Here is a 56733-nt window from a genome sequence, read left to right as displayed (position 1 = left end):
GCCCGGCAGCTCGGGCACTGCGGGTAGCGGCCGGCGGCGCGGTCGCCCCGGGCACCGCCGCGGTCGGCCACGCCGAGCGGGTCCGAGTCGTAGCCCTGGGCACCGCGGCCGCCGTCGGCCGCGGCGGCGTCCCGGCCGCCGCGGCCGCCGTAGCCGTCACGGTCGTCGCGGCCACCACGCGCGTAGGCGGTCTCGCCGCCATCCCGGCCGTACTGGTCACCGCCGCGGCCGCCGAAGTCGTCCCGGCCACCGCGCGCCGACTGGTAGCCATCGTCGTCGGGCGTACCGCGGCCAACGCCGTCCCGACCGCCGCGGCCGTAGCCGCCGTCCGGGTCGTCTCGGCCGCCGCGGAAGCCGCCGGCGTCCCGGCCCTCGCCGGCGCGGTCGCCTCGGCCACCGCCCCGGGACGACCCATAGCCGCCCTGGTCGTAGGACTCGGCGCCGTAGGACGACCGCGCCGGGCGGTCGTCGTAGCCGGAGCCGAAACCGTTGTCGTACTGCTCCCCGCCGTACGGGTCGCCGCCGCGCGAGGATCCTCGACCGGCCGGCTCACCCCCGCGACGGATGCCTAGGGGGTCGTACCCGGCACCAGTGCCACCGGTGCCACCGCGGCCCGAGCCGCCCCCGTAGGAGCCGACTGGCGTGCCACGGTCGTCCGACCGGTAGCCGTAACTGTCCTGACCACTCGTGATGCGGAGGCCGCACTGATCGCAGTAGTCGGGATCCTGGGACAGGTGCCCCTCCGGGCAGCGTGCGCTCACCTGATCACCTTCACCCGGACGGTCCTGGTCTGCCTGGCGACGAGAGGCTCGTCACTTCGGCCGACCTCGATTCCTCTTACGAACCGTACCCGTTGTTGGATTGTCGATCTGCACCGGCATCTGTAGTAGCCGACGGGTTGCCTCGTTGCCCGCTGAGATGTCATTGCCCCTGCCGGCCTCGTGGCGGACGCCGCCAGGTCATCCGCGGGAACGGCCTCCAGTGTCCCAGTGGCCTTCCGGCGACCAACACTGGCCCACCCGTGCTCACGCGCACAGCCGGGCCGGTGACCGCCGAGTGACTGGCCTCTCAACGGTCCACGCGTGCCGCGATGACAGTGATGTTGTCGTGCCCACCCTGGTCGATCGCGAACTCGATGAGATGGCGCGCGACCTCGACCGCCTCGGCGTCCGGTGGCAGCTGGTTGACGATGGCGGCCATGACATCGGGCCGGGACGCGTAGTTCCACAGTCCGTCGCTGCAGACCAGTACCGTCGCGGGGGCCTCGATCGGGAACACCGCCGTGTGTGGGGCCACGTCCTCGGCGTCGCCGCCGAGCCAGCGGGTCAGCGTGTGCGCCCTGCGGTGGGTCTCCGCCTCGGACGCCGGGATGAGGCCGGCGCGGGCCGCCTCCGCCGCCCAGGTGTCGTCCGCAGACAGCCGCTCCGACCAGCGCGGGCCCAGCAGGTAGACCCGGCTGTCGCCGACCCAGCCGATGGTCACGGTCCTGGGGCCGCCCGCGACCGGCGGCGAGATGATGGCCGCGGCGATCGTGCAGGACGGCGCCATCCGGCCCTCCGCCGCACTGAGCTGGGCGATCATGTCCTGGGCCGCGTGCACCGCGCGGTGGAGGGCCAGCTCGGCCTCTTCGGGCCCGAAGCCGCCGACCACGGTCGCTGGCAGCGTCACCGGATCGTGGTAGTCGTCCTCGTCTCCTGGCTCCAGGACGTCGAGCACGTCACCCGGCCGGCTGACCGGGACGGCTCGGCCGGGGCCGTGCGCGCGAACGGCGTCGGCGAGGATCGTGGTCGCCGTCGCGGCCGCGGCCGCGGACGCCTCACCGGAGCCCGGCGTCGTCGAGACGCCGTCGCACACGACGGCGATCATCGTCCCGAACACCTCGGCGACGCCCATGGCGTCCTCGTTGGTGGCATGCCGGACGCCGCGGTCGCAGACGCCGGCGATCTGGCCGAGGTCCTTCTCCCGGTGGTCCGAGTCGCCGCTGACCACCGGTGGGCCCTGCAGCGCGAAACCGCAGGAGTCGCAGTACCGGGCGTCGCCGTAGAGGACGACGGCGCAGCGCGGGCAGCGGTTGGTGCGCTCGTCGATCAGGGACCGTCCTCTCTCCGGCATGCCGCGTTCAGGCAGGTCGTAGCCGGACCCGCCGTCGTAACCGGACCCGCCGTGATAGCCGGATCCGCCGACGTCGTAGCTTCCAGCGGCGTCGTGCTCCACGGTCATCCCGTTCTCAATCGGCGGGCCAGGCGCCGCTTCCGGGCCGACCGCCACTCGCGGCGAGGCTGCCCGGGGCGCGGCGAGCAGGCGTTCCTGGCCCGGCGTCCCATACGTCGACTCTCTTGGCCTCCCACGGTCGGGAGTTCCAGCGCGCAGGTACCTCGCGGCCGGGCGGGGGATGGCAAAGCCGTCGGCGGCCGGCCCCCGCCGCGGCCAGACGGCGTGCGCGCCACCATTGTCGTGCCTCCCGACCGTCGCGGTTGATCCGGTGTCTCCCCGACCAGCCCGGGTAGCCGGGGCAGTCAGGGGAGAATCTTCGCAGCATAGGCCCAGGTCCGTCGATGGCCGCGATCAACCGGCGGGAATCCGTTGATGCAAGTGCGGTCTCGCTCCGGTTCCCGGTGCAGTCAAGCCCGCCGATGCGGCCACGGACGCGTGCGCTGTGGACGGACGGTGGGCCCGAGGGCCGCGCTGGCATGTCGCCAATGATTACTGATCGTGGCGGAGATAGGCAATTTCTCCGGTATGTGCCCGGCCACCTCCGGTGGCCTGGCGGCGGCCTGCTAGGCGCTTGCGGGCCGCCGGAGAGGCAGCGGGCCCGGCCGGAGCGTCCCGAGTGCGCGGCCAGGTACCGTTGTGAGTTCTAGGAGTTGGGATGCGCGGCCGACCGGCCGCCACCCGGGCGGCGGCGTGGCCGTGGCCGCATGGCCCCAGGCCGGCAGGGCGGATGCCGCCGGCAGGGCGGCGACGCACTCGTGGACCCAGACCGGACGACCAGGAACCGGCCGGCCAGGTGGCCGGCCCGGGCCTGACGACACCGAGATTTGACGACACCGAAATCGAAGACACCGAAATCGAAGACACCGAAATTGAAGACGGAGGGTAACCCGACGATGGCGACGGGACGGCGGGGCGGGGGAGGCGTGGCGCGCGGCGGCCAGGGTGGCCGGGCGGCGAAGGCCGGCTCGCACCGCAAGGGCGCGTCGGCGGGCAGCGGTGGCCAGCGGCGCCGGGCCCTTGAGGGAAAGGGCGCGACGCCGCCGGCCGAGATGCGCAAGGGGCACCCGGCACAGCGTCGCGCGGCGGCGGTGGCGCGGTCCGACGCGGCGAGCACCCGAACCGGCGCGGCGGCGCGGCCCGCCGCCGGCCGTGACGGCGGCCCGACACGGGCGGGCCATACCGGTCAGCGTGACGCCGCCGCCGCTGGGCGTGGCGGCCCGGCCGGCCGGCGGCCCGGCGAGACCGATGAGCTCGTCGTCGGGCGAAACTCGGTCGTCGAGGCGCTACGGGCCGGTATCCCGGCCGCGACGCTGTACATCGCCGGAGGGCTTGAATACGACGAGCGGCTGACCGAGGCGCGCAAGCTCGCCGGCCGGGCCGGCATGGCGGTCGTGGACATCGGCCGCTTCGAGCTGGACCGCCTGTGCGGGGTCGCGCCGCACCAGGGGCTCGCGCTGGTCGTCCCGCCGTTCCGGTACGCGCACCCCGACGACCTGCTGGAGCGGGCGCGGGTGGCCGGCCCGGGCCTGCTGGTCGCACTCGACGGGGTGACCGACCCGCGCAACCTCGGCGCCGTCGTCCGCTCGGCTGCCGCGTTCGGGGCGCAGGGCGTCGTCGTGCCCGAGCGGCGCGCCGCCGGGATGACCGCGGCCGCCTGGAAGACCTCGGCCGGCGCCGCGGCGCGGCTACCGGTCGCCCGGGCCACCAACCTGAACCGGACGTTGCGGTCGTATGCAGACAGCGGGCTTGTCGTCGTCGGGCTCGCCGCGAACGCGGACATCAGCCTCGACGAGCTGGAGGCCGCGACGGACCCGATCGTGCTGGTGGTCGGCTCGGAGGGGCGTGGCCTGTCCAGGCTGGTCGGGGAGAACTGTGACCTGCTGGTGCGGATCCCGATGGCCGGTGAGGTCGAGTCGCTCAACGCGGGCGTCGCGGCCGGCGTCGCCCTCGCCGAGATCGCTCGCCGCCGCCGCCTGACGTCCTGACGCCGGCTGCGGTGGCGCGACGGGCGCCCGGCCTCAGGACCCGTTGTTCCAGCACGGTTGGTGCGCGGCGCCGGAGGGGGCGTTGGCGTTCTGCTGAGCCGAGCTGAGGGTCATCACACCCGGGTTGGCGCCGGACTGGCAGGCGACGAGGGCCGAGAGCATGCGCGGCGCCGACACGGCGGCACCGGCCGGCGCCGCCGCGGCCACGCCGGCGCTCACGCTGGCTACGACCGCCGAGGCGAGCACGGCCACGCGGGCCCGTCGACAGATGCAGTTCATCGCAGTGGACACGAAGATTCCTTCCCACGGCTACAAGGAATGCGCCGGCGAATTCCGGCCCGCTGACCGTTCGTGGCCGGCGCGCCTCGCGTCTGCCACGGCCATGGCCGGCCTGGTCCGTGCGCGCTCGGGCCTTTGGGGAAGCCGAGCGAGCCGCCCGGTCTCGGTCCCCCGTGCCGGCGCGCTGGGGCGTCGGCTACCCGGGGCGGCGGCGATTCCTCGTGCCTGCCGCGTGGTTCGTTCGCCCGGGTGGCGGCAGGCGCTGGGACCTGCCGTCCGGAGCGGGTTCGGCGGTCTGCCGGAGCACGTGTCTCACGATGCCGCACGAATTCCCCGGAGCAAAACCAGAAATCCGTGGTGACCCACATCACGTCATCGTAGAGCCGGCGAATCGCTGACTCGGCGCGGGGCGATGACGGAAATCCTGCGCGGACCGTGGCCGGGCGCATTGTCTGCGCATTCCCAGCCACTGCCGGTGGTCATCCCGATACGCCGTTCGCCGCGCCGCATCCGCCCGGCCGCGTATTGTCGAAGAACGTGACGACCGTCATAGGTCAATCGTCATTTCCGGCCTAATGCATTCGGGCCGCGCAAATCACCCGCTCGTTTCGGTCGGTCTGGCGAGCCGTCAGACGGCGGCTGCGGCCGTCTACGGCTCGGCCACCCGGACACGGACGCAGCGGAACTGGGCCGGTGCGTCCTCCAGCACGCGGCGACGCGGGTCGGGAACCGTGAGGAACGGGTCGGCGACCAGCGAACGCAGCGGCGCGAGCCGCGCGTCCTGGAGCACCTGCCCGACGGCTCGCCGCTCGCCGCCCACCATCACCGCGGCGAGCCCTGGAGCAGCGGGCACCAGCAGGCCGGCAGCCGTGTCGGCGGCCGCGCCCAGCGCCACCCGGACCTGCCCCTCGCGTCGGCGGGCGAACCGCTGCTGCGACCAGCCGCCCGCGGCGCTGCGCCCGTGCACCTGCCGGGAGCCGACCTTCGAGGCCACCAGCCGCTCGCCCTCGAACACCCCGGCCGCGTACCCGCCCAGCCGGACCAGCAGCACGCCGACCCGCCGCTCGACGCCGGCATGCGCGGCGAGCGCCGCCGTGGGAGGCACGCCTGGTTCGACCGCCAGGGGCGGGAAGGGGACCTTGCAGTCGGCGACGGCGCCGTCCGCGGCGGTTGCGATGATCGTCGCCGGCGAGATCGCCCAGGTCAGCGAGCCGTGTCGCTCGGCGAACCGGTCCAGCCAGCCGGCCACCCGCTCGGGCGCGACGTTCACCCAGCGCCCGCCGCCCGCGGCGGGAAGTCCAGGGCTCACCGCCACATCTTGACCGACCGGCGCCGTCGCTCCACCAGCCGCCTACCGGGGAATGGGTCTGTCAAGGTGCCGAATTGTCCTATTTTTGTGATGGACGGGACTTTCGGCTCATAGTCTTCGACCTGCAATCGCCACCGGATCACAGGGCGTCGGGCGTCGCGGGAACCGCCCATCTGGTCGCGCACCGGCCGGACGCCGAGGCGTGCCACCCGTTCCACCGCGACGCCGGGGCGGGGATGTATGGGTGACGGAAACGGCCGTGGTGACACCGACCGGCCGGAGAGCTGGTCCTGGTCGCGGGACGGCGGGCGCGAAGGCGCCACCGCCCGCCCGCTGGGCGCGCCCTCCGCCAGCCGGGCCCGGGCCTACCGAGCGAGCCCCGAGCTGGACGTCGAGGTCTGGGACGCCGAGCTCGTCGACGAGCCATGGGACCCCGCGGTCGCCCGATCCGCCGAGGACGTTGAGATCATCGACGCCGCCGCGCTGGACGCGATCGCCCAGCGGCTCAGTGCCGCCGCGGGGGTCGCCACGGACGAGCCTGTCGCAGGCGGCCCGCCCCGGCCAGGCTCGCCCGTCGGCCCGCTGCGGCCAGGGCCGGCCGATGGGCTGCCCGGCCCAGGCCGGCCGGGTCCCGAGTACGGTGCGTCACCCGCCGGGGCGGCGGGACCAGTCCCGCGTCCGGCTGCGTCAGCGGTCCGGCGGCGGCACCGGCCGCAACCAGCGTGGCGGACCGGGCTGGAGCGGCTGTCCGCCCAGGTAGCCGCCGTTGCGGGCCCGAGCCGACTGGCACGCGTCCGTCCGGCTGGCTGGGCGCCCGGGCGCCGTGTCGGGCGGGTCCCGCTCGGCGCGATGGCCGGCGCCGTGGTCCTGCTGCTGCTGATCGCTGGACTGGTGATCGTCCTCTTCGGCCAGCATTCCGGCTTCCGAACCGGCGCGGCCAGGCCCGGCGGCGCCAGCCAGGGAGCCGAGGTCAGCCTGGCCCCGGGCGGCCTCGGGCTGACCGACGGCTCGGCTGGACTGGGCGGCGCCGGGGGCAGCGACCCGGCTGGCGGGCAAGGCGCCGAACCGGTGTCCGGCGTCCAGGCCGAACCCGTACAGGGCCTCGGCATGAGCGTGACCACCGGCCCGACGCGCGACAACGCCGCTGTGGGCATACCCGACACCGCCGGGTCGACCCCTCGACCGGCCGCGGGTGCCTCCGCCCATCCATCCGGGGCCGACGCCGGGCTCTCCTCCCCGCCGGCGGCCACGCCGACCGGCCCGCGTTGCTACCGGGCCGACCCCCTCACGGCGATCCTGCTCGGCGTCGTCGGCATGCCTACCTGCTGACCCGGCCGCGGGTCGGGGTCAGCTGGGGCCAGCCGGGCGGGATGCGCGCGGAGAGTTCGCGCAGATGGCGATGCATCCCGTCGTAGGCCGCGACTGGCGGCAGATAGGCCTTGGCGATCTTGGCCAGTGCGCTGTAGTTGACGTCGACCACGTTGGCCAGGGGGGCCTCGCTGATCTGGCTCAGCAGCTGGTAGCTGTCGAGTGTCTCCAGCCCGTACAGCTCCGACAGCCAGCTGACCATCTCCACCTGGCCGATCCGCCAGGCGTCCTCCAACGGTCGGCTCGAGCCGACGGTGATGAAGTGTGTGTCGCTCTCCAACCGCGGCCACAGCGGCGCCCGGCCTTTGACGAGCTCGACGATCAGGGTCACGTCCATCGCGCCTTCGACGGCTGTGCCGCAGGCCTCGCCCTCGCCTTGCCGGTAGTGCCCGTCTCCGATCGAGAACAGGGCGCCCTCGACGTTGACCCCGAGATAGCAGGTCGCACCGGCCCGCATCTCGGGGGTGTCCATGTTCCCGCCGAACCGGTCCGGGACCAGCGCCGATCGGGCTTCCATCGCGGCTGGTGCGACGCCGACCGTGCCCAGCATGGGCGACATCGGCAGATCAACCTGGAAGTCGCTGGACAGGGCGGAGAACGTGACCATGTTCTTCGCCCGGTCAACCTCGTAGATCCACGTTCGCTCCGGCAGCGGCGGCGCGAGCGTCGCGGTCCGGTCCGTGCCGGTCAGGCCGCCGAAGAAGGGGATCGTCGTCGACGCGCCCCAGCCGCGGGACGGGGTGAGCTCGACGAGGTGCAGCACGAGCGTGTCACCGGGTTCGGCGCCCTCGACGTAGAACGGACCCGTCTGTGGGTTGACGAACGGCATCATCAGCGAGCTGCTCGGCAGGTCGGAGGTCGTCCGCAGCCGCCCGCCGAACGCGTCCTCGGTCCACAGCCGCAGCACGGTGCCCGGCTTCACCGTCCGGATCGGTGCCACGCCGCCGAACGTCCACGCGAACTGCGCGGGCTCCGGCCGGAACTCGACTACCTCCAACGTCCGCCTCCGTGCGTCCAGGCGACCCGCCTCCGGTGGCAACCGGCCAGCTCAGCCGCGTCCGCCCGAATCTAGGACCCCGCCGTTACGGTCCCGCTACGTGCGTCCAGGGCTCCGGAGTGGCGAGGCCTCCGTCGGGCTGGTCAGGCGGCCCGCGGTGCCGCGGCTTTTGTCGGTGGCGCGCGGGATGCTGGCGAGGTGAGTCCCACCCCGCGTACAGCAGGTCGCTCGGACCCGGATGCGCCGGACGGGACGGAGTTCTTGCCGGCCGTCGCGGTGCGGCGCCTGGCCGCACAGCTGTTGGCCAGCCCGCTGCCGGCTCGGCCCACCGCCGAGGAACGGGTCCAGACCGTCGTCCAGGTCCTGGGCGGCACGCCCTGGGACGAGACAAGCCCGGATTCCCTGCCACCGCGCCTGCTCGGCCCGTTCGACCCAGTCCTGCCCGGCTGGGCGGCCCGCGAGTGGGTGACCGGCCCGCACCGCTCGGTCGTGACCATCAACGGCGTCTTCCGCGCCATCGCCCTGGTCGCGGGCCAGGCCGCCGGTACCTGGACGATGCCGGCGGGCCAGGTGAGCCTCGCCCCGTTCGAGCCGCTGCCCGCGGCTGTCGAGGCAGCCCTGCGGGCGGAAATGGCCGACGTCCAACGGTTCTTCGGCACAGGCCTGACCGACGGCGGTGCGTCCGAGGTCGAGTGGCCGGGCGCCCGAACGTAGGGCCCGGCCCCGGTACCAGCTGTCCTTCACCCGACAGAGCCCGGCCATTGGCCTCCCCATCGCGGCCCGGCCGACGGCTCGCCGGTAGTGTGCGGCGAGACGTTACCGCCCATACAGGGCGTTACCGGCCGAGCGCGGCGTCCTACCCGAAACCGTGGTTGATCCTCCCGTCCGTGACAGGGGACCGGTGCGCGGCCGGCGCCGGCGTCTGTGAACCGGGAGGCCGGCGTGCGCTCTGAGCCGATGGTCGACATGCATGCCGGGGGCCGGCCACTGAGCCGGATGGACCGCTACATGCTCGATTTCCAGCGGGCCAATCCGACCAGGCCGGTCAGCGTCACCTGCTACCTGCTGCGGGTCTCCGGCGCGCCGGATCTCGACGCGGTGCGGTCGGCGGTGGCCGAGCGCGTCGAGGCGTTTCCCCCGCTCACCGAGCGCCTGGTGGAACGACGCGGCCGCGCGCCGCGCTGGGAGCCCGGCGGCGGGTTCGACGTCGCGAACCATGTGCGGGAGTACCGGCTGCCGGCGGACGCGGCCGAGGACGACCTGCGGGCGATGGCCGCGCGGCTGTCCGCGGTCGTGACGCCGCTGGACCGGCCGGCCTGGGAGGTCGGCCTGGTCACCAGCCCCGGCGCCGACGACGTCCATGTCTTCTTCCGCTCCAGCCACGTCTGGGTGGACGGCCTGTCCCAGACCCGGGTGCTGACGTGCCTGTTCGGCGGCCAGACCGCGGCCGCGCCCTGGGTCCGGACCGGGCGCCTGACGGCCCGTACCCTGGCGTCGGCCGCGGTACGCCAGGCCACCGCCTGGTCTGGGCCGTCCGGCGCGCCCGCGGCCCTCACCGAGCCGAGCGACGGGACCTGCACCGTGCACTGGGCACATGCCGACGTCGCGCGGCTGCGCGCGATCGGCCAGGCCTACGGTGGCTCCGTCAACGACGTCTACCTGGTCACCGTGGGCGGCGCGATCGGCGCCTGGTCGGCTCCAGTGGACCGGCGGCCGGTGCAGGCGGTGCTCTCGGTCAGCACCCGCCGCCCCGCGGAGCGTTCCGTGCTGGGCAACGCCTTCGTGGCCACTCGGGTGGCATTGCCGACGGAGCCCGCCGCCGCGTCCGAGCGGTTCGAGATGGTGCGCCGTCAGACCGCCTTCTACAAGGGGGACTCGGATGCGGCCCTCGGCGAGCGGTTCTGGTCGGACCGGGTGCCCAGCCGGTTCGGGCGCGCGACCATCGGAGGCGGCCAGGACCTGCGCCGTGCCGCGGTGAACACGACGAACCTGGGCCTGATTCCCGGGCCGCTGACGGTCGCCGGAGCGCCGGTCATCGCTGCGATGCCGGTGCCGGCTGTGCGGGAGGGCCGCCGGCAGGTGCTCGTGACGCTTGGCGGCCTCGGGCGGACGGCTACGGTCGGCTTCACCGTGCCCGCGCCGCGTGGCGCTGAGCTGGCCGGCCTGTGGCTGGCCGAGATCGAGGACCTGGAGCGTGCCGCCGGCATCGTCGCGGTGCCGGACCAGCACGTGCTCACGCTGGCTGGCGGTCTGGAAACCCGCTGACCCGGGACGCAGGCGGCGGTCCGGCCGGTTCTGTCCGGGTCTGGCCATCTGCGAGTATTCGCCCTGGCGGGGGTCGACCGTTCTACGCCGCTTGTCGAGGAGGGGACAGGACGTGGCCGCGGAGCCGAGAACAGCGGAGTTCAGAGCGGTGAAGGCCGCACCCGTGGAGGCCACGTCGATGGAGGCTGTGCCGAAGGCGGCCGGTGCCCCCGGCGCGGCCGCGCGGTTCGGCGCGAGCGCGCAGTACGCGCTGCTGGCGGGGCCGCTGTTGACGATGCTCGACTCGTCGATCGTCAACGTCGCCGTCGAGCCGATCGCCCGCCAGACCCACACGTCGCTGCCGACGGTCCAGTGGATCATCAGCGGCTACCTGCTCTCCCTCGGTGCCGGGCTCGCGCTCACCTCCTACCTGGCCCGGCGCTTCGGCACCATTCCCGCCTACACCGGGTTCCTCGCCGCCTTCACCGTCGCGTCGGCGCTCTGCGCGGCCGCGCCCGGCGCTGGTGTCCTCATCGCCGCCCGGGTGCTACAGGGCCTGGCCGGCGCGCCGCTCGTCCCGCTCGCGATGTCGATGCTGCTCGGCGGATCCGGCGGGGCGAAGAGCCGGATGTCCCCGGCCGCCGGCATCCTGCTCTTCCTCGGCCCGGCGCTGGGCCCGAGCCTGGGCGGCCTGCTGCTGGGCGCGGTCAGCGGCGGCGACGGCTGGCGGGTCCTGTTCCTGATCAACGTGCCGATCGGCGCGCTCGCCATCGCCGCGGCCCGCCGGCTGCCGACCGGGATCACCCCTCCGCCGCAGCCCGCCGCGCGGCCCGACCCGGTCGGGCTGCTGCTGCTCGTCGCCGGGCTGGTCGGCGTGCTCTACGGCGTCGACCGCATCACCCGCGGCTCCTGGACACCGCCCCTGACGTGGGGGCCGTTGCTCGCCGGGGTGGCCGTCCTCGCGCTCTACGCGCTCCGGTCGCGCAGCGTGGAAAATCCCGCACTCGACCTCTCGATCCTGCGTGACCGCAGCGTGGCACTGGCGTTCACGCTCTGTGGGACGGCCTCGGTCGCGGCGTGGTCGATCGTGTTCGTCGTCCCGGTCTTCCTCGAGTCGGCGCAGGGCCATTCCGCGCTGATGACCGGCGTCGCGCTGCTGCCGCAGGGGATCGTGACCGGGCTGAGCACGCTGGCCGGCGCGGGAGCCGGCGAGAAGATCGGCGTCCGGCCGACGGTCCTCGGCGGCTTCGCGCTGCTGGTGGCGGCCAGCGCCGGGCTGTTCGTCCTCGGCGCGGCGACCCCGCTGTGGCTGACCGCCCTGATCCTCGCCGCCCGCGCGGGAGCGGTCGGCCTGACCATCACCCCGCTGGTGCTGGTGGCGACCGAGCCGCTGCGGCCCGAGCAGCAGGCGGACGCGAACACCGCGTTCAACGTCGTGCAGCGCATCCTCGGGTCGTTCGGGATCGGTCTCGTCGCGACCCTGTTCACCCGGCAGTCCGCGCACGCCGGCGCGGTCCCGGCGCTGCACACGGTCGCCCTGGTCATCACGGTGCTGGCGGGCCTCTCCACCCTCGCCGCCATCTACCTTCCGGCGCCGCACCGCTCCGGTGATGTCGCGGGCACCGCGATCCCCCAGGACGCCTGAGCCCAGTCAGGATGCGCAACGGCGATTGTTGACACCCGTGCCTCATCGAGCCCCCGGACTCGCCGTCCCAACGGGAACGGGAGCTGGGGTGGCAGCGGGTGATGTGGAACCCCGCCCTCGAACGGCTGGAGCCGAGGACGCCCGTCACGCTTTCCGGGGCCATGGCCTTTGCGAGAGAAATCGCACCTTGCGGAAGAACGGCATCACGAAACCGCCGTGTCCGGTGACGACCCGGAACGGAGCCTCGCCGCGGTGCTTGCCACCGGAGATCAGCATCGCCTCGTCGGGCGCCGGGACTCGATAGCGGAACATGAGGTGCTCCCTTTGTCAGCGATCCGCGTTGAGTGCCGGGGTGTCCGTCCAGGGCACCACGTCGACGGTTCTGGGCCCTCGGGTACCGATGACGAGGACAGGCGCGCCCTTGGGTAGTGGATCGTCGGACCAGGCGAGGTAGGTCTCGACGCCCCCGCGGACGCTCACCTGCACCTCGCCGGCGCCGTCGAGGCCACGAGTGGCGACGGTGACATGCCCTGCGCGACCGATCACTGCCGGGTCGCCCACCGCGCCCACCTCCTGCCGGCGCCGAGGCGCATGGCCCATCTCGACCAGCTATACACCCATTCGGATCGGAGGTGCCATGCGGACCGGCGCTCTCGTTCCACTGGCCCGGCCCGGCTGGATCGATGGCTACCACCCTGCTCGAAAGTACTAGTCACTTGTCTTGACATGTGTCATTGTCGAGGGCGTGGAGGTTGGCCGGCTGGTGCCTGCCCGGATCGGGAACCGTCGCGTTTCCGGGTCGCGGGCCGCTCTGATGGGGGCGGTGGTGGCCCTGGTGGGGGCGCGGGGGACGACGGCGGTCACGGTGTCCGACATCGCTGAAGCGGCGGATGTGAGCCGACAGCTTGTGTACCAGCAGTTCGGCGACCGTGACACGTTGTTGCTGGAAGCCGCGCTTGACCTGGCGGAGCGAGAGCTGATGCCTCGCATCACGGAGGGTCGCCTGAGTGGGCGGGAGCGGGTGGTGGCGGCGGCGCGGCACTTCGCGGAGTACCGGTCGTACTACCGGGCGATGTTGACCGGGCCGGTCGCCTACGCGCTGGCCAAGGCGCTCAACGACCTGCTCAGCCCGTTGAACCAGCGGCTGGTGCACCGGATGTCCGACCAGCGGCTGTCCCCGGAGCTCGTCGAGGACCTCACTGGGTTTCTCGTCGGTGGGTCGGCCGCCGTCTTCAACAGGTGGGTGGTCGAAGGCCCGGACCTTCTCGACCCGGAGCCGTTCGCCGACCGGCTCCTGCAGGTGCTGTCTGTCATCGCCGACCGTCGCCAGCCCACCAGCACCGACCTGGACAAGGAGCAGTCCGGATGAACCGAGTCAGGCACCCCCTGCCCCGCCACACTGGCGGCTGCCTGCCGCCACGGATGGCGTGCGGGCCCAGGCGGAACCAGGAGTTGAAATGATGAAGGGATCACACCTGCCCGGTGAGGGTGCTGCCGGCGAGCGATGGGTGCCGCCGCGTGTCGGGCGGGCGGGGCGACCGAGGAGCTCCCGGGGGATGCTGGCGGTGGGCGTTACCGCGGTGGCGTTGGTGGTGACCGCGTGTGGGTCATCCTCCGTCGGCAGCCCTCCAGCGGCGTCGCCTGCCAGCCCGCTGGTCGCCCGGGCCCAGCCGCTGTCCGCGACCACGACGGCGTGGTGGTCGTACACGCGGCCGCCCACCTTCGGTTCGACGACGACCGCGGTGACGGTGGCGATGCGGGACGGCACACCGCTTGACTGCTCGCTGGTGCGACCCGCGACCGGCGGCGCCGCGGCGGGCGGCCGGTTCCCCGGGCTGGTGGTCGAGTTCACGCCCTACGACGGCTTGCGCACCACCTACATCCAGGAGGCCGCCTACTTCGCTGCCCGGGGTTACGACGGATTGGTCTGCAACCTACGGGGCACCGGGAAATCAGGCGGCACTTGGGAGCACGCGATGTCGCCCCAGGATGGCCTGGACGCCAGCGACCTGGTTGAATGGCTGGCGGCCCAGCCGTTCTCCGACGGTCGCATCGGCATGTACGGCGAAAGCTACGGCGGATTTACCACCTATCGCGCCGCCATTGACCAAGCGCCGCACCTGCTGGCTGTCGCCCCGCTGCAGTCCACGGCCAGCTTGTACGACGACGTCATCTACCCCGGCGGTATCAAGACCACCGAGGGCGGCAGCGTCGACAACTGGCCCGGCCTGGTCCAGCCGCTCAGCGGCGGCCGTGTCGACGCCGCCGCCGAGTACGCCGCGAACCGCGCCCACCCGACCTTCGACAGCTACTGGCAGGAGCGATCCTTCGCCGGCCAGTATGGCTCGATCAAGGTTCCGGTACTCGCCATGGGCGGGTGGGTCGACCAGTACTTCCGGTCCGGCGCCCTGGCCAATATCGAAGGCGCCCGCAGCCGAACCTGGGCGATCTACGGCCAATGGCCGCACCAGTCCCCGATCGCATTCCCGAACTGCCCGGGCCTGTGCAACCCCCAGGGACTCGCACCGGGCGTCCTGCTGGCCTGGTTCGACCACTGGGTCAAGCAGCTGCCGGGCACCCCTATCCCGGCCAAGCCCACCTTCGTCAGCTACGAGGGCCCGAACAGCGGCGCGGCCGGCTGGCGTGAGATCACGACCGTCGACCCGGCCCATGCGGCGAAGAGCGCACTGACACTGAACGCCGATGGCAGCCTGGGCGCCACCGCCGGAACCAGTACCGCCGGAAACGTCGTGTTCCATCAGCCGGCTGACCCCACCAAGCCCGGCGGGTCGGTGACGTTCCAGACCGCCCCACTGGCCAAGGCCATGTCCATGTTCGGGCATCCGACACTCACCCTGCGGGCCTCCCTGTCCGGCCCGGACGCCAACCTTTACGCCGAGCTGCTCGACGTCGCTCCCGACGGCACGTCGACACTGGTCAACGACGGCTTTCTACGAGCCAGCCACCGGACGTCCAACGTCACCCCGACCCCGGTGCCGGTCGGCAAGCTCACCACGTTCACCATCGCCATCCGCGCGGACGACTGGCGGTTCGCCGCCGGCCACCGCATCGCGGTCCGGCTCTCCGGCGGCGCCGCCTCGATGCTGACTTCCAACACCACCCCGGTCGACGTGACCGTCGCAACCGGTGCCGGCGGCTCCATACTCGACCTCCCGGACCTCACCGGTCCCTGACCCGACAGCGGGACCGCTCCCCGGCGACCGGCGACACCAGTGACCGGGGAGCGCCCCGACGCGAACAGTGCAATCGGTGACATCAGCCCTTTGACGGCGGCGCGCATCGTCAGGGCGGCGGGGGCCGCAGAACGTACCCGACGCTCCGCAGCGTGTGCAGCAGCCGGGGCTCCGTTGTGTCGATCTTTCGGCGGCGAGAGCGCTACCAGGGCGCCAGTCTTCCACACTTCATGGGTCTCTTCGTCCATCTCGATGTCGGCGAACGACAACCTCGGTGTCCGTGCCGAGCGCGCCACTGATCGACTGCGTTGAGGACCGCCCGGATGCGGGCGATCACCTCCTCCAGGCTGAACGGCTTGGTCACGTAGTCGTCGCCGCCGATGGTCAGACCGGTGACCTTGCCGGCGGTCGCGTCACGGGCGGTCAAGAACAGCAGCGGGCAGCGGGTGTGCCCAAGTTCCAGTCAGCGGGCGACCTCGAAGCCGTCGATGCCGGGCAGCATGACGTCGAGGACGATCAAGTCTGGGCGGCGGGTGTGGAGCACCCGTGGAGGTGCGTGACGACGACATCGCCCACGTGGGGCCGTGTCTCACGGCTGTCGTCGATCGAGACGCAGACGTAGCGCGTGCGGTCTGGAGTGCCGACGCCGCGGAAGTGGTCCTTGCTCGTGTCTTCGATTACCGTGATGGCGCCGCTTGGGTCGCTGCTGAGGGTGTAGACGATCGGGTCGCCCTCGGTCGTCGTCGCGGTGCTCGTCAGCGTCGCGGCCTGACGAGCCGCGACCGCCTCGACGAAACACCGGCGCGCGTCTCCGGCTACCAGGTGGTCGAGATCGATCCGCTCGCTGCCACAGTCCAGCACGTCTATCGCGGTGAACGGCTGTTCGCCAGCGGTCGGCGATCGCGGCGGTGGGTTGCGACCACAGGCGGCCAACGTCAGCCAGCCGGTCAGAGCGGCGGCAAGCAGGATGAGCCGGGCGAGACGTGGGGCTGCCATGACGAGTTGGATGCGCGGTCTCCCGATCTGGTTCCCGTCACCGCACCTGAGCCCCGGTACGGCCGGTCGACAGTTCCGCTGGTGGAAGCTTGCCTGCTCCGGAGGTGGCCCTGCGTAGACCCGCACGAGATCCGCGCGCTGCTGAGGATCATCGCGCCCGCGCTTCGGCCGCCACCGCCAGCCGCCGCCGCTCGCCCAGATAGGGAAGGACCGCCGCCAGCGCAGAGCCGCGGGTCAGTGCGTCGGCCGTGGTGTGGCGCCCGCGGTAACGGCTGGGGGGCAGTGGGCGGCGTCGTCGACGAGGGCGGGCACTGTCGGAACGGCGATGGGCATGACCAGCAGCGCGGTGGCGCTGGCGGCGGCGAGGTAGCGCGCGGCCGGGCTGATCGGACGGCTGGGGGCGAGTAGCCGGCGCACTCTTTCAGCGGTGCCAACGCCGGCCATCCCGAGCACGGGTGCGGGTACCTGGCCGGCGACCAGGTCGAGCAGTGCGCGGGCGACGGTGTGCGGGGTGCAGCGGCGGGCTGCACTGTCGTCGGCGGCCATCTCGGCCAGGCGGCGTACCTCGTCGTTGGCGACGGTGAACAGAGGCAGCCTGGGGAAGGCGCGGGCGAGTACCGCGGTGACGGTGGTGATCAGGTAGTGGTGGCCGCGCAGGTGGGCGTGCTCGTGGGCGATCACGGCGTCGAGCAGCGGCGGGTCGAGCAGCGCGAGGGCGCCCTCGGTGACGACGATGAGCCGGTGGTGGGTGGGCAGGCAGTAGACGGCCGGGACGGGGTGCTCGAGGACGAGGATGTCGCCGCGGGTGGGGTGACGATGACCGAGTACCCGTACCGCGTCGGCGTGCCTGCGTCGCAGCCGTCGCTGGGGTAGCGCGACGGTCGTTGTCGCGTACAGGATGCGCGCCGCGATGACCGCTATGACGCCGGCCCCGGTGACGTCCATGGCGAGCGAGGCCGTGGTGCGGGACACGTGGTGCAACGAGATGTCACACACGAGGACCAGCGAGATGATCGCGTGGCCGACGGTCAGCAGCGGCACGATCAGCAGGGCGCCGGCGAGGCAGACCGCGGCGAGGGTGGACAGGCACGCGGCGGTCCAGACGCCGATACCGAGCCTCGGCGCCCTGCGGGTCCACGAGGAACCGCGAAGCAGCCGTGGCGTGAGGAACAGCATCGCCAGGATATGGCTGGCTAGCAGGGGGGCCGTCATGTCAGTCGGCGCCCTTGTCCTGGGCCCGCCAGCGCAGCGCGTCGTTGAGCGCCTCGACCTCGGCGGCCTGCATCGACCGGACGAAGTGCAGCAGCGCCATGCCTCGGTTGTCGGTGCCGGACAGCACCTCGTTCAGCTGCCGGGCGGTGTACTCGCTGCGGGTCAGCGTCGTGGCATAGGTGTACGAGCGGCCGACGCGTTCCCTGGACAGCCAGCCCTTCTGGAAGAGCCGGTCCATGACCGTCATGACCGTGGTGTAGGCGATGGCGCGCTCCTGCTTCAGCCCCTCGAGGATGTCACGTACGGTCGCCGGTTCCACGCGCGCCCACATCCGGTCCATCACCTCGGCCTCGAGGTCGCCGAACAGCTCCATCCCGCCTCCATCACCCGCCCGCGCGCGCCGGAGGTGCCGCCGCGCGTCTCCGGACGTTGCGATGGTGCCACGCCACGGCGGACATCGATCGGGCGGACAGGCGGCCATCGGGCCGCCGCACCGCGGCGCGGCGGTCTCGCCGTCACCACGTGACCTCTTGGGCATCCCCTGAACCGTCCAGAAGTGAGGCGGGTATCGGCGGCGATCAACTATGACGAATAGTAATCTTCTTCGGAAACCGGTGGCGATGGGAATCCCCGGTTGCGCCTGGGTGGTGGGGTCCGGCCGCGGGAGCCCACCACCCAGGCCTGGTTGTCAGATCCGCTGGAGGAGCGCCTGCATGGTGGTGATCTCGGCGGTCTGGCTGGTGATGATCGAGCTGGCCAGTTGCTTGGCCGGGCCGTAGCGGCCGTCGCGCTGTTCGGTGGTCGCCATGTCGATCGCGCCCCGGTGGTGCTGGATCATCATGGTGAGGAACATCCGGTCGAAGCCGCGGCCCGAGGCGTTGTGCAGCGTGGCCATGTCCGCGTCGCTCATCATCCCGCCCATCGACCCGCCCATCGACCCGCCCATCGACCCGCCCATCGACCCGCCCATCGACCCGGCCCATCGACCCGCCCATCGACCCGCCCATCGACGCGGTCGGGGTGGCCATGGGCATCGAGGTCATCGGCATCGATGTCCTGGTCGTCATGGGCATGGTCGTCATCGGCATGGACGTCATCGGCATGGTCGTCAGTCCGCCGCTGGCCATGTCCATCCCATGACTGGGGCTAGGCGCGGTTGGCTCGCCCCAGCTGGTCAGCCAGCCGGTCATCGTGGTGATCTCTGGCGTCTGGGCGTCGCTGGTCTTCTTCGCCAGCGTTTTCACGTCCGGTGAGGAGGCCTGGGCCAGTGCCAGGTTGGCCATCGTGATGGCGCCTGCTGGTGGTGCGGGATCGCGCCCTGCGCGAAGGTCACGTCCGCGGCGTTGTGGTCCGCGCCGGCGCTGCGGGTGGTGGGCCGTCCCGGTTCGGGATGAGCCTCGGTTTCCAGCAAACCTTCAGGTCCACGGCAGCTGCCGCATAGGTGCGAGGGCGATAAAGGACTTGGCCAGGCAGCGCGCGGGCCGTCCCGAGTCATTCCCCAGTCGTAAGGAAGAGCATGCACGCATCCAGGCACTCGGCGGCCGTGGGTCAGCGCGGCTCCGCGTACAGCAGGGCGATCCTTCCGGGGCTGGCCACGTTGCTGGCCGTGTGGTTGGGACTGACGGCACCGGCCGTGTCTCCGGTGGCGCCGGTACCGACGTTGTCCCAGCTGGCCGCCGGTAGCACCGCCGCTCAGGGCATGATGCAGCCGGCGCAGCCCTTGGACAAGCAGCCGGGCCCAGGGGGCCTGTGATGCCGGCGACCGCGCCGACCGCCGGCCTCCGCCCGCCGCCGCGATCCGAGATACCGCGCCGGCCGGCCGGGCCCCGGCCAAGCTTCCAGCCCGACGAGGTTCTGGCCGCCATCCTGGTCGGCGCGCTCGCGGTCGCCGTCTGGCCGATCATCCTCGCGTTCCGGGGCCCGCAACCCGTGCAGCTTCCAGTTGTGGTGGCCCATGCCAGCGGCATGCTGGCCGGCTACGGGGTGGCGGTGTTGGTGGGGCTCATGTCCCGGGCCCCGGCCTTCGAACGCGGGGTGGGGGCTGACCGGCTGTCGGCCTGGCACAGCCGCGGCGGCCGCATCGTCGTCCTCCTCGTGCTCGCGCACGCCTGGGCCGCGGTGGTGTCCTGGGCCAACAGCCGAGGGGAAAGCTTGTGGCTCGCGGCCTGGCACGTGTTGCGCCTGCCGTGGCTGGTCGCGACCACGGTCGGGACGCTGCTGCTACTGGCGGTGGCGGGTCTGTCGATCCGACATGTCCGCCGGCGGGTGTCATACGAGCGGTGGCACACGTTCCACCTGCTGGTCTACATAGGTGTCGCACTGAGCTTCGTGCACCAGCTCGCCGGGCCCGACCTCGCGGGACATCGTCTCCTGCAAGTGCTGTGGGCGCTGCTGTACACACACGTGTTCGCTCTCGTCCTGCGGCACCGCGTCCTCACACCGCTGCGCAACGCCACCCGGCACCGCATGCGGGTAAGCGCGGTGCTGCCCGAGACGCCTGGGGTGGTGTCCGTGATCGTGGAAGGGCGGGACCTGGAGGAGCTGCGAGCCGAATCGGGACAGTTCTTTCGCTGGCGGTTCCTGACGCCCGACCTCTGGACAACCGCCCACCCCTTCTCGTTGTCCGCGCCGCCGACCAGCACTCATCTCCGGCTGACTGTGAAGGCGCTCGGCGACGGCAGCACCCGGCTACAGGACCTGGAACCCGGCACGTGGGTGGTCGCCGAAGGCCCCTACGGGGCAATGACCGCCGATCGCCGCACCCGGCGCGATGTGCTGCTCGTCGCCGGCGGCGTCGGCATCACCCCCCTGCGAGCGTTGTTCGAGACCATCCCGCTGGGCTCTGGCCAGGACCTCCTCCTGCTGTATCGAGCTCGGGCGCACGCGGACGCCATCTTCAGGGACGAGCTCGACCAGATCGCCCGACGCCCCGGTGCCCGGGTGCAGTACCTGATCGGCGACCAGGTCGGGCCGATGTCAACCGAACTTTTCCAGCACCTTGTCCCCAACCTGCTCGACCGCGACGTCTACCTCTGCGGCCCGCCAGGCATGGCCACCGCCGTGCGGCGCTCGTTGAAGGACGCCGGCCTGCCCGAGATGCAGCTTCACGAAGAGCGGTTCGACTTCTGACCGGCGCCACGGAAGGTGGCGCCCGCGGGTCCTCCGGCTGCGCGGGTTCGTCAGCGCGGCCCGCGCCAGGCGGAGATATGAAGCGAGCTGGTTGAGGTGAACGTTCGCCGGCCCGCTCTGCCCAGTGTTCCGCCAGTTCGAGGACGGCGACGAGCCCGTCGACCAGATACGTGCGCGGCCCGTTCCCGTCCGACGGCGAGGTGGCGGCTGCGGACGCTCTGGGATCGTGGGACGAGGCGCTGAGTCGGACCGCCCAGCGGGCCAAACCGGCCGCCCCCGGCTGCGGGCGGCCGCCGAACCGCTCGAAGGTCGGGAACGAACGCGCTCACAAAAATGGCCGCCCGGTCGCGGTGCGCCCGCCCGTTTGCTAAGCGGTGCATCCGCGCATTCTGGTCGGCCAGCGTGAAAAAAGTTGGTTAACACGACGTACACCCGGCGGAAGGCGCCGGCCGGGCGTCGACGTGGGCGAAGTCGCCGAGCGCGGCAGGAACGTCCGGCCCGCCCGGCTTGTCGGGCAGCCGCGACCTGAAGGTCGTTCGAGCCGGCTGGGTAGCTCGTGCGCGAGTCAGCCCAGCCGGCCCGCGAGGACGGCTGCTGCGGAAGCAACCCCTAGGCCTTACTCCCCGGTCGTGGCACCACTGCCGCTCGAGTCAGCGCGACCGGGCGGCCTGTTGAGCGCTTCGTTTCCGGAGTGCAGTTTGTCATGCCGGAAGCCAGGGAGCCGGGCGAGGATCGGAGCGAACTGGGTGTGGTCGACGGCGAGGGCTGTCCGGAACAGCGGAACGTGGACGTGGCGGATGGTTGTCAGCGAGGGCGAGTGCCGGGTGCGGGGCACCAGAGCCGCGGTGGTGGCGACGTCGACGAGCGCAGCCCAGCTGCTGGTTGCGGCAGCCTGGCCCTCGTAGCGCACAGGCGCGGGACGGCGGACCGACCCACCGGCGGCCGGGCTCGCCGAGGCGGGCCCTGGCCGGCGATCAGGCAGTCACACTCACCGACTCCCTTTGTCGTCCCAGCCCCAGGGACACTCACACCCCGTAACCGTCGGCGAACGTCACGAGTCGTTGCCAGGAATGGCTCAGTAGAACTGGATCTGGCGTACATCTGCCTTTTGATCATCTTGATGCGGTTGGCGCCTCGACGACTCCGGAACTGTGCGGCAGGGTCAGTCCGGCGAGGACGGCGACGTGGTCACGGCGGAGGCCGTTGGCGAAGCGGTGCAGGCCGGGCAGGTCGTCGGTCTCGACCCCGGCGAGCCGGGCGTCGAGGCGCTCGCCGTGGCGGCCTGTGAGCATTTCGGCGAACCCCGTGACGTGGCCGCGCAGCGCGGTGAGCGCTGGGCTGCGGGTGCAGATCGCGTCGAGCGCGGCGGCCGGCGCTGTCGAGCCGGTCGGGGTGCGTGAGGCTCCAGCGGGCGACGTCGCGGGCCTTCGGGGGCGGTGGCGGCGGTGCCTGCGACGCGGGGCTGCGGGCGCGCAGGGTGGCGACATGTCGGCGGACCGTGCGTTCGTTGCCCGGGTAGCCGCGTCCGCGGATCTCCTCGAAGAGCAGGTCGGCGCGGGTGACCCGGCGGCGAACCGTTCGGGAACCGTTCGGCCAGGTAGGGCTTGGCGGTCGAGGACGCTGGGGGCGCCCTCGAGACCCCGGACCACGACGTCCTCGAGGGCGTCGGCGCGGTAGTACTTGCGCACCGTATGCCGGGCCTGAGCGAGGCGTCGGCGAGCCGGGTGTTGCGGGCGTAGCGGGTCATCACCACGGTCTTCTTGCCCGAGGCGCGGGTGATGGGCTGGCATAGTTCCTGCGGGCCTTGACGTCGGTGTAGCGGCGTGGGTCGTCCCCGAACTCGGCGAGCTCCAGGGCGGCGAGGACTGGGCCCAATCCTGGCCGGGAGAGAACGATCTCAGCGTCCGGGTGCTGGCCAAAATGGGCACCAGTGTCTGGTGCGCCCGCGCGGTCACCTTCAGACCCTCGGCCAGGTCACTGTCCCCGGCGGCCGGGCACAGTTGATGCCGCTCGGTGCGGACCATGTCCGCCGAACGGAGGCAACATCACGAGCCAGCCAACGGTGACGACGGGCAGCATCGCGGCCCCAGCCGATGTGTGCTCATTGTGTGCTCATACAGCGCGGCCGTGTCGACAGACCCGACACCGCCCGGCCGGGCCCAGAGCCCGCCACCTGGGCAGACACGCAGCCTGCACACGATCCGGTACCCTCAAAGGGTTGCCGGTGTGGCGCAATTGGTAGCGCACTCGACTTGTAATCGGGCGGCTAGGGGTTCGAGTCCCCTCACCGGCTCCGTGTGATGCCAAATGGCATCGGTATAAGGATGAAATCCCTGTCTCCACCTGCCGGGGCGGCCCGCAGGCACGCCAGATCACCGGGAAATGTGAGTTCGGGCACGAGGTCATCGCGGAAGTCGCCGCGAAGGGCGCCGCCGTCTTGGACCTCGAGGCGCGATCGAGACAGCCAACCACGCAGACTCCGCCCTCCAGGTCTCGATCATGCGCTGATGGTCACATCGAGCGCTCAGACACGATGAGCGCCCTGATACGGCGACCACTTGACCGCTTCCCGCCGTCGGCGTCGCGAACCAGGACTCACGTGTGCCGTGCCAGAACCCGGTTTCGGGGCGTTGATGTGGTCGATGCCTGCCGTCCGGCAGAGCCCTTGGGAGCGCTGACCGCGATGAGGCCCAGCGCGCAGTGGGGGACAAGACTGGCACGCTCAACCGAAACAGCGAGGCTCGACTGCCTTGCCGGTCACCGCCCGCCGGTCATCGAGTCGGTCAGCCTCGGGCCAGGCGCCGCCGCCGGCGCCTCGGGGCTCGCGTGCTCCGCCGGGGCCGGGGGTGGCACGTCGCGCAGGACGGCGAGGGCGATCAGGGCCGCGGACGCTAGGACGAGCGCTCCGGACAAGCCCGGCAGGTTCAGGCCTTGGGTGAATGCCGCGCGGGCGGCCTCCAGCAGGACTCGCCCGGCCGGGCCGTGGACATCGGCGGCGCTGCCCGGCCATCCGATGGTGGTAAACGGCGGTGCCGATCGGGCCGAGGATGGCAAAGCCCAGTGCTCCGCCGAGTTCGCTGCCGGTTTCCGAGACGGCCGACGCGGCGCCGGCCTGCTCGGTGGGGGCGGCGGTCAGGATCAGGTCGGCGGTGAGCGTGGTGGCGACCAGCATTCCGGCGGCGAGCAGTCCGGCCCCGGTCAGGATGACGGCCAGGGACTGGTGCGCGTGGACCCGGGTGGTCACGGCGAGCCCGCAGGCCGACAGCAGCAGACCGGCGGCGATGACGTAAGCGGGCCGGACCTTCTTGCCCGCGGTTGCGGCGACCGTCATCGCGGCGACGATGAACGGTGTCACTGACAGCGACCACAGCGCGGCCTTCAAGGGGCTCATGGCGTGGACGACCTGCAGGCACTGCATCGTGTAGAGGCTGAAGCCCAGGGTCGCAAAATTGGTCACCATGTTGACACCCACCGACGCGCTGTAGGTCCGGTTCCGGAACAGGCGTAGATCGATCAGCGGGTACGCGATCGTTCGCAGCCGGTGCACGAAGACGGCGCCGACGCCGGCGCCAGCCACGGTGGCCGCGACCGGCAGCGGTGCGTAGCCGTACACCGCGAGTTCCTTGATGCCGTAGATGACCGGCAGCACGGCGGCCAGCGACAGCAGCGAGCCGAGCGTGTCGAACCGGCCGGCGGCCGGGTTGCGGTACTCCGGCAGCAGGAACGGGCCGAGCAGGAGCAGCAGTGCCATCGCGGGCAGGTTGAGCAGGAACGCCGAGCCCCACCAGAAGTGGTCCAGCAGCAGGCCACCGACGATCGGGCCTACCGTGACGCCGCCGGTCATCGCGCCGGTCCACACCGTGATGGCGGTCTTGCGCTGACCCGCGTCCGGGAACATGTTCCGGATCAGCGCCAGCGTCGAGGGCATCAACGTCGCGCCCGCGAGACCCAGCACCGCCCGCGCGCCGATCAGCATGCCGGCGCTGCCGGCGTAGGCCGCGGCAACCGACGCGGCGCCGAAGGCCACCGCGCCGATCAGCAACAGCCTGCGCCGGCCGATCCGGTCACCCAGCGCGCCCATCGTGATCAGCAGGCCGGCCAACACGAAGCCGTAGATGTCCATGATCCATAGCAGCTGGGTGCCTGACGGCCGCAGATCGCCGCTGACAAACGGCATCGCGAACAGCAGCACGCTCACGTCCATCGACACGATTAGACACGGCAGCACCAGTACCGCCAACCCAATCCACTCTTTCGTACCCGCCCTGGTTCGCATGTCCTCGTCCTCCGCTTCTCCGGCCGTCGGCACTGGTGGCCACAGCACTGGCACTCAGCTTCGGGCAGCATCCGGAGGCGAAAAATGACGATCTCGGCAACGTGCTGTTCAGCCGCACGACCGCAATCCCGAGAAACCGCGGAGTAGGTGCATGGTCATGGGGGCCAGTCAGGAAGATCGACACGACGAGCCGTCGCGTCCGGACTTCTTCATCTCGTACTGCGGTGCTGACGAGGCGTGGGGGCGTGGGCGACCTGGGTCGCAGCCGCGCTAGAAGCTGAGCGCCAGGCGGTCCGCGTGCAGGCGTGGGACTCCCCGGCCGGCGACGATTTTGTGCCCTGGACCAGCCGGCAGATGCAGGCCGCCCATCGAACGATCGCTCTGTGTTCCCCGGCCTACTTCGAGTCCCATTGGCGTGCTGATCCTGTTCGGCGTCATGGCCAACGTGATCGACGACGACGAGGCGTACGCGATCGTCCGCAAGCTCGTTGGCGCGGCGCCGAGCGGGAGCTACCTGGCCCTCAACGACGGCACCGCGAGCCCTGCTCGGGACGAGGCGATCCGGCGCAACCCCGGAACGCCCCTTACCGGTCCAGGACTTCGGAGGAACTGGTCTGGTTCTTCGACGGCCTAGAGCTGCTGAAGCCCGGCGTCGTCTCGACCCCGCTGTGGCGCCCGGGCCGCCGGGCCTGCAGCAAGGTGCTCGACTCGTACACCGGGTTCGCCCGCATCCCGCCGACCCCCGAGCCAGCCACCGCTCCGCTGGCTCGGCGCGGCCGGAGCGCGCTTAGGAGATCGTCACCTCCGTCGAGCCGGAGGACGGGATGAAGACCCCCTCGCAGATCAGGTTGTCGTTCGTCACCTCGTAGACCTTGGTGGTCGTCGCGTCGGTGATGGTCGTGGACTTGCCCGGTTCGAGGACCGGGTATTGCAGCGCCCGCCGGGTGCCGAAGCCGTCGTGGACATAGATCCGGACCGGTTCTGAACGGTTGTTCTGGAACGTCAGATCGACCGGTTGTGTGTTGCCGTTCGTCACCGAGTCGACGGTTTGCGCGCAGCTGTACTGCGCGGCGGATCGCGGGTCGAAGCTGAACGGGGCCGCGGTCGGCGGCGTGCTCGGTGGCCTGCCCGATGGCGAGTCGGGAATCGTCACGGGCGATGTGCTGGGAGCGGGCGGAGGCAGAATCGGGGTGTTGCCGCAGCGGCTCAGGAACACGGCGCTCGCCACGACGGCCACGGCGAGCGACCCGCCCGCGAGGATGGCCGGCCGCCGTGGCGTGGGCCGGGCTGGCGGCGGGGTAACCGCCGGTGTGCCGCCACCCGCCGGCGGGGGCGGCGTGACCGTGGAGACTTCGGGCCATCCCTGGTAGGGCGGCCGCGTCGACGGCGGAGTCAGGGCTCGGTGGTGCGCATCCGTGCCGCCGGGAAACGACGGGGCCGACTGGATCGCCTGCGTCAGCCGCGGTGGCAGCCAGCCGGGCTGGCTCAGGTCGGGCATCGTGATGCCGCCGTTGGTCAGGGTTCCGAGTACCTCGTCCACCGACGGCCGGTGGCGTGGGTCCTTGGCCAGGCACCGGCTCACCAGGTCGCGCAGCGTCGGCGGCACACCGCCGATCGCTGGAGGGTTGTGGAGCACCCGGGCGTGGATCTCCACCGTGCTGCCGCGACCGAACGGGCCCTGGCCGGTGGTGACGACGGCGAGTACGGCTCCCAGCGCGAAGACGTCGGCCGCCGTGCCGACCGGGGCGACGCCGCCCCGGGCATGGGTGAGCTGCTCGGGCGCGGTGAACCCGGCCGTGCCGATCAGCTCGCCCGTCGTGGTCATGGCGACGTTCTCGACCGAACGCGCGATGCCGAAGTCGATGACCCGCGGTCCGTCGGCGGCGAGCAGGATGTTCGACGGCTTCAGATCGCGGTGGACCACCCCGGCGGCGTGCACCGCGGCCAGCGCCTCGGCGATGCCGGCGCCCAGGGCTGCGGCCGACGCGGTCGGCAGAGGCCCGAATTCCTTGATCGCCTCGTCTAGTGACGGGCCCGGCACGTAGGCGGTAGCCAGCCATGGCCGCTCGGCCCGCGGATCGGCATCGATCACGGGCGCGGTGAAGGCCCCGCTGACCATGCGCGCTGCCGCCACCTCCCGGGCGAACCGCTCCCGGAACTCGGGATCGTCGGCAAGATCGGGCCGGATGACCTTGATAGCCACCGGTCGGCCGGCGCGGGACCGGCCAAGATAGACGCGGCCCATACCGCCGGCTCCGAGGCTGCCCACGATCGCGTAGGAGCCGAGCTGTCCGGGGTCGCCGGGGCGCAGTTCGTCCACCTGATGTCGTCTCCCTGTGTGTCGGCGACGAATGGTCGCCGAGGCCGCCGTTCCGAACGACCAGGCGGGAGATTTCCTGAAGGCCATTGCGGCCCGGCTCGGCGCCCAAATCGTTTCCAGGTCGACAATGCGCCCTGGCGGGGGCCATTTCAGCGGGCAGCGTTGCGCGTTCCGACGCGTCAGTTCGCCCTGGTGGCGCGTTGTCCCGTGGCGTCGCTCTCGTTTGTGCGCCACGCCGGCTGCGTAACTTCGCACGCGGGCCAAGCACCGGCTCGGGCGGCGCTGCGCAGCGATTCCGACGCCGGCGGCCACGGCTGCGGGACCGGGCGCAGACGCCTCCAGTCATAGGGTGGGTGCCCGAGCTTGCGGTGACCGCGGTCGTAGACGTTGAAGGCGACCCAGGCCGCCGCGCAAGCGAGGATCGCGGCCGTGGCGGGTATCCGCCACGCACCTGGAGTGAGTACTCCCGCCACCACGGCGGCGGTGACGGGATATCCCAGCAGTGGATACACGACGACCTGGTGCCAGATCTTGGTCGGCGCGACAGCCTGGGCGGGCAGATAGAGCCCGGCGCGCAGCTCCGCCCTCCACTGCCAGAGGCCGAAGCCAAGCCAGCCCGCGGCTATGGCGATTCCCCCGACGCCCGAGACCAGCCAGCGCGCCGGCTCCGGGGGTGTGCCGCCGCAGCGCCACACGCCGAGCGCGGCGCCCAGCGCGAGCAGCGGGTCACCGAACAGGAAGGCGAGATATTCCCGGCTGGGCCGGGGCCAGCGGCCTTCGAGCCAGCGCCCGAGAAGTATCGGGACACCCGGGCTGACCGCGAGACAGACGACGAAGGTGACCAGCGGGCCGTGGGAGTTCGCGCTGCCGAGCGCGGGCAGCCAGCCGGCGCTCACCAGACGGCCCGCGGCTGACTGAACAGGCGCTCCACATCCGGGTCGTTGAAGAAGTCGGCGTTGAGCCGGGCGAAGCGGGACACCTCCAGCAGGTTGGCGCCGCGCCGGTCGATGTCGTCGTCGGCCGGCGGGCGACGGCCCAGCAGATCGGACTCGATCCGCTCCACCACCGGCCTGCGGTCGGCGGTGAACTGGGAGACCACCCGTTTGGAGACGTGCGCGGCCTGGGCGACCTGGGGCTCCCGGAAGTTGTTCAGCAGCGCGCGCCAGATCAGCAGGTCACTCGGCCGGCAGACCAGCGCGTCGAGCATGGGAATGGCCTTCTTGTACCGGCGTGCCGCGGTGTCGTCCGGGCGGTAACCGGCGCGCAGAGCCGCCACCGCGCTGCGGATCGGGTCGTGCCCGGCGCTCTTCGACACCAACGTCCAGGTCTCGGGGAAGAACTTGAAGACCGCCAGCAGGAACAGCACCCTGTTCTCCTCGGCGTCTGCGGTCTGCACGATGCAGGGAATGCTGTAGGCACTGAGCTGGTCGACCGCGGCGATGCCGCTCGCCGGGGCGCCGCGGCCATAGTGCAGGTCCACCAGCGCGAGCTGGAAGTCGTTGTCGGCCGCGAGCAGGGCGGCGAGTTCGCGGGGGTTGCGCACCCCGGTCACCTCGACGTCCGACTCGTCCTCGAGTGCGCGCGCGACCGCCACCTCGACGCCGAGCAGGTCGTCGACTACCAGCACCCGAATTGTCATCGCGTCTCCAGAGTTCTGCCGGGCGGCGTTTCGGTCCGGACTCGCCGGGGAGACGACCACCGGGCCCGGACCACCGTCCCCGTCTTACGCTCGGTGGTGAAGGTGATCCCGCCGCCGTAGCGGCGAAGCTCCCAGTCGAGCAGCCGCAGGCTGCCACGCGGGTCGTCGAGAGCGTCCGGCGGCATGCCCGGACCGTCGTCGGCGACGTCCAGCTCGACATCGGATGACGGTCCCTCGCCGACGACGGCAAGGGTGACCTCGACGCGTCCGGCGCCCGCCTTCAGCGCGTTGACGACGAGGTCGGCCAGCACCCGCCGGGCCAGCTGATAGTCGGTCCCGCCGAGCACGAGGTCCGCGCCGGCGGCGAGGACACAGCGCGAGCGGGCCCCGTCCGCGAGGATGCGGGTGACGGCGTGCCAGAGGTCGGCCACGTCGGCGGCGCGGGAGGCCGCACCCTCGGCGAGCATGGCCAGCCGGGTCTCCTCGACCACCACCAGCAGGTCGCGGACGAGCGCGCGCACCTCGCTCGGGTTCGGCGCCTCCGCCTCGACGGCCGTCGCCACCAGCCGGACCGCGTTCTTGGTGAGGCTGTGCAGATCCTGGGCGGCGCCCTTGCGCACCACGTCCTCGGCGTCGCGCACGGTCTCCACGGCGGCCGTCAGGATCTGCTCGAAGCAGGTCCAGACGACCTGAAGCAGCAGCATCACGCAGATGGCCGACACCCGCAGCACCCACGGGATCGCCGCGACCGCGGGCGTCCAGGGAATGCCGACGATGAGGGCCACCAGGATCGACAGGAGGAGCGCCTGGAGGTGGCGAAAGACGACCAGCACCTTCGGCGGCGGTCCGACGCTGCGTTCCGTGCCCATCACGACCGGCATCGTGGGTGCGTACCAGCCGGCGTCGATCGTGGTGTTCAGCCCGACGAGCCACGCGAAGCCGACCGAGGCGATGACGGCGACCGATCGGATCGGAGTGGAAAGCCCAGCCACCGGCCACGGCCCGGCGAACAGGAGACCGGCGCTGACCGAGCCGAACGCCTCGAGCAGGCCCGGTACGTCAAAGGTCGCGCGCCCCCGGGTCGCCGCCAGGTGGCCGGCGACCGACGCCAGCCCCGGCAGCCGCTCGAACGCCTCGACCAGCGCCGGGCGGGCGTGCGCGTAAGACAGCAGGCAGCCAGCCGTCGCAAGGCTGAGCTGCGGCCCGGCGCGAGCGATCCCGCCGGCGGGCAGACTCGCGGCGACGCCCCACATCACCGCGACGAAGCCAAGGCGGATCAGCGACGTCGTCCGATGCTGCGCGTCGAGGGCCCGTACGGCGGTGGTCCACACGACATCGGGCCGCGACCGGTCCTCCCGGTCCCGGCCGGCGCCGAACTGGCCCCCCGCGATCAATCGCACGCTGCTCCCTCCCACCTCTGCCAGGAACGACGATGGCGTTCCACACGGCCGGAGGACAGCAAAACTTCGCGTCATGCTGAACCGGCCCGCCACTGCAGGCCAGCCAGCCGTTGTCCTCGACTCTTTTCGGGCCGCCCGCCTCGGCGGTCTCCCTGTTCGCCGGCAGGCGCTGGTCGGTGGGTCCCACCGGCCTCCGGCACTGTCTCCCGGCGAGGAGATCGCGGCCTTTCTGGCGACGCGGCGCACGGCGACGCTGGTGACGCTCGGGCCGTGCCAGTCGCTCATCGGGCCTCGAGAAGTCGGTCCAGCAGGTGCGCGGCGGTGATCACACCGAGGGTGCGGGAGCCGCTCTCGGCTCGCTCCACGACCGCGACGAGAGGCCTTCGTTCTCGGGCCATCAACGCGGCGACCTCAAGCGCGGTGTCGTCCCGGGTGGGGTGGTCGGCCGGTCCGGCTGGCCGGCGCGGCGCCGGCAGGCGGTGATAGTGCCGCGCTGGCCGGAACCCATTGAGCGGCAGCGGTGATCGCGCCGCCAATGATGCAGGCTACTACAGTTGTAGTCCTGAAGATTATAGATGTAGTGTTCTTTCGTGGCCGGCCGACGGGATGACCTTCTCGACGCGGCGATCGAACTGCTCGGGGAGCAGGGAGTTCGCGCGTTGACGCACCGGGCTGTGGACGCTGCGGCGGGGCTTGCCGCGGGGTCGACGTCCAACTACTTCCGGACCAGGGAGGCGCTGTTCGACGCGATCGTGGAGCGGTTCGCGGCGCGCGAGCGGGCGAACTGGGAGGAGCTGGCCACGCACCTGGAACCTCGAACGACTACAGACCTGGCCAGGGCCCTGACCGTCTTTGCCCGCGACAGCGCGGGCCGCAACCGGGCACTGACCTTGTCCCGGTACGCGATCCTCGTCGAGGCCTCCCGCCGCCCCGAGCTACGGGCGCAGCTCGGGGCCACCGGCTCCCGGGTAAACACCTGGTTCGCTACCTGGCTGCGCCTGGTGGGCTCGACGGACCCCGACCATCATGTCCACATCATCGGCAACTACCTGACCGGACTCGTCCTGCACCAGTTGGCGATCCCCGATCCGGACTTCGACCCGACGGCGCATCTCGACGCCCTGCTGGCGTCGCTGATCCAGAGCCAACGCGAGCGGGGTTCGCGGGACAGCGGCTCCTGAGGCGGTTGGGCACCAGGCGCCCCGACGCGTTGGACCGATCACGGCGGCGAGCATGAGCTGCGCGCCTTGTCTCGCCGTGCCGCCCGGACGGCCGCGGCACGGACACTCCGCAGGGCCACCGTCGGCACCACCGTCGAACGCACCGGTCCCAGCCGCTTCGACGCGGTCGACGCCCTGCGTGACATCGCCGACCGAGTTCGGACCGCGTCAGCACGTCGTGAATCCGGGCGACGAAGTTCTCCCCGGCCATGAAGTCCCACGCCCGCAACACCGTCGACCAGCCGGCATCTTCGAGCTGCCAGGCGATTCACTCCGCCCAGCCCCGGTCCGCCCCCGCATAGGAGACGAAGAACCGGATCCGGCCCGTGCCGCCGACCCGGCTCCGCTCGTGGATCCACCGTGATCCCCCATCCACGAGCGGGCGGTCCTGTTGGACTTTGGCGAACGGGGCCTGGCAGATCTACGTCGGGTCGTTCTTGGTGCTCGGCGGCGCGATCGGCGTGGCGGAGAACCTGCCCGGAGTGTCCGCGGCTGGCTTCGTGGTCGCCCTCTCCGCGCTTCTTGTAGGCATCGCTCTCCTCGTGGACGGTCTCCCGCGCTCCTGGAAACGACGGCGGTTGGAGGCGGTCGCCGCTGGCCTCGTCGCGGGGAAAACTGTTACCTCGCCCAACCGGGCCGTGCTGGCGAAGATCCTCTGCCGGCTCGCCATCGGCCTCCCTTCGGCGCCGCGTCGCTTCTCCTCACCACTGGACGGGCTGCGTCAGCGGAACGAGAGCACCGATCCGAACGGTGGGCCCGTCGGTTCGCATTCAGCTCTGCTCGACGACCATCAGCGTGTGGCCGGTGGGGTCACGGAACCAGAACATCGGCGGAACTGGGCCACCCAGCCGCGCCACGTCGGCGTCCACGTCCACGCCGAGAGCCTTCATCGCCGCGTGGGTGGAGTCGATGTCGTCGGTGGTCAGGGTGATCCCGGTCTGCATGGGCGTGATGTCGCCGTCCGGCGGGGACGCGAGCGCGATGCCGGTCGTACCCCCAGGCGGATACACCTCCACCCAGCGGTAGCCGCCGCCGAACGGCGTGTCGGTCCGCTTCTCGAAGCCCAGCGACTCGTAGAAAGCGATCGCGGTGTCCTGCTCGATCGTCGGAACACAGACCAGGCTGATCGCGCCGATCCCGGTAGCCGTGAGCGCCATGCCGCCCCTCCTGAGGTTGTGATGACATCACATACGACCCGGCGCCCCGCCGAAACTCACCGCTCCACGGCCGACGAATCTCGCCCAGCGAGCCCGGCGGCCCGGGCCGATGTCAGCTCGGCGACGCGGGTTCGGATCGCATGGCACCTCCGATCTGAATGGGTGTATAGCTGGTCGAGATGGGCCATGCGCCTCGGCGCCGGCAGGAGGTGGGCGCGGTGGGCGACCCGGCAGTGATCGGTCGCGCAGGGCATGTCACCGTCGCCACTCGTGGCCTCGACGGCGCCGGCGAGGTGCAGGTGAGCGTCCGCGGGGGCGTCGAGACCTACCTCGCCTGGTCCGACGATCCACTACCCAAGGGCGCGCCTGTCCTCGTCATCGGTACCCGAGGGCCCAGAACCGTCGACGTGGTGCCCTGGACGGACACCCCGGCGCTCAACGCGGATCGCTGACAAAGGGAGCACCTCATGTTCGGCTATCGAGTCCCGGCGCCCGACGAGGCGATGCTGATCTCCGGTGGCAAGCACCGCGGCGAGGCTCCGTTCCGGGTCGTCACCGGACACGGCGGTTTCGTGATGCCGTTCTTCCGCAAGGTGCGATTTCTTTCGTTGTCGATGTACGAGGCCGAGGTCGCCGAGACCTGTGTGACCCACCAGGGCATCGCGCTGAACGTCCGTGCCGTCATCGCCTTCAAGGTCGCGCCCGATCCCGAGTCCATCGTCGCGGCCGGCCAGCGTTTCCTCTCCGACCAGGACCAGATGTCGGTACTGGCTGGGCGGATCTTCGCCGGCCACCTGCGCTCGATCATCGGCTCGATGACGGTCGAGCAGATCATCCAGGAGCGGCAGAAACTCGCCACCGAGGTGCTGGACGGCTCCAAGGAGGAGATGGCCCGGATCGGGCTGACCGTCGACGCCCTGCAGATCCAGTCCATCGACGACGGCAGGCTCGGCTATATCGCGGCGATCGCGGCCCCGCACAACGCGGCGATTCAGCGGCAGGCCCAGATCGCGCAGGCGCAGGCCAACCAGGCCGCGGCCGAAGCCGAGCAGGAGTCACAGCGCAAGCAGGCCGAGTACGCGCGGCAGACCGCGGTCGTGCAGGCCCAGTACCGAGCCGAGATCGACAAGGCGCAGGCCGAGGCGGCCCAGGCTGGGCCGCTGGCCACCGCCCGGGTGCAGCGTGACGTCATCGCCGCCCAGACCGAGCTCGCCCAGCGCGCCGCGGACCTGCGCCAGCAGCAGCTCGTCGCGGAGGTCGTCCGCCCGGCCGAGGCGGAGGCCGAGCGGGTCCGCATCCTGGCCCTCGCCGAGGCCGAGAAGATGAAGATCCAGGCCGAGGCCGCGGCGTCCTACAACCGGGTCGCGCTCGACCGGATGCTGATCGACCAGCTGCCCGAAATCGTCAAGCAGGCGGCATCCGGCCTGGCCGGAGCGAACGTCACCGTCCTCAACGGCGCCGAGGGCATCAGCGACATCGCGAGCGGGCTCGTCGGCCAGGGCATGGCCATCTTCGAAGCGCTGCGGGCCGGCGTCCGGCAGCCGGACTACGACGGCGACGACGACCGCTCATCCAAGTCAGAGCTGAGCTGAAGCGATCACCCGGCAGCATGAACGCCTTCTGTAGCTGGTCGCTCCAGGGAGTGGCAGCCTAGGCGCATCGCTGGTGAGGACCGGGGACCCCGGCTGGCGTCCCCGGTCCTCACCAGGACTCGAGATCACCGTCGCCGATGCCTGGGCGCTCCTCGACGGCTGGCCACGGACCGGTGTCCGGACGAGCGGGCTCGCCGGTCACTTCGAGGTCACCTGGTCGGCCGTCAGCCAGCACATCGGGGTGCTCAAGGCCGCCGGCTTCCTGACCGAGCGGCGGGTGGGGACCAGCCGCCTCTACCGCGCGGACGAGGAAGGCCTCGGCCCTCTGCGGGCCGTCGTCGAGGCCGAGTGGGAACAGCGCCTGAACCAGATCAAGGCCCTCGCCGAGGCGGAGCACGCGCGCTCGGAGCACCGGGAGGACCCGTGACCACTGACGTCGTCGAGGTCGAGGTGCTGATCCAGGCGCCCGCGGACACCGTCTTCGGCTGCTTCACCGACCGTGAGGTCCCGGCGTCGGCCGCCGCCGGACGGTTCGGCCCAGAGGCGGCCGGTGGTCAGGGTGCTCATCACCGTCCGGCGCAGCGTCTCGGAGCCGGCGGCGGTGAACAGTTCGCCGGGCGGGGTAGCCTCGGCGGCGGCGAGCGGTCCGGCGGTGCGGGCGCGTTTGGTCTCGACCCAGGCGGCCAGCGCGGGCAGGACCGGCAGCCGTTCGCGGGTGCATTGGTCCATGCGGGCCTTGCGCTGGGACCGGTCCTTCTTGTGCGAGACGTCGCTGGCGCTGACCGGGCAGCGCACCGCCCACGGGAGCCGGCCGGCCTCGCGCTCCCGTCGACTGGCGGTCTCCGGTGCGTGGGTTCGCTGTGGGTGGGAGGGCCGGGGGCTGTGTCCGTTACGGAGGTTTCAAGCGGGGAGCCGGCGTCGCGGTGGGATTTCTTCGTCTCCTACACGGCCGTCGACCGGGGCTGGGCTGGCCGGATCGCTTCACCCGGGGAGCTTGTCGGTAAACGGTCGCCTGTCGACACTGGGCGACGGCGACCCGTAGACCCCTCACAGGGTGTCGACAACCCGCGTCGAAATTCAATGTCGACAAACGTCGCGACCGGCTATTACCGACGCCGTGTTGATCGGCTACGCGCGGGTCTCGACCGCGGACCAGAACGTCGACCATCAAGTCGACGCGCTGCTGCGCGTCGGCGTCGCCGAACGCGATATCCACCTCGACATCGCCAGCGGCGCGAGGGTCTCGCGGCCGAAGTTGGACCTTGTGATGCAACCGCCGCGCGCCGGGCGTATGTCGCCCGGTTCGGGCGACCGGTTGGCGGTATGCGCTGGTCAACGGCGCTGGCGCAGGGCGGTCAGGCGGTCGCGTAGCGCGGGCTCATCGGCCGGCGGCGTAATGATCTCCACGAGTTTCGTGCGGCTTGTGGCGCCGTGTACGAGGGACACATCGGCACGGCGCAGGCCGAGCGCGTCGGCGAGTGCGCGCAGCGCCGCCTCGGTCGCCTTCCCATCGACCGCCCGCGCTGAGACACGCACCACCAGGCTCGGCTCGCCGTCCGGGCCGCCCAGCTCACCGCCGACGGCGGTCTTGCCGGCCCCTGGTCGCACTCTGATCGTCACCCGCACGCGCCCCATTGTCGACGGTGTGGCCTCCGGCCGGGCGCGCCGCCGCCTCATAGGGCATTACCTCAGTGAACTTCACGGTGCCAGCAGCGCCGGGGCCCTTGGCTGGGCCTGAACCCCGGCTGCGCCGCGTCGAGCAGGAGCGCGAGTGTGAGGATGAGGGCGACCGCGAGCGCGGCGCCGGCGAGCACGTCGGTTGCGTAGTGGTAGTGCAGGGCGATCAGGCCGAGGGGTAGGGCGCTGGCGAGGATGGCCGCGAACGTTGCCAGTAGTAGCCGTAGCGTCCGCGGTAGTCCGGCGAAGGTGCCGCCGGGTAGCAGGAAGAGGGTGATGGTGACGGCGACGGCGACGGCCCCGGTGGTGTGGCCGCTGGGGAATGCCAACCCACCGCCCTTGTGTCGGCCGATCAGCGGCTTGAGTACGTACTCGGTCAGTGCCCCGGCCAGTGTCGGGCCGGCTGCGGCGAGGGTCGCGGCCCGCATCCGGCGTAGCGTCAGACAGCCAAGGGCGAGCAGCGTGCACAACACGGTGACGCCGGTCGGGCTGCCGAGTTCGACCAGACGGTTCAACACGGGCCGCGACGGCAGCAGGCGGTAGGCGACGGGGCTGTCGATGCGCTGGTCGACCTTCAGTGGGCCGTGGCTGCCCGCGACCCGGCTGGCGAGGACGCCGACGGTCGTCAGGCTCGGCAGGATGACCAGCCAACAGAACGGGCGTACGACCGGCGGGACGAGCCCGCCAGGGTCCTCGGCACGGTTGGCGCCCTTGACGGGCGCCCGATCGTGCAGTGCGAAGGCGCAGAGCAGCAGCAGGTCGACGCCGAGCACGGTGGCGCCGACATCGGGAAACTCGGGGGTGTTCAACACGGGCTCACAGGCCAGGGCGCCGAGGCTCCCTGCCTTCGCGGAGAGGCTGATGTCCGCGAAGGCGGACGGGATCTGCGGGGCGGAATACGGCGAGATTTCCCAGGAAAGAGTGAACCGTACCTAGCTCAGCTCAGGGTGTGGAGACCGACGTCGGTACAGTAGCCAGTCCCCGCGACGGCCTGCCAGCAGAAGACCTCGGCCGTCGTGTACCCCGGACCTGGGGTGAAGGTCATCGTTACCTCGGACCAGGTGGTGGAGTTGATCGCCCGCGAGACGCCCTTGGCCTCCTCGTCGTAGGCCTTCACCCCGACGTAGGTGCTGTAGTTGCCGGTGTTTGAGCTGATCCAGCCGGTGAGCTCGTACCGTGTCCCAGGCTTGAGCCCTGTGACGATCTGGGAGATTCCGGCCGTCGGCTGACCGGTCATCTGTGCGGCCTTCCCGCCGTTTCGTCCCGAGCTGACGACGGCCGTGTTCCACACCTGGTGGTTCCACGCGTTGAGGGTCGCGTCGGTGAAGGCGCCGTCGGAGACAAGGTTGGGTCCAACGGGTCCCGGATTACCTGCCGGGGTGCTCGCCGAGGTAGCCGCAACCGGTGCGGCCGCCGGTCTGGTCGCCGCCGCCGGGACCGTTGCCAGCGCCGTCGTCGCGGTGCTCGCCGAGGTAGCCGCTGCCGGGGTGAGCGTCGGTGTGGTCGCCGCCGCCGGGACCGTTGCCAGGGCCGTCGTCGGGCCGCGTCGTGGTTGGGTGCTGGCGGCAGGCGCTGAACCGTGGCGGGACACGAGCGGGGCGGTGATGGCGAGCGCGACGACGGCGAGCGCGACGACGGCCGCCACGCCCGCCTGGCGGCGGGACACACGACCGGTGCGCCGAGGCGCCGGGCCCGCGGCGCGGTAACCCGCCGGCCGCGGTCCCGTGGGCTTGGGTGGGACGGTGAGCTGGCGCGGGTCGGCCGGTGTTGTCATCGGCGTGACCGATGCCGAGTCCAGCGGCGTGACACCGGGTCGTCGCCCGGCCGGGGCCGCGAGCGGCATCGGCGGCGCCATCCCGGCGGCTGTTGGCGGCATGGCACCCGCCGGCATGGCGCCCGCCGACGGAGCGGGTATCTCATCCGCCGCGTCGCGCCCGCCCAGGAACGCGGCGCCGGGCGTGGCCGTCAGCATGCGGGCGAGCAGCTGCTCGGTGCTCGGGCGGCGGGCCGGGTCGGGGTCCATCGCGGCGGCGACGAGTCCGCGCATCGGACCGGGGACGCCGGTGAGGTCCGGTCGTTCGTGGACAACCCGGTAAAGGAGGACCTCGGGGCGGCCGGTGCCGAAGGGAGAACGGCCAGTGGCTGCGAACGTGACCACGCCGCCCCAGGCGAACACGTCGGCCGCTGGGCCGACCCGGTCACCGCGTGCCTGCTCGGGCGCCATGAAGGCCGGCGTGCCGGAGGCGTCGCGGGTGAGGTGGGTGGTGGAGTCCAACGCCTGCGCGATGCCGAAGTCGATGACCAGCGGACCGTCGGGCGACAGCAGCACGTTGACTGGCTTGAGGTCGCGATGCACCGCCCCGGCACGGTGAATCGCGCCCAGCGCGGTCGCGACCGCGACCGCGAGCCGCTCAAGGCGGGCCGGCTCGAGCGGGCCCCGGCGGTGGATCTCCTCGTGCAGCGTCGGGCCGTCGACGAACTCCGTGACCAGGTACGGGTGGCCGTCGTCGTCGCCGAAGTCGAGGACCTCGGCGGTGCAGAACCGAGCCACCCGCTGCGCGAGTCGCGCCTCGCGCTCGAACAGCCGCCGGAAGCTGGGGTCGGTGGCGTGCTCGGCGCGGACTCGTTTGACGGCGACCAGTTGGCCGGTGGGAGAGCTGGCCAGGTAGACGCTGCCCATCCCGCCCCGGCCCAGCAGCCCCTCGACACGGTAGGGACCCACCCAGGTCGGGTCGCCGGGGCTCAGCGCCCTCGCTCCTCCCGGGCGAACCGGATGGGGCGTCGCGCTGACGCTGGGCGCGGACGAGAAGGGGGTTTCGTCGGGCGTCACCACGTCCGGGCCATCCGGATGTGCTGTTCCCACCGGCGCTCCTCTGTCCGTGTGGCCTCCCTACGCCCGTTGCCCCTGGGGGACCGGACGATTTCGACCTTTCGACCTTACCGACGCGCCCTGGTCGAAGGCGGCCCGGGCCACCGTCGCGTGGATCGCCTACAACTGGGGCTCGCCGTCTCCGGACTGTTGTGGATCAATCCGATCCGGTAGATGACGTCAGGCCGGGCAGGGGTGATGCGCTTGATCAGGCTGTCGGGACGGTCTCGTCCTGCTGTTCCGGCTCGCCGAGGCTGAATGTGGTGTCGCTCCGGCCGAGGCGGAGGTGCTCTACGTGGTACAGGGCCTGGTCGAGGAGCTCGGCGACGTGGTTGTCGTAGAGGGAGTACACGATCGAGCGGCCCTTACGGGTGGCGACGACCAGGCCGAGATTGCGTAGCAGGCGCAGCTGGTGAGAGCAGGCGGACTGCTCCAGGCCGGCCTCCGAGGCCAGCTCGGTCGCCGGCAGCGGGCCCTCTCGCAGGCGGGCCAGGATCAGGAGCCGCGACGGCGCCGCCAGCGCCTGCAGCGTCGTGGCCACCTGCGCGGCGCCGTCCGCGGTGAGACGAGCGCGCGGAACAGGGTCACCGGGGGGCGCGGCTCCATGACCCATGGCTCCATCCTACGCCGTCACGATGAACGTATGAACCAATGTTCAAATGTTCAGGTAGGGTGATGGGGTTGGACGCTGGTCGCACTCGGCTGCGAAGGACCCCGCCGCGATGTCTTCCACCCTCACATGTCCTGCTTCAGCCCCCGGCGCCGTTGACGGCGCGGTGGTGCCGCGGCGCCGCGGAAGGATCGTGGCGCTGCCCGAGGCTCGCTGGGCGGGCGCGGCGCTGGTGCTGTTCCTGGTTGGGTTGCCGCCGTATCTGCTAGGTGCTCCGGCGTGGGCGTGGGCGCCGCCGTTCGCCGTCACCTACGCCGCCGGTGGCTGGGAACCGGGCATAGCGGGCCTCAGGGCGCTCACCCACAAGATTCTGGACGTGGACCTGCTCATGATCGTCGCGGCGCTCGGCGCCGCGGCGATCGGACAGGTGCTGGACGGAGCACTGCTGATCGTCATCTTCGCCACGTCCGGCGCGCTGGAGGCGATCGCGACCGCACGCACCGCGGACTCGGTGCGCGGGCTGCTGGACCTGGCCCCGGCCACCGCTACCCGCGTGGCCGATGACGGGATCGAGGAAGCGGTGCCTGCCGGGTGGCTGCGGGTGGGCGACACCATCCTGGTACGCCCCGGGGAACGCGTCGGCGCCGACGGCCGCGTGCTGGACGGGGCGAGCGAGGTCGACCAGGCCACCATCACCGGTGAACCGCTGCCGGTGACGAAGGAGCCAGGGGACGAGGTGTTCGCCGGCACTCTGAACGGCGCTGGGGCGCTGCGAGTGAAGGTCGAACGGGACCCGTCCGACTCGGTGATCGCCCGGATCGTGGCGATGGTGCAGGCGGCATCCGAGACGAAAGCCCCGACCCAGCTCTTCGTCGAGAAGGTCGAACAGCGCTACAGCCTCGGCCTGGTCGCCGCCACGGTGGCGCTGTTCGCCCTGCCCCTGCTGTTCGGCGCTCCTCTGCGGCCGACCTTGCTGCGGGCGATGACCTTCATGATCGTGGCTTCGCCGTGCGCGGTGGTGCTGGCGACCATGCCGCCCCTGCTGTCCGCGATCGCCAACGCCGGCCGCCACGGCGTTCTGGTCAAGTCCGCCGTCGTCATGGAACGCCTCGCGCAGGTCGACCAGGTCGCCATCGACAAGACCGGGACCCTGACCGAGGGCACCCCACGGGTGACGGACATCTGGCCGCTGGCCGCCGCTGGCCTCGATGAGCGGGAGCTGCTGCGGATCACGGCAGCGGCCGAGCATCCCAGCGAGCACCCCCTCGCCCGTGCCATCGTGGACGCCGCAAGGGTCCGCAACCTTCCCGTGCCGCCGGTATCCGAGTTCCGCTCGGCCCCTGGCACCGGCGTGACCGCCACCATCGAGGACAGAGTGGTCGCGGTGGGCAGCCCCGCCCGGCTGCTGGACGGCCGCGACGACCACCCGGCCGCCGCCGTGGCCGCCCACCTCGAAAGCGACGGCCGCACCGCCGTCCTGGTCGAGATCGACGGCACCCCGGTCGGGCTGATCGGGATCGCCGACCGGCTGCGCGCGGACGCCGCCGTCAGCGTGGCCACGCTGACCGCGCTCACCGGCAACGCGCCCGTGCTGGTCACCGGCGACAACCCGCGCGCGGCAGCCCGCCTCGCCGACGAGGCCGGCATCACCGACGTCCGCGCGGGGCTCCTGCCTCAGGACAAGGTCACCGCCATCACCGGGCTCCAGCAGGCCGGACACAGGGTGCTCGTAGTCGGCGACGGCGTCAACGACGCCCCTGCCCTCGCCGCAGCCCACACCGGCATCGCCATGGGCCGCACCGGCTCCGGCCTCGCCCTGGAAACCGCCGACGCCGTCGTCGTCCGCGACGAACTGGCCACCATCCCAACCGTCCTGGCGCTCGCCCGGCGGGCCCGCCGCCTGGTGGTGCAGAACCTGCTGATCGCCGCCATGTTCATCACCGGACTCGTGATCTGGGACCTGAGTGGCTCCCTGCCGCTGCCGATAGGTGTCGCCGGGCACGAAGGCTCCACCGTCATCGTCGGCCTCAACGGGCTACGCCTGCTCGCGGACGCCGCCTGGCGGCGCGCCCGTACCGGGTCGGCCGATGAGCCACCGAGGAAGGGCCAGATCGCCGTCCCGCGTCACCGGGAGGATGCTGCGACCCGCAGCCGCCGTCGCGGCGGGACAACAACGAAGAGCCCGACCCGACCTGCACACCCGGCGCGCTGAACCCAGCGGTCACTCAGGCCACGATCGGCTCGACGGTCTGCAAGTCCGGGTGGACGGCCACGATCCGCCCGCCGACGTCCTACACCAACAAGATCAAAAGCGAGGCGATCGCCGCTTACGGCGCCTATGCCGGCACCGCGATGGGCAGCTACGAACTCGACCACCTGATCTCCCTGGAGATCGGCGGTTCGCCGACCGCGGTCGCGAACCTGTGGCCCGAAAAAGGGGAACACAACGACAAGGACCCCGTAGAGAACGCGGCCAAGCGCGCGGTCTGCTCCGGCCAGATGACCCTCGCCGACGTCCAGGAGAAGATCGCGACCAACTGGGTCGCGCTCGGCCACGAACTCGGCGTCACCGGTATCCCCGCCTCCTGAATGAAAGGGCCTGCGCGGTTCGGCCAGGGCTCGGCTCTTCGGGGGCGCGCGACGGTGCGTCGTGCGCGTCCGTGGCAGCCGGGGTCGATGGCTGGGAAGCCGCCGGCATGGGCGCGCCGCCGTGCACGCCGGACGGCTTACGGCGTCGCTGTCGTGTGCCTCGGGCTGTTTACTGGGCACGTTCCGCATGCAGCCCGGGTGCGCCGATGCCGCGCTCGTCCAAGCCTTGGCTGGGCTAGCTGCTGTTCGGCTTGTTCGCCTCGTCCGGGCGGTAGACCGTGATCCACTGCGCCACGTCGGCCCTACGCCAGACACGCCCGAGTCCCGGCTCCCCGGCGGGCTGGGGGAAGGTGGGACGCAGCGTGAGCTGGTAGCAGCGCGGTCCGGGATCGCCCGAGGCGACCATCAGGTATCCAATGCCCACGAGGCGCGCGCCCCGGAGGCCCTTACCATCCGCATCGGTCATCGTAGAGACGGTAACTGACGGGTCGGACACTGTCTATGTGACGAGTGTCGGCTAAGATAGCCGATCGCCTCAGCCCAGTCTGCCAGGGCACCCGCCGCCGGATCGACGGGCCTGCGCTGCGCCTGGTCCGACTGCCACCGAGCAGCGTCAGAGCGCGGCAGATCCCAAGCGGCGCCGGGCGCCGAGCACCTTCCCGGGTTCCGATGGCCGTTTGGTGGAGACGCCGCCGCGGCCGCCTTCGTCTCGGCCGTCCCAATCGGGTTCCGCCTGGTTGGCGGGGAGGCCACGGGGAGAGCCCGTGGGTGGTGGCTGACCCGTTCTACCGACATGATCACACGGCATTCCCAGGCATAGATCAAATGATCAAGTTGTTGAATGACGATTCCCTAATCCCTGTCGGTCGCGCCGCGTGCAGGGACCCGGCAGTATCGCGACGGTCAACATCGTGTTGTGGTCCGTCATGGACAGGCCTAAGGTGCCATGGCGGCTCGATGCTGTGGGCCGTGAGAACCGGTGCGGTACCGACTCGCTTTGGCGGCGGACCCGCGCCGCCGGCCGATGCGCGCGTCTGACAACCTTCGGAGGACCGAAGCCGCACGCTCGGGGTACGTCAACGCAGGCGCCGTCCGAGGGAGGGCAGAAGCGTGAGCGAGTCATGGGAGACGGTGAGGTAATGGACCTGACGGGGACAGACCGCCCGGGAATGGATGCCGCCGAGCTGGCGGCGGAGTATGCCGAGCTGCTACCTGAGCGCATTACGCTGATGGTTCTCCAGAACGGTCAGAGCGTGGGTACGGGGAACAATTCTCCGGCCAGCTCGCCGGTTGCCAACAACGTCGTTTCCGGGAACAGCTCGATGGTGCAGACGGTCGGCAACTCTGGTTCATGCGTCGAGTCCGTCGCCAGCGGCGGCACCTTCATCAACCAGCGGTGAACGCCCGGCAGGCGGACGTCGACAGCGACCCGACCGTGCTCGCGCACGCTCGCGCGCTGCTCGACAGCACACCGCACCGCCAAACGCCAACACCCTGCCGACACCCTGACAAGGCCCGTCCTGGCGGAGATCCGCGACCTGGCCCGGCCAGTGGCACCGGGACCCGTTCGCGTCTCGACCACGTAAAAACGATATTCATCGTGTAAACTCTGCCACGAGATCGTCGCCGATCGAGGGGTGCGCCGTGACATACGTGATCGCCGAGCCGTGCATCGACGTCCTGGACCGGGCGTGTATCGAGGAGTGCCCTGTCGACTGCATCTACGAGGGTGGCCGGGCGCTGTACATCCAGCCCGATGAGTGCGTCGACTGTGGGGCGTGCGAACCGGTGTGTCCGGTCGAGGCGATCGCCTACGAGGACGATGTCCCCGAGGCGCGCCAGCCGTTCATCGCCGACAACGTTCGGTTCTTCGCCGAGCCGTTGCCTGGCCGGGCCACCGCACTGGGCTCGCCTGGTGGAGCGGGCAAGGTCGGCGTGGTCGGCGTCGACACCCTCCTGGTCGCCGGTCATCCGTCCCGGGCATGACCGGCGGTCCCGGTCCGGCCGGCCCCGGCGGGCGCAGCGGGCCGAGCGGGGACGGGCAGCGCGTCGGCGCGGCCCGCGACGCGGCGGCTGACCGGAGCCGCCGGCACGGCGCGCTGGCGGTGGCCAGCCGCCTGGACCTGTTGCGCCTGTTGCGCGCGGCCCCGGGTCCGCTCGACGCCCGCGAGCTCGCCCTGGAAAGTGGCCTGGCCGTGTCGACAGTCCGTTTCCACCTGGACCGGCTGGCCGCCGCAGGTCTCGTCGTGTCCGGGCCGCGGGCGCGTTCGACACCTGGTCGCCCGCGGGTCACCTACGCGCCCACCAGTCCCGGCGACGAGCGAGGCGGCTACGAGCACCTTGCCGCGATGCTCGCGGCGAATCTGGCGGACAGCGCCGGCGAGAAGGCCGCGCGGGCGGAGCGGGCCGGCCGTGCCTGGGCCGACGAGTGCTACTCGGCGCGGTCACCCGACGGCCACCTGATCGTTGGAAACGCTCGGGGGCCGGCGGGCCATCAGACCAGGGCGCTCGGCGACGTCATGCGGGAGGTCATGGCGTTGTTCACCGAGGTGGGCTTCGATCCGGAACTCGCCGGCGAACCCGGCGCAAAGCGCGTCCTGCTGCATGCCTGTCCGTTCCTCGGCGTCGCCAAGGCACATCCCGAGGTGGTCTGCACCCTGCACCTCGGGCTCCTTCGCGGAGCGCTGGAGCACCTCGCCGCACCGCCTCTCGACACCCGCCTCGTGCCCTTCGCCGAGCCCGGCCTGTGCGTGGCGCACCTGACCACCCGGGCGACGGCGGCTCGCGGGGCATCGCGTGCGTGACGCCGCACGGGTCCTTCAGGTCGCGGTCCCGTTCGTCTGGCTCGGGCTGGTCGCCGGGATCTCGTTTCTCGAGGCGCCGCTGAAGTTCCGCGCGCCCGAGATCACGATCCCGTTGGGCCTGGGTATCGGCCGGTTGGTGTTCCGCGCGGTCAACCGGCTGGAAATCGCCCTGGGTGCGCTACTTCTGCTTGCCCTGGCCCTTCACGCACCTGCTACGCCCGCGTGGGGGGTGACCGCCGCGATCCTTGCCGTTCTCGCCGTCCAAGTGGCGGCGCTGCGCCCCAGCCTCGACCGGCGGGCCGTGCAGGTGATCGCGGGAAACCCGCCGCCACCGTCCCACCTGCACGTCGCCTACATCGCCCTGGAAGCTGTCAAAGTGATCCTGCTGCCCACGCTCGGCGCCCTGCTCGCTCAGGAGCTGTTGAGATGACCGGCGGCAGCGGGGCACCGGACGCGCCGACGCGCGACATCACAGACGGGAGGACATCGCCACACTGGTCACCGCGTTCTACGGCCGGGCGTTCGCCGACCCGCTGCTCGGTCCGAGCTTCGTCGATGTCGTGCACCTCGACCTCGCCGCACATCTACCGATCATGTGCGACTTCTGGAAGACCGTCTGCCGCCCATCGGCCGTGAGGGTCTGCTCGAAGTCGTCGAACAGGATGACCAGTCGCGCTTTGCGAAGGAGCTCGCCGACCAGCGCGAGGCGCGCGCTGTCATCCCAGCGCGGGTCACCCAACGCCTCCCCAGCCTGAGCGAGCAGCTCCCGCTCACCGTCGGCCAGCCCCGTCGCGCCGTCGCCGGCCTGTTCCGCCGCCATCGCGACGGTGGCGCTCCGGGGCGAGCAGCCGCGGGCGGTCTACGCGTCGAGCCGCCAGTCGCTGCTGCTCCACGACCCGACGCGCCTGTGCGACCGCCGCCGCCACGGTCAACCGCGGGTTGCTGGCCAGCTCTCGGTAGAACTCGCGCCCAGGTCGTCGCGTAGTCGTCGGTGACCGACGTCTGCATCGCCACGACCCGGTCCGCGCCGCCTCGGACCAGCGCCGCGGCAAGGCCGTCGCTGCCACCGGCGGCACCCGCGCAGCTGGAGAGGACCACGACCGGCAGCGGTCGTTTCGCGGCTCGGATCGCGCCGGTCACCAGATCCTGGGCCGCGACCGTGACCAGCCGGCCGTCCTCGTCCTGAAGTTCGACCGAAGCCGACGAGCCGTGCGCGGACAGGTGCAGCACGTGGTAACCAGCCGGTTCGGCGAGCTTGGCCGCGATCGCACCCAGATCAGTCAGCCGTTCCGGCCCCCCGGCCGAACGATCTCGCATGGACACAGCGTGACAGGCCCGACGCCCCAGGCACACCCCAGGGCACCAACAAGATGCACACGGACCAGAGCGGCGCCAGCGCCGGCCGGCTGGCGCCGCGTGGTTCACCAGCCAGGTTCACACTCGCACGACCGGCCAACTCCGTCCGGGCAGCGGCTCTAGCTTCTGGGGCGCTTCTTGATGATGGGGGCGAGGAGCTTGATCAGGGCGTGGGGCTTGCCCGTCTTCAGGTAGCGCTCGCAGGCGCGGGCGTTCGCGAAGCGGCCGAGCGAGCTCCAGTCGACCGTCCAGCCGGCGTGCGCGGCCAGCTGGCGCAGGAACGCGCGTTGGGTCCGACCGTTGCCCTCGCGGAACGGGTGGATGCCGTTCAGGTCGCCGTAGAGCATGGCGAACCCGCCGATGAACTGCTCCCATTCCATTCCGACGAAGAGCTTGCGGGCCGCGACCCGGTCGAAGAGGCGGTCCAGCCGTTCGGTGAGCTCCCCGGCGGGGGTGAACGGCTGGCCGTCCTTGGAGATGTCGCCTTGCCGGAACTGACCGGCCCACTCGTAGACGTCCTGGAACAGGTAGCGATGGAAGCCGCGCAGGTGCTCCGTGTCGTAGTCGCCGGGCAGGAATGCCATGTCGAGCTGGAGCCTGCGGGCACGGACGATCTCGTGCTCGGCCGTGTGGAACTCTTCGCGGTCTCGGATTCCGAGCAGGTTCTGCAGGCAGTCCGTGCCGGGCCAGACGTACGGGTCGTCATCCACTGACGGCCCGGCCGGGCGTCATGACCGACGTGTCAAGCCGGATCTGGCCCGTCGCGTGCGGGCCGTGCGTGACCTCGACCGTGCGCGCTCCATCGTGGCGGAGGTCGCCGGCTGCCCGAGCCCGATGCGGCGCCGTGTCCAGCCCGCCGCGCGTGCCGTCGATCTTCACCCGCCACCTCCAGAGCCATGGGTGTTCCTCGCGACCTTTCTACAGGGATTCGGGTGGAACTTTCCCGGGCCCGCGGACTTGGCCGAGCCAGGCTGACAGGCGGGGCGCCGTCCGCCCACGGACCGTGGTGTCCAGCGATGTGTAGGGGCTGCATGTGGCGGACGGAAAGTCTGGAACTCAGCGTCTGTGGCGGTCGTCGCGTGACGGTCACGTCGCCTATCCGACCTACCGGACGGGAAGATCGATAGGGTATACATGGCCCGGTATCGACGGTGCCGGGCTGCCACGAGGCCATGCCCGGTGCCCGCTGCGTCAGGGGGGTGACGTGAGCGACGTCCCAGCGGGCGTGGAACCACTGGACGACTTCGACCCACACCAGCTTGGCCCGTATACGTTGCTGGGCCGGCTCGGGCACGGCGGCATGGGAACCGTCTATCTCGGTCGCCGGGCCGCCGGCGGAAATGCTGCCGCGGGCCCCAGCACTGGCACGAGCGGTGCCGCGGACGCAGCCACAGTAGGGCCGCTGGTGGCCATCAAGGTGATCCGGCCGGAGCTGGCGACCGTCGCGGAGTTCCGGGAGCGTTTCGCCCGCGAGGCGCGGGCCGCCCAGAGCGTCCACAACGCCTACACGGCCGCGCTCCTGGACGTGAACATCACGGGGTCTCGCCCGTATCTCGTCACCGAGTACGTCGACGGCCCGACGCTCTCCGACCGGATCCGTGCGAACGGCCCGCTGCCGGCGGCCCAGCTGGAGTGGCTCGCCGGCGCGGTCGCCGACGCGCTGCGCGCGATCCACGCCGCCGGCGTCATTCACCGCGACCTGAAGCCCAGCAACATCCTGCTTTCCCCGTTCGGCGCCCGTGTGATCGACTTCGGGATTGCCCGCGCGCTCGACACGACCACGATGGCCACCCAGAGCGCGATCGGCACCCCGGCCTTCATGGCCCCGGAACAGGTCCTCAACCAGGGCGTGACGCCCGCCGTCGACATTCACGCCTGGGGTGCCGTTCTGGTCTTCGCCGCGACCGGCAGTGCCCCGTTCGCCGGCGACACGATTCCCACGGTCATGCGCCGCGTCCTGGAGGAGACCCCCGACCTCAGCAGGATTCCCGGCACCCTGCGGCCGCTCGCCGCCCGCGCGCTGGCCAAGGAACCGGCCGCCCGCCCCACCGCGGCGCAGCTGGGTGACGCCGTCAGACAGATCCACACGCCGCCTTCGACCCCGGCGTCGGGCCTGTCTTCCGAGGACGCGGACGGCCCGGCCACCCGCCCTCAGGGGCCGATGACCGGGCCACCGCCGTTCCGGCGGCCGGTCAGCACAACCTCGGACCCGTCCTCGACGCCGTTGTCGCGCTCGGCGACGAACGCCCCGGCGCCTGCGGACTCCGGCTTCTCGGAGGCGAGCACCCGTCGAGCTGACCCGGGACCCGCCGGCAAGGCGGTCCCGGCGGACGGCCCCGGCCAGGAGCCGGGCATCCAGCCTGGTCCGCGCCGTCGGCGGCGAACCGTCCTGCTCGCGGCCGGGGCGGCGGTAGTCGTCCTCGCCGCGACCGTCACCGCCTTCGCCCTCAACGGCGGGCTAGGCGGCGGACCATCGACGCCATCGGCCACGGCTGCGGTAACCGCGTCGGCGAGCGCTGACTTCCGGGCGCTGGGCGAACCGCTGACCGACGCGAAGGGCGAGGTGTGGGGCGTCGCCGTCACGCCCAATGGGAAAACCCTCGCCGCCGCCAGCCAGAACGGCACGATGGCGCTGTGGGACATCTCCCGTCCCGCGCAGCCGCGTGCGCTTCCGGCGCTGAGCACCGGCGACACGACGGGGATGATGGCGGTGGCCTTCGCGCCGGGCGGGCTCACCCTCGCCAGCGCGAGCAGGAACGGCACGGTGCAGCTCTGGGACGTCTCGGTTCCTTCGGCGGCGCGGCGGCTGGGCGTACCGCTCGTCGATGCGGGCGGTGGACCAGCGTGGTCGGTGGGCTTCTCGCCAGTAGGCAACCTTCTCGCCAGCGGCGACCACAGCGGCACGGTGCGGCTGTGGAACGTGTCCAACCTGAAGGCACCGAGCATGGTGGGCCAGCCGTTCCACTTCGACGGCGGTGAGGTGTGGTTCGTGGCGTTCTCGCCCGATGGATCGATACTCGCCACCGCCGGCCAGGACGGCTCGGTGGGGCTCTGGGACGTCTCCAACCCGCAGTCGCAACCACAGCAGCTTGGCGTCCTGCCCGTCCAGTCGGGAAACGGAGTCAAGGCTGTGGAGTCGCTGGCCTTCACCCCGGACGGGCGCACCCTCATCACCGGCAGCATTGACCATGCCGTCCGGCTGTGGGACATCTCGGTCCCGTCGGTTCCGCGGCTGCTCGCCGCCCTGAGCCAGCCCAACCAGGTGTGGGCGGTCGCGCTCGCCTTTGACGGCCACACCCTGGCCACCGCCGGCGCGGACCGGACGATCCGGCTGTGGGACGTCTCCGTCCCGTCGGCACCGCGCCCGGTCGGGAACACACTGTCCGGCCACACCGACACGATCACCAAGCTGGCGTTCGGCCCTGACGGACGCATGCTCGTCAGTGGAAGCCGGGACAACACGGTCCGCCTCTGGACGTCGAGCTAGTGCAGCGCCTGCCCGCCAGCAGGCGGAAGGCCGGTCCGGGCCCAGCCCGGACCGGCCTTCCGCCTGGTCGCAGCGGGGTTGCGCCGTTTTGCGCGGGTCAGATCGTGACGGGTTCCAGGTTCGGTCGCGCGGTCGTCGCATCGTCCGCCACCGGGGAGGGGGCGACGGCCGGCCGGCCGGGGATGACGAGCCCGGCCAGGGCGCCGGCGACCAGCGCCGCGACGCCGACCCAGAGGGCGGGGGTGATGCCGTTGATGAAGTGCTGCGCGTCGCCGTACCCGCCCTGGTTGGCGAAGACCGAGGACAGGACGGCGATGCCGAGGACGCCGCCGAGCTCGCGGACGGCGTTGTTGGCGCCGGAGGCCAGGCCCTGCTGGTCGGATCGGACGGAGCCGAGGGCGACGGTGGCGATGGGGACGATGAACAGCGACATGCCCAGCCCGGCCAGGGTGAAGGCCGGAACCAGCTGGCCGTAGCTCATCCCGGTGGTCATCGTGGCGGCGATCCAGGCCAGGCCGGCCGCCTGCAGCAACAGGCCGGTGACCAGCAGCGGGCGCCCGCCGGTCCGGTCGGACAGCGGCCCGGCGATCGGGGCGATCAGCAGCGGCATCGCTGTCCAGGGCAGGGTGCGCAGGCCGGCCTCCAGCGGGGAGTAGCCGAAGACGTTCTGCAGCGCCTGGGCGAGCAGGAAGATCGCGCCGAACATGCCGACGGAGAACAGGACCGTGGCGACGTTGACTGCGGCGAACCCGCGGTTGCGGAACAGGCTCATCGGGAGCATCGGCTGGCCGCCGCGAGCTTCGAGGCGAAGCTCCCAGGCGACGAACGCTGCGACGGCGAGGCTGCCGAGGATCAGGCTGGCCAGGACGGGCGCGCTGGTCCAGCCGTGCCCCTCGCCGCGCACCAGGCCGAGGGTGACGCCGAACAGGCCGGTCGCGCCGATCGCGACGCCGGGCAGGTCGAGCTTGGTGGAGGGGCCGCGGGTCTCGGTGAGCCGGCGCAGCGCGATCGGAATGGTGACGATCCCGATCGGGACGTTCAGCCAGAAGATCCACTGCCAGGCCGCGCCGTCGGTGATGGCCCCGCCGATGAGCGGGCCGAGGGCGACCGCGAGACCGGAGACCGCGCCCCACACGCCGAGGGCGGCACCGCGCCGTTGCGGCGGGACCGCCGCGGACAGGATCGTCAGGGTGAGCGGCAGGACCAACGCCGCGCCGGCACCCTGCACGGCCCGGGCCGCGATGAGGACGCCGATGGACGGGGCGAGGGCGGCGGCCGCGCTGCCCGCGGTGAAGACCGTCAGCCCGAGGGTGAAGATCCGCCGACGGCCGAGCCGGTCACCGAGGGCCGCGCCGATCAGCAGCAGGACCGCGAACGGCAGCGTGTAGGCGTTGACCGTCCACTCCAGGCCCTCGAGGCCTGAGCCGAGGTCGGCCCTGATCTGGGGCAGCGCGAAGGTGACCACCAGGTTGTCCAGCGACACCATGAACGCGGCCAGCGAGGTGATGACGAAGGTCCAGACGGTCCGAGCCCGTGGGGTGGTCATCGGTCCGCACTCCTCTCGATAGTGAGTCGTCACTGCATAGCGAGGTCAAAAAAAGGGGGCCGTACTGCCTGGTCGGGCTGTGCCGCCCGGTCGGGGATACGCGTAGGGGGCTACTCGGCCCGTTCCGGGCAGAGGTTCTGGGCCCAGCGCTCGCCGAGGGCAGGCAGGTCCATCGCGGCGGCCACGTTGAGCAGCATGCCGAAGGCGAAGAAGTCGCGGACCTCGTCCACGGGCAGGCCGGAGAGACGTTCGACGCAGTACCACAGGTCGCGGAACCCGCGCCGGGTGACGTCCCGGACCTCCGCGTCCTCGCAGGCCGCGTACGCCTGCATCTGCAGCAGCAGGTAGGTCCGATCAGTCAACAGCTCGTTGTAGGCGTCGCCCATCGCCTTGAAGGCCGCCTCGCCGGACTGGTCGCCGGCGACCTGCTCGAACATGGTGACGGTGCGGGCGAAGATCTCCCGGACGGCGGCGAGGAAGAGGCCCTTCTTGTTGGTGAACAGGCGGAACAGGTAGGGGTGCGAGATCCCGGCGCGGGCCGCGATCGTCTCGGTGGACGTGCCGGCCAGCCCGCCACGCGCGAACTCCTCGACGGCGACCGTGAGGACGGAGGCACGCCGCTCGTCGGCGCTCATCCGGGTCCTGCCGGAGTCGGCTGTCTTGGTGGCCATGGCAAAAAGGTAGTGGCGACTCACTACCTTTGTCAACCGGCGGAGCCTGCCGGAATCCGAGGCGGCCCGGGGGATCCCCCCGGGGCCGGTCGGTCGTCGTGCTGGCGGCCCGCCCCGGCCGCCCTGGCCGCCCTGGCCGAGGACGTCAGGGGTTCTTGCCGCGGCGGCGTTTCTCGTGGCTGACCAGGGCGTCCAGGCCGTCGTCGGCCGGTGATTCGGGTATCGGGGCGCGGTGAAGCGAGGTCGACGCCGAGCGGCCGCGCGTGGCGGCGGCGAGTGTCGTCGGCGGGGCCGGGGGAGCAGCCGTTGGGTGGGCCGGCGCGCGGCCGCCAGGCGGAAAGGCGTCGGCCAGGGTCGCTCTGGCCGAGACGGGACGGCGGCGCTGGCCGGTGCGGTAGGACCCGCGCCGGGTGATCGGTGTGGTGACTGGGTCGGCAGGCCGGAAGGCCTCGCTGCCGACGCTCGGCTCGGGCTCCCGGCGGCTCGTCCTCGACGTGGAGCCGGCGGGGGAGGGGGCGCTACTGGTCCGGGCGCCGCTGGAGCGGCTGCCGGTGGCCCGGTTGGCCGTCGTGGGCTGTTCGGCGGCGGCCCGCCGTCCACCGCGCGGGCGGGAGCCAGCTTCGGCGGCCTGGGCCGCGGCGCTGCCGCGGCGGGCCGGCTGGTTGAACCAGTCGAAGGACGAGTTGCGGCCGCGCAGCGTCGTGTTCTCCGCCTGCACGATCACGAGCAGCGCGGTGGCGAAGGAGGCGCGGGTCCGGGCCTCCTCCAGCTTGCGCTCCAGCTCGGCGACGTAGGCCGGGTCGACCGGCGCGGCTTCGGGCTCCGGGGAGGGGGCACCGTCGGGGTCGACGGTCGCCCCGAACGCCTGGGTGTGCAGGTCGCGCAGCGATGCCAGCTCGATCGCCCGGGCCGGGTCGGGCGCGGCGAAAAGCAGCTCGACGTAGATCTCGACGACCCGCCATTCGATGGCTTTCTCGCCACGGAGCTGGCGGCTCAGATCTCGCGTCCGCGACCTCTGGATCTTGGTCGGTGCCTGATCTGACCAGAGCTGGCGGGAAACCATTTCATAGCTGACCCGATATGGATTGTTGAGTTCGTTCAGCCGGGTCAGGAGAACTTTCTGAGGCCCATCCTTCAGATCTGGGCGCGGCCCTTTGGGGCGCGCTCCCGAGAGGCTCACCCACACACCGTCCGGGCTGAGGCCGGAAGGCTTGCGGAAGGACGGTTTCGCGGCACTGCGCAGGTCCTTTCTCCGGTCACCTCGCGTGCACGCCGCCGGCGCGTCGGGCGAGGCGATGGGCCTACCGGCGGGCTCCCCGACCACCCGCCCCGGTAGCTGCGAATGATACGGCCAAGGTGTCACGGATGTGAGGATGTCGGGCATCCGCCCACCGGTTTCGTTGACTTGGCAACGAACTGGGGTCGAGGCGGCGGGGCCGTTCGGCGCACCAGGAGCGGCTGGTCCGGTCCTGCTCTGCCCACCCCGGACGATGTGGACCGGGTCTCGCAAGCCCATGGCCGCGCGCACGCTGCTCGTCATCTTTCCCCTTTGCCTGCCTGGCATGCCGCGAAGGGCACGCGGAACGCTGCAACGCCAGGAAACTCGGCCGACTGATGCGCGGCAAGGTCGCACGGCGAGCACTCCGGGACAACATCGAGGCAGGCCGCGCGCATGGTCCGGGGCCTGGTGGTCGCAAGATGCCGTCGCAATCCGCTGGTAAATCGAACTGGTCGGTACGATCCCGTCGCCGCGCGTCGATGCTGTTTCCGAATCCGACTTCGGGTGACGCGAGTGCGTCGGCCCGCGATCGAAGCCGCCCACCCGGTCCGGCCTGGCGCGACGGCGGCGCGGTGAGATGCGGAGGAGGCGCGCGACATGCCGCCGCAGGTGGCCTGCCTGGGGGCCGCCGGACGGTGTACCGGTGCCCGCCAGCTCGCGATCGCCCCGTCCTGTCGGCAGGCTGCCCGGTCGCAGCCTGCCTGGCCGTCCCGTCGAAGCAGACGACCGGTGACGGCGTTGTCGCGGCTAGCGCAGCCAGCGGCGGTGGCCTCGGCCGGCGACCTTCGGCCAGCGGGCGGCGAAGGCGTCCCGTATCCGGCGCGCGTGCTCCTGCTCGCCGCCGAGGAGAAGCCCGTAGGTGAACGAGGACTCGCCGGCGCCGTTCGCGGCGGTCGCGAACTCCCGCAGGACGCCCTGGGCGACGACGCAGTCCTGATGCTCGCCCAGGGTGTCCTGGATTCGCTTGGCGCGCCTGGCGAGCTTCGCGGCGTTCATCCCGTGGACCGGCCTGATCGTCTCGGCGGCGTAGCGAAGCCGCTTCGCCGCCTTCCTCGCGGCGTGCAGGGCGGCGTCCTGGCGGTCTCCTTCGGGGGCGCGAAGCGCGAGGCCGGCCCGGCGTCGCAGCTTGCGGTCGGCCCTGCGGACCGGGGCGCGCAGAGCCGCCCCGGCCGGGGGTTGGCCGAGGGGCGAGTACGGCGGCGCGGTCACGAAGGCGACCAGGTCGTCGACGAAGCCCAGGTATTCCCCGCCGCGCATCCACGCCAGGGCTCGCTCCCGGCCCCGCAGGTGCTCCGAGCCCAGGTGGCCCTGCACCTGGGCCGCGACGGGGCCGCGCACATCCCGGTCGTCGAGCGCGTCGATCGCCGTCATGAAGCGCTCGAGCTGGACCTCGCCGTCGCGGGCGGCATTGAGCAGCAGGTTCAGGTCCCGCGGCCGGGCCTGCAGCGCGAGCGACGGGGCCTCGGCGAAAAACTCGTGGAACGTGCGCAGCGTGCTGCGCAGCCAGTTGTAGCGGCTGTAGGCGAAGGCGACGGCCTCCTGGGCGTTGCCCTGCCACACGTCCGCGCTGGTCACCATCGTCAGCGCGGCCGGGTTGGCGAGCACGTGATCCAGCGAGCCCTCAAGGCTGTTGTACGAGTACGTCTGCTCCGCCGGGTCGAGCGTGCTGCCCAGGTCGACGTAGCGCGCGTTCGCGCCGGTCGAGTAGTTGACGCTCGACCCGTCGTCGAGGGTGACCATCCGCGCGGCGTTGTCGGCGGCGGCGGACTGCGCGGCGGGGCTGCCGGCGGTGCCGACGTCCGTCGGCTGGTGCAGCGGGGTGTCCCCGGCGGCCAGCGTGAAGGAGCCGTACCAGTTCGCGTCGTAGTTGTCCGAGACGGTGAAGTCACCCTGGGGCGCGATCAGCTCGCCCTCGTGCGCCTCCTTGTCGGTGCCGGCCGCGTTGCGCTGGTAGCTCAGGACGACCGAGTTGCCGCTGGGGGCGGTGCCCTCGGGGGAGTTGCTCGTGATCTGGGTGAAAAGGAATCACCGAGCGGCCGCGCGCAGGCCCGAGGTGGTGCGAGCCAGGGGGCCTGCGGCGGCAGGCGATGGGGCGATCTCCGGCGCGGTGGGCCGCCACACCGGGGTCCCCGAACGTAGCCAGCTCGACACCGCACGAGACCAGCCGGTGTCCTGGCGTCCGCGACGTGGGCGAACGCTCGTCGCGGCCGCTCCCTCGCGGCCCGCTGGGCCTCGAGTCCCATCCGCACCCAGGGCCAACCATACCCTCACGTGAGGGTATGGTTGGCGCGTTTGAGGTGACGTGTTCCCGGGGGCTCTGCTCGCCCTGGAGGGTGCGACGCCGGCGGGAGACCCTGATCCACCCGCGGTCGAGCGCCAATGTGCACGCCCGGGCGCGGCCCTGGTGCTCGGCAGGCTGACGATCGACAGACGGAGACGCTGCGATGACGGAATCCCGGGTACCTGAGGTCAGCATCGGGATTCCGGTGTACAACGGCGCTGACTTCCTCGGGGCGGCGATCGAGTCGCATCTGGCGCAGACGTTCGGTGACTTCGAGCTGGTGATCTCGGACAATGCCTCCACCGATGGCACGGAGGAGCTCTGTCGCCGCTTCGCCAAGGAGGACTCGCGGGTTCGCTACCTGCGACAGGCGGAGAACATCGGCGCGAACGCCAACTACAACGAGGTCGCCAGGATCTCGCGGGGGCGCTTCTTCCGCTGGGCGGCCGACGACGACGTCCTGTTGCCGGAGTACCTGGAACGGACGTACGACCTGCTGAGCATGCGGCGCCATGCAGAAGGTGCCCGCGGATGCCTCGACCGGCTCGGCCTGGCCGTAGGTAAGCAGCAGCACGCCGTCCAGCACGTAGAGCGCCTCGTCGAACCCGTTGTGGGCGTGTGGCACCGGCCCCGCGAACAACGGCGGAACGAGCATCTCCGCGGCGGCCAGGGAGTCCACTCCTGGCGCCGGCTCGGCGAGCACCGCCATCGGCTGTCCGGCGTAAAGGAAGGTGCGGGCATCCACCGGGCGGACAATCGTGCCATAAGTCATGGCCCCCGACTATCCCAGCCGGCGCGACGCCCGGCTCCCGCGCAAGCCGCCCGGCGCGGCGCACACCGGCCAGGGGCTCGTGGCGATCAAACGGTTTGCCAGGCCGTGACGCGCCCGCGAGGATCCGCCCATGGGGCATCTGGAAGTGGCGCACGTCGAGTACTACCTGCCGGACGGGCGGGTGCTGTTCTCGGACACGTCCTTCCGGGTGGGAGAAGGCGCGAAGGCCGCCCTGGTGGGCGCTAACGGCGCCGGCAAGACGACGCTGCTGCGGCTGCTGTCCGGCGAGCTGCGCCCGCACGGCGGGACGGTCGTGGTCAGCGGTGGCCTCGGCGTGATGCCGCAGTTCGTCGGTTCGGTGCGCGACGAGCGGTCGGTCCGCGACCTGCTGGTCTCGGTGGCCGAGCCACGGGTCCGGGAGGTGGCCGTCCAGGTCGACGCGGCCGAGCTGGCCATGATGGAGCGCGACGACGAGGCGGCGCAGCTGCAGTACGCGCAGGCGCTGAGCGACTGGGCCGAGGTCGGCGGCTACGAGGCCGAGACCGTCTGGGACACGTGCACCATGGCCGCGCTCGGCACGCCATACGAACGGGCGCAGTGGCGCGAGGTCCGGACG

General features: G+C 71.6%; 51 protein-coding genes, 1 tRNA gene and 6 pseudogenes (2 of these 58 running past the window's edge). 26 read left to right on the top strand and 32 right to left on the bottom strand.

What is annotated here, in order from left to right; genetic code table 11:
• Both FRADC12_RS11310 and FRADC12_RS11305 read right to left on the bottom strand, forming a co-directional pair.
• On the bottom strand, window positions 1-761 hold the 5' portion of the coding sequence (locus FRADC12_RS11310) for an FHA domain-containing protein (RefSeq protein ID WP_045876615.1). The gene continues 577 nt to the left of window position 1, outside the view; 761 of the gene's 1338 nt are visible here — the first part of the coding sequence; it begins with the start codon at window positions 759-761; its stop codon lies off the left edge, out of view.
• Between the two features lie 307 nt (window positions 762-1068).
• Window positions 1069-2220, bottom strand: a complete 1152-nt coding sequence (locus tag FRADC12_RS11305) for a PP2C family protein-serine/threonine phosphatase (protein WP_045879436.1) — start codon at window positions 2218-2220, stop codon at window positions 1069-1071.
• Window positions 2221-3107: 887 nt separating this feature from the next.
• Here FRADC12_RS11305 and rlmB point away from each other — a divergent pair.
• The gene (gene rlmB, locus FRADC12_RS11300) at window positions 3108-4199 is read left to right on the top strand and encodes a 23S rRNA (guanosine(2251)-2'-O)-methyltransferase RlmB (protein ID WP_045876614.1); all 1092 of its coding nucleotides are present in this window, start codon (window positions 3108-3110) and stop codon (window positions 4197-4199) included.
• 33 nt (window positions 4200-4232) lie between these two features.
• Here the strand turns inward: rlmB and FRADC12_RS11295 are convergent, their stop codons facing one another.
• Together FRADC12_RS11295 and FRADC12_RS11290 are read right to left on the bottom strand one after the other, a co-directional pair.
• Window positions 4233-4490, bottom strand: coding sequence for a hypothetical protein (locus FRADC12_RS11295; protein ID WP_157488809.1), 258 nt, complete (start codon window positions 4488-4490; stop codon window positions 4233-4235).
• 637 nt (window positions 4491-5127) lie between these two features.
• A complete protein-coding gene (locus tag FRADC12_RS11290; protein ID WP_232303734.1) occupies window positions 5128-5787 on the bottom strand; it encodes an acVLRF1 family peptidyl-tRNA hydrolase in 660 nt (219 codons plus the stop codon).
• Window positions 5788-6027: 240 nt separating this feature from the next.
• Here FRADC12_RS11290 and FRADC12_RS11285 point away from each other — a divergent pair, with 240 nt between their 5' ends.
• Complete coding sequence (locus FRADC12_RS11285) at window positions 6028-7116, top strand: hypothetical protein (protein WP_045876611.1); 1089 nt, start codon at window positions 6028-6030, stop codon at window positions 7114-7116.
• On the opposite strand, the gene FRADC12_RS11280 is transcribed toward FRADC12_RS11285, so the two are convergent.
• The gene (locus tag FRADC12_RS11280; protein ID WP_045876610.1) at window positions 7106-8152 is read right to left on the bottom strand and encodes an acetamidase/formamidase family protein; all 1047 of its coding nucleotides are present in this window, start codon (window positions 8150-8152) and stop codon (window positions 7106-7108) included. The two genes, FRADC12_RS11285 and FRADC12_RS11280, sit on opposite strands and share 11 nt — an antisense overlap.
• Before the next feature lie 198 nt (window positions 8153-8350).
• Here FRADC12_RS11280 and FRADC12_RS11275 point away from each other — a divergent pair, with 198 nt between their 5' ends.
• The 3 genes from FRADC12_RS11275 (at window position 8351) to FRADC12_RS11265 (ending at window position 12041) form a co-directional block, all read left to right on the top strand.
• A complete protein-coding gene (locus FRADC12_RS11275; protein WP_232303733.1) occupies window positions 8351-8866 on the top strand; it encodes a DNA glycosylase AlkZ-like family protein in 516 nt (171 codons plus the stop codon).
• A gap of 228 nt (window positions 8867-9094) precedes the next feature.
• Window positions 9095-10417: a wax ester/triacylglycerol synthase domain-containing protein gene (locus tag FRADC12_RS11270; RefSeq protein ID WP_045879435.1), complete on the top strand. Its 1323-nt coding sequence runs from the start codon at window positions 9095-9097 to the stop codon at window positions 10415-10417.
• Between the two features lie 148 nt (window positions 10418-10565).
• Window positions 10566-12041, top strand: coding sequence for an MFS transporter (locus tag FRADC12_RS11265; protein WP_232303732.1), 1476 nt, complete (start codon window positions 10566-10568; stop codon window positions 12039-12041).
• Window positions 12042-12185: 144 nt separating this feature from the next.
• On the opposite strand, the gene FRADC12_RS31145 is transcribed toward FRADC12_RS11265, so the two are convergent.
• Both FRADC12_RS31145 and FRADC12_RS11260 read right to left on the bottom strand, forming a co-directional pair.
• Window positions 12186-12353 (bottom strand): hypothetical protein, encoded by a 168-nt coding sequence (locus tag FRADC12_RS31145; RefSeq protein ID WP_232303731.1) that lies wholly within the window; start codon window positions 12351-12353, stop codon window positions 12186-12188.
• Window positions 12354-12368: 15 nt separating this feature from the next.
• Window positions 12369-12602: an NfeD C-terminal domain-containing protein gene (locus FRADC12_RS11260; protein WP_084011311.1), complete on the bottom strand. Its 234-nt coding sequence runs from the start codon at window positions 12600-12602 to the stop codon at window positions 12369-12371.
• A 253-nt stretch (window positions 12603-12855) separates the two neighbouring features.
• On the opposite strand from FRADC12_RS11260, the gene FRADC12_RS11255 reads away from it, so the two are divergent.
• Both FRADC12_RS11255 and FRADC12_RS11250 read left to right on the top strand, forming a co-directional pair.
• Complete coding sequence (locus tag FRADC12_RS11255) at window positions 12856-13410, top strand: TetR/AcrR family transcriptional regulator (protein ID WP_084010595.1); 555 nt, start codon at window positions 12856-12858, stop codon at window positions 13408-13410.
• A gap of 187 nt (window positions 13411-13597) precedes the next feature.
• Window positions 13598-15235 (top strand): CocE/NonD family hydrolase, encoded by a 1638-nt coding sequence (locus tag FRADC12_RS11250; protein ID WP_045876607.1) that lies wholly within the window; start codon window positions 13598-13600, stop codon window positions 15233-15235.
• Window positions 15236-15751: 516 nt separating this feature from the next.
• Here the strand turns inward: FRADC12_RS11250 and FRADC12_RS11240 are convergent.
• The 5 genes and pseudogenes from FRADC12_RS11240 to FRADC12_RS34860 form a co-directional block, all read right to left on the bottom strand.
• A complete protein-coding gene (locus tag FRADC12_RS11240; RefSeq protein WP_045876606.1) occupies window positions 15752-16231 on the bottom strand; it encodes a DUF4362 domain-containing protein in 480 nt (159 codons plus the stop codon).
• Window positions 16232-16465: 234 nt separating this feature from the next.
• Window positions 16466-17443, bottom strand: a complete 978-nt coding sequence (locus FRADC12_RS11235; RefSeq protein ID WP_045876605.1) for a M56 family metallopeptidase — start codon at window positions 17441-17443, stop codon at window positions 16466-16468.
• 1 nt (window position 17444) lies between these two features.
• Window positions 17445-17816 carry a BlaI/MecI/CopY family transcriptional regulator gene (locus tag FRADC12_RS11230; protein ID WP_045876604.1) on the bottom strand — a complete coding sequence of 124 codons (372 nt, stop codon included), beginning with the start codon at window positions 17814-17816 and terminating at the stop codon, window positions 17445-17447.
• 315 nt (window positions 17817-18131) lie between these two features.
• Window positions 18132-18434: pseudogene (locus tag FRADC12_RS34305) on the bottom strand (DUF305 domain-containing protein); the annotation flags it as partial.
• 247 nt (window positions 18435-18681) lie between these two features.
• A pseudogene (locus tag FRADC12_RS34860) lies at window positions 18682-18726 on the bottom strand (hypothetical protein); the annotation flags it as partial.
• Between the two features lie 469 nt (window positions 18727-19195).
• On the opposite strand from FRADC12_RS34860, the gene FRADC12_RS11210 reads away from it, so the two are divergent.
• Window positions 19196-20572, top strand: coding sequence for a ferredoxin reductase family protein (locus tag FRADC12_RS11210; protein WP_084011312.1), 1377 nt, complete (start codon window positions 19196-19198; stop codon window positions 20570-20572).
• A gap of 1112 nt (window positions 20573-21684) precedes the next feature.
• On the opposite strand, the gene FRADC12_RS31135 is transcribed toward FRADC12_RS11210, so the two are convergent.
• Both FRADC12_RS31135 and FRADC12_RS34295 read right to left on the bottom strand, forming a co-directional pair.
• Window positions 21685-22260, bottom strand: a complete 576-nt coding sequence (locus FRADC12_RS31135; protein ID WP_232303730.1) for a hypothetical protein — start codon at window positions 22258-22260, stop codon at window positions 21685-21687.
• 16 nt (window positions 22261-22276) lie between these two features.
• Window positions 22277-22495: pseudogene (locus FRADC12_RS34295) on the bottom strand (IS110 family transposase); the annotation flags it as partial.
• Window positions 22496-22792: 297 nt separating this feature from the next.
• Between FRADC12_RS34295 and FRADC12_RS11195 the strand changes: the two are divergent.
• Window positions 22793-22865 (top strand) — tRNA-Thr (locus FRADC12_RS11195).
• 429 nt (window positions 22866-23294) lie between these two features.
• Here the strand turns inward: FRADC12_RS11195 and FRADC12_RS11190 are convergent.
• Entirely contained in the window at window positions 23295-24812 is a 1518-nt protein-coding gene (locus FRADC12_RS11190; RefSeq protein ID WP_198152863.1) for an MFS transporter, read from the bottom strand.
• Window positions 24813-25085: 273 nt separating this feature from the next.
• Here FRADC12_RS11190 and FRADC12_RS34290 point away from each other — a divergent pair.
• The 3 genes and pseudogenes from FRADC12_RS34290 to FRADC12_RS33810 all read left to right on the top strand — a co-directional run.
• Window positions 25086-25217, top strand: a pseudogene (locus FRADC12_RS34290) (toll/interleukin-1 receptor domain-containing protein); the annotation flags it as partial.
• Between the two features lie 46 nt (window positions 25218-25263).
• Complete coding sequence (locus FRADC12_RS33815; RefSeq protein ID WP_052710848.1) at window positions 25264-25482, top strand: SAM-dependent methyltransferase; 219 nt, start codon at window positions 25264-25266, stop codon at window positions 25480-25482.
• Window positions 25458-25676 carry an SAM-dependent methyltransferase gene (locus tag FRADC12_RS33810; RefSeq protein ID WP_255355244.1) on the top strand — a complete coding sequence of 73 codons (219 nt, stop codon included), beginning with the start codon at window positions 25458-25460 and terminating at the stop codon, window positions 25674-25676. The genes FRADC12_RS33815 and FRADC12_RS33810 overlap by 25 nt, the downstream gene beginning before the upstream one ends.
• Here FRADC12_RS33810 and FRADC12_RS11180 read toward each other — a convergent pair.
• From FRADC12_RS11180 to FRADC12_RS11165, 4 genes are all read right to left on the bottom strand, one after another.
• Window positions 25636-27168, bottom strand: a complete 1533-nt coding sequence (locus FRADC12_RS11180) for a serine/threonine-protein kinase (protein WP_052710847.1) — start codon at window positions 27166-27168, stop codon at window positions 25636-25638. The two genes, FRADC12_RS33810 and FRADC12_RS11180, sit on opposite strands and share 41 nt — an antisense overlap.
• 179 nt (window positions 27169-27347) lie before the next feature.
• Complete coding sequence (locus FRADC12_RS11175; RefSeq protein WP_045876601.1) at window positions 27348-28064, bottom strand: hypothetical protein; 717 nt, start codon at window positions 28062-28064, stop codon at window positions 27348-27350.
• Window positions 28061-28807 carry a response regulator gene (locus FRADC12_RS11170; RefSeq protein WP_157488806.1) on the bottom strand — a complete coding sequence of 249 codons (747 nt, stop codon included), beginning with the start codon at window positions 28805-28807 and terminating at the stop codon, window positions 28061-28063. Before FRADC12_RS11170 ends, FRADC12_RS11175 begins: the two co-directional genes overlap by 4 nt.
• On the bottom strand, window positions 28804-30207 hold the full coding sequence (locus tag FRADC12_RS11165; RefSeq protein ID WP_157488805.1) for an ATP-binding protein: 1404 nt from the start codon (window positions 30205-30207) through the stop codon (window positions 28804-28806). The genes FRADC12_RS11170 and FRADC12_RS11165 overlap by 4 nt, the downstream gene beginning before the upstream one ends.
• Before the next feature lie 590 nt (window positions 30208-30797).
• Here FRADC12_RS11165 and FRADC12_RS11155 point away from each other — a divergent pair.
• Entirely contained in the window at window positions 30798-31388 is a 591-nt protein-coding gene (locus tag FRADC12_RS11155) for a TetR/AcrR family transcriptional regulator (protein WP_045876598.1), read from the top strand.
• A gap of 809 nt (window positions 31389-32197) precedes the next feature.
• Here FRADC12_RS11155 and FRADC12_RS11150 read toward each other — a convergent pair.
• A complete protein-coding gene (locus FRADC12_RS11150) occupies window positions 32198-32584 on the bottom strand; it encodes a VOC family protein (protein WP_045876597.1) in 387 nt (128 codons plus the stop codon).
• Window positions 32585-32802: 218 nt separating this feature from the next.
• On the opposite strand from FRADC12_RS11150, the gene FRADC12_RS11145 reads away from it, so the two are divergent.
• The 4 genes and pseudogenes from FRADC12_RS11145 to FRADC12_RS29555 form a co-directional block, all read left to right on the top strand.
• A complete protein-coding gene (locus FRADC12_RS11145) occupies window positions 32803-33036 on the top strand; it encodes an NfeD C-terminal domain-containing protein (protein WP_084011311.1) in 234 nt (77 codons plus the stop codon).
• Window positions 33037-33051: 15 nt separating this feature from the next.
• Window positions 33052-34176: an SPFH domain-containing protein gene (locus FRADC12_RS11140; RefSeq protein WP_045876595.1), complete on the top strand. Its 1125-nt coding sequence runs from the start codon at window positions 33052-33054 to the stop codon at window positions 34174-34176.
• Between the two features lie 73 nt (window positions 34177-34249).
• Window positions 34250-34603, top strand: a complete 354-nt coding sequence (locus tag FRADC12_RS11135) for an ArsR/SmtB family transcription factor (protein WP_052710845.1) — start codon at window positions 34250-34252, stop codon at window positions 34601-34603.
• A 627-nt stretch (window positions 34604-35230) separates the two neighbouring features.
• Window positions 35231-35455 (top strand): annotated as a pseudogene (locus tag FRADC12_RS29555) (recombinase family protein); the annotation flags it as partial.
• Between the two features lie 53 nt (window positions 35456-35508).
• Here FRADC12_RS29555 and FRADC12_RS11130 read toward each other — a convergent pair.
• The 4 genes from FRADC12_RS11130 to FRADC12_RS11115 all read right to left on the bottom strand — a co-directional run bounded on the left by FRADC12_RS11130 (window position 35509) and on the right by FRADC12_RS11115 (window position 39335).
• Window positions 35509-35802, bottom strand: coding sequence for a DUF167 domain-containing protein (locus FRADC12_RS11130; protein ID WP_052710844.1), 294 nt, complete (start codon window positions 35800-35802; stop codon window positions 35509-35511).
• Between the two features lie 62 nt (window positions 35803-35864).
• Entirely contained in the window at window positions 35865-36662 is a 798-nt protein-coding gene (locus FRADC12_RS11125; RefSeq protein ID WP_198152862.1) for a phosphatase PAP2 family protein, read from the bottom strand.
• Between the two features lie 128 nt (window positions 36663-36790).
• Window positions 36791-38716 carry a protein kinase domain-containing protein gene (locus FRADC12_RS28340; RefSeq protein WP_157488804.1) on the bottom strand — a complete coding sequence of 642 codons (1926 nt, stop codon included), beginning with the start codon at window positions 38714-38716 and terminating at the stop codon, window positions 36791-36793.
• A gap of 214 nt (window positions 38717-38930) precedes the next feature.
• Entirely contained in the window at window positions 38931-39335 is a 405-nt protein-coding gene (locus tag FRADC12_RS11115) for an ArsR/SmtB family transcription factor (protein WP_045876593.1), read from the bottom strand.
• 190 nt (window positions 39336-39525) lie between these two features.
• On the opposite strand from FRADC12_RS11115, the gene FRADC12_RS11110 reads away from it, so the two are divergent.
• Both FRADC12_RS11110 and FRADC12_RS28335 read left to right on the top strand, forming a co-directional pair.
• Window positions 39526-41544 (top strand): heavy metal translocating P-type ATPase, encoded by a 2019-nt coding sequence (locus FRADC12_RS11110; RefSeq protein ID WP_283215122.1) that lies wholly within the window; start codon window positions 39526-39528, stop codon window positions 41542-41544.
• 140 nt (window positions 41545-41684) lie between these two features.
• Entirely contained in the window at window positions 41685-41921 is a 237-nt protein-coding gene (locus tag FRADC12_RS28335; RefSeq protein ID WP_052710841.1) for a hypothetical protein, read from the top strand.
• A gap of 235 nt (window positions 41922-42156) precedes the next feature.
• On the opposite strand, the gene FRADC12_RS11100 is transcribed toward FRADC12_RS28335, so the two are convergent.
• Entirely contained in the window at window positions 42157-42387 is a 231-nt protein-coding gene (locus tag FRADC12_RS11100; RefSeq protein ID WP_084011310.1) for a hypothetical protein, read from the bottom strand.
• Window positions 42388-43060: 673 nt separating this feature from the next.
• Here FRADC12_RS11100 and FRADC12_RS11095 point away from each other — a divergent pair.
• The 4 genes from FRADC12_RS11095 (at window position 43061) to FRADC12_RS11080 (ending at window position 45155) form a co-directional block, all read left to right on the top strand.
• The gene (locus FRADC12_RS11095) at window positions 43061-43321 is read left to right on the top strand and encodes a hypothetical protein (RefSeq protein WP_045876592.1); all 261 of its coding nucleotides are present in this window, start codon (window positions 43061-43063) and stop codon (window positions 43319-43321) included.
• 244 nt (window positions 43322-43565) lie between these two features.
• Window positions 43566-43907, top strand: coding sequence for a ferredoxin (gene fdxA / locus FRADC12_RS11090; protein WP_045876591.1), 342 nt, complete (start codon window positions 43566-43568; stop codon window positions 43905-43907).
• A complete protein-coding gene (locus tag FRADC12_RS11085; RefSeq protein ID WP_052710839.1) occupies window positions 43904-44725 on the top strand; it encodes a helix-turn-helix transcriptional regulator in 822 nt (273 codons plus the stop codon). Before fdxA ends, FRADC12_RS11085 begins: the two co-directional genes overlap by 4 nt.
• A complete protein-coding gene (locus FRADC12_RS11080) occupies window positions 44718-45155 on the top strand; it encodes a hypothetical protein (RefSeq protein ID WP_045876590.1) in 438 nt (145 codons plus the stop codon). Before FRADC12_RS11085 ends, FRADC12_RS11080 begins: the two co-directional genes overlap by 8 nt.
• A gap of 78 nt (window positions 45156-45233) precedes the next feature.
• On the opposite strand, the gene FRADC12_RS33040 is transcribed toward FRADC12_RS11080, so the two are convergent.
• The 3 genes and pseudogenes from FRADC12_RS33040 to FRADC12_RS11065 all read right to left on the bottom strand — a co-directional run bounded on the left by FRADC12_RS33040 (window position 45234) and on the right by FRADC12_RS11065 (window position 46791).
• On the bottom strand, window positions 45234-45545 hold the full coding sequence (locus FRADC12_RS33040; RefSeq protein WP_045876589.1) for a hypothetical protein: 312 nt from the start codon (window positions 45543-45545) through the stop codon (window positions 45234-45236).
• A gap of 170 nt (window positions 45546-45715) precedes the next feature.
• Window positions 45716-46042: pseudogene (locus FRADC12_RS34855) on the bottom strand (CHAT domain-containing protein); the annotation flags it as partial.
• 158 nt (window positions 46043-46200) lie between these two features.
• On the bottom strand, window positions 46201-46791 hold the full coding sequence (locus FRADC12_RS11065) for a Fic/DOC family protein (protein ID WP_045876587.1): 591 nt from the start codon (window positions 46789-46791) through the stop codon (window positions 46201-46203).
• 494 nt (window positions 46792-47285) lie between these two features.
• On the opposite strand from FRADC12_RS11065, the gene FRADC12_RS11060 reads away from it, so the two are divergent.
• Complete coding sequence (locus FRADC12_RS11060; RefSeq protein WP_157488801.1) at window positions 47286-49568, top strand: WD40 repeat domain-containing serine/threonine protein kinase; 2283 nt, start codon at window positions 47286-47288, stop codon at window positions 49566-49568.
• A gap of 97 nt (window positions 49569-49665) precedes the next feature.
• Here FRADC12_RS11060 and FRADC12_RS11055 read toward each other — a convergent pair whose 3' ends face one another.
• The 4 genes from FRADC12_RS11055 to FRADC12_RS11040 all read right to left on the bottom strand — a co-directional run bounded on the left by FRADC12_RS11055 (window position 49666) and on the right by FRADC12_RS11040 (window position 54804).
• A complete protein-coding gene (locus FRADC12_RS11055) occupies window positions 49666-51114 on the bottom strand; it encodes a DHA2 family efflux MFS transporter permease subunit (protein ID WP_045876586.1) in 1449 nt (482 codons plus the stop codon).
• A gap of 110 nt (window positions 51115-51224) precedes the next feature.
• Window positions 51225-51785: a TetR/AcrR family transcriptional regulator gene (locus tag FRADC12_RS11050; RefSeq protein ID WP_045876585.1), complete on the bottom strand. Its 561-nt coding sequence runs from the start codon at window positions 51783-51785 to the stop codon at window positions 51225-51227.
• A gap of 145 nt (window positions 51786-51930) precedes the next feature.
• On the bottom strand, window positions 51931-52848 hold the full coding sequence (locus FRADC12_RS11045; protein WP_052710837.1) for a hypothetical protein: 918 nt from the start codon (window positions 52846-52848) through the stop codon (window positions 51931-51933).
• 963 nt (window positions 52849-53811) lie between these two features.
• Window positions 53812-54804: a CHAD domain-containing protein gene (locus tag FRADC12_RS11040; protein ID WP_084010588.1), complete on the bottom strand. Its 993-nt coding sequence runs from the start codon at window positions 54802-54804 to the stop codon at window positions 53812-53814.
• A 704-nt stretch (window positions 54805-55508) separates the two neighbouring features.
• Here FRADC12_RS11040 and FRADC12_RS33035 point away from each other — a divergent pair.
• Together FRADC12_RS33035 and FRADC12_RS11035 are read left to right on the top strand one after the other, a co-directional pair.
• The gene (locus tag FRADC12_RS33035) at window positions 55509-56363 is read left to right on the top strand and encodes a glycosyltransferase family 2 protein (RefSeq protein WP_232303729.1); all 855 of its coding nucleotides are present in this window, start codon (window positions 55509-55511) and stop codon (window positions 56361-56363) included.
• Window positions 56248-56733, top strand: the 5' end (the start) of a protein-coding gene (locus FRADC12_RS11035) for an ABC-F family ATP-binding cassette domain-containing protein (protein ID WP_045876584.1). 1134 nt of this gene lie beyond the right edge of the window; 486 of the gene's 1620 nt are visible here — the first part of the coding sequence; its start codon is at window positions 56248-56250; the stop codon falls past the right edge of the window. Before FRADC12_RS33035 ends, FRADC12_RS11035 begins: the two co-directional genes overlap by 116 nt.

The sequence above is a fragment of the Pseudofrankia sp. DC12 genome (genome assembly GCF_000966285.1).
Taxonomy (GTDB): domain Bacteria; phylum Actinomycetota; class Actinomycetes; order Frankiales; family Frankiaceae; genus Pseudofrankia.
This window is presented reverse-complemented; position numbering and strand designations above follow the sequence as displayed.

Coding starts and splice junctions, on each gene's coding strand:
- FRADC12_RS11055 (WP_045876586.1), bottom strand. CDS start 51,114: ATGACCACCCCACGGGCTCGGACCGTCTGGACCTTCGTCATCACCTCG.
- rlmB (WP_045876614.1), top strand. CDS start 3,108: ATGGCGACGGGACGGCGGGGCGGGGGAGGCGTGGCGCGCGGCGGCCAG.
- FRADC12_RS33040 (WP_045876589.1), bottom strand. CDS start 45,545: ATGGCGGCGGAACAGGCCGGCGACGGCGCGACGGGGCTGGCCGACGGT.
- FRADC12_RS11210 (WP_084011312.1), top strand. CDS start 19,196: ATGCCGGCGACCGCGCCGACCGCCGGCCTCCGCCCGCCGCCGCGATCC.
- FRADC12_RS11115 (WP_045876593.1), bottom strand. CDS start 39,335: ATGGGTCATGGAGCCGCGCCCCCCGGTGACCCTGTTCCGCGCGCTCGT.
- FRADC12_RS11230 (WP_045876604.1), bottom strand. CDS start 17,816: ATGGAGCTGTTCGGCGACCTCGAGGCCGAGGTGATGGACCGGATGTGG.
- FRADC12_RS11240 (WP_045876606.1), bottom strand. CDS start 16,231: ATGGCAGCCCCACGTCTCGCCCGGCTCATCCTGCTTGCCGCCGCTCTG.
- FRADC12_RS11285 (WP_045876611.1), top strand. CDS start 6,028: ATGGGTGACGGAAACGGCCGTGGTGACACCGACCGGCCGGAGAGCTGG.
- FRADC12_RS11085 (WP_052710839.1), top strand. CDS start 43,904: ATGACCGGCGGTCCCGGTCCGGCCGGCCCCGGCGGGCGCAGCGGGCCG.
- FRADC12_RS28335 (WP_052710841.1), top strand. CDS start 41,685: ATGGGCAGCTACGAACTCGACCACCTGATCTCCCTGGAGATCGGCGGT.
- FRADC12_RS11305 (WP_045879436.1), bottom strand. CDS start 2,220: ATGACCGTGGAGCACGACGCCGCTGGAAGCTACGACGTCGGCGGATCC.
- FRADC12_RS11040 (WP_084010588.1), bottom strand. CDS start 54,804: ATGGTCACCCTCGACGACGGGTCGAGCGTCAACTACTCGACCGGCGCG.
- FRADC12_RS11170 (WP_157488806.1), bottom strand. CDS start 28,807: ATGACAATTCGGGTGCTGGTAGTCGACGACCTGCTCGGCGTCGAGGTG.
- FRADC12_RS11235 (WP_045876605.1), bottom strand. CDS start 17,443: ATGACGGCCCCCCTGCTAGCCAGCCATATCCTGGCGATGCTGTTCCTC.
- FRADC12_RS11140 (WP_045876595.1), top strand. CDS start 33,052: ATGTTCGGCTATCGAGTCCCGGCGCCCGACGAGGCGATGCTGATCTCC.
- FRADC12_RS11100 (WP_084011310.1), bottom strand. CDS start 42,387: ATGACCGATGCGGATGGTAAGGGCCTCCGGGGCGCGCGCCTCGTGGGC.
- FRADC12_RS31145 (WP_232303731.1), bottom strand. CDS start 12,353: ATGTTCCGCTATCGAGTCCCGGCGCCCGACGAGGCGATGCTGATCTCC.
- FRADC12_RS11150 (WP_045876597.1), bottom strand. CDS start 32,584: ATGGCGCTCACGGCTACCGGGATCGGCGCGATCAGCCTGGTCTGTGTT.
- FRADC12_RS11045 (WP_052710837.1), bottom strand. CDS start 52,848: ATGGTTTCCCGCCAGCTCTGGTCAGATCAGGCACCGACCAAGATCCAG.
- FRADC12_RS11250 (WP_045876607.1), top strand. CDS start 13,598: ATGCTGGCGGTGGGCGTTACCGCGGTGGCGTTGGTGGTGACCGCGTGT.
- FRADC12_RS11050 (WP_045876585.1), bottom strand. CDS start 51,785: ATGGCCACCAAGACAGCCGACTCCGGCAGGACCCGGATGAGCGCCGAC.
- FRADC12_RS11255 (WP_084010595.1), top strand. CDS start 12,856: ATGGGGGCGGTGGTGGCCCTGGTGGGGGCGCGGGGGACGACGGCGGTC.
- FRADC12_RS11095 (WP_045876592.1), top strand. CDS start 43,061: ATGGACCTGACGGGGACAGACCGCCCGGGAATGGATGCCGCCGAGCTG.
- FRADC12_RS33035 (WP_232303729.1), top strand. CDS start 55,509: ATGACGGAATCCCGGGTACCTGAGGTCAGCATCGGGATTCCGGTGTAC.